At 61.0% G+C, this 55,827-nt stretch carries 59 protein-coding genes (1 of these 59 only partly in view); 29 read left to right on the plus strand and 30 right to left on the minus strand.

The annotated features are described in order from the left end of the window. Positions 1–286: 286 nt before the first annotated feature. Positions 287–427, plus strand: coding sequence for a hypothetical protein (locus So717_RS19560; RefSeq protein ID WP_159980471.1), 141 nt, complete (start codon positions 287–289; stop codon positions 425–427). Here So717_RS19560 and So717_RS19565 read toward each other — a convergent pair. Then, complete coding sequence (locus So717_RS19565; protein WP_159980473.1) at positions 420–785, minus strand: hypothetical protein; 366 nt, start codon at positions 783–785, stop codon at positions 420–422. The genes So717_RS19560 and So717_RS19565 overlap by 8 nt on opposite strands. Positions 786–863: 78 nt before the next feature. On the opposite strand from So717_RS19565, the gene So717_RS19570 reads away from it, so the two are divergent. The 3 genes from So717_RS19570 to So717_RS19580 all read left to right on the plus strand — a co-directional run bounded on the left by So717_RS19570 (position 864) and on the right by So717_RS19580 (position 5,676). Next, a complete protein-coding gene (locus So717_RS19570; protein ID WP_159980475.1) occupies positions 864–1,619 on the plus strand; it encodes an alpha/beta fold hydrolase in 756 nt (251 codons plus the stop codon). A 109-nt stretch (positions 1,620–1,728) separates the two neighbouring features. Next, complete coding sequence (gene carB, locus So717_RS19575; RefSeq protein ID WP_159980477.1) at positions 1,729–5,073, plus strand: carbamoyl-phosphate synthase large subunit; 3,345 nt, start codon at positions 1,729–1,731, stop codon at positions 5,071–5,073. A gap of 204 nt (positions 5,074–5,277) precedes the next feature. Then, positions 5,278–5,676, plus strand: a complete 399-nt coding sequence (locus So717_RS19580; protein WP_159980479.1) for a GFA family protein — start codon at positions 5,278–5,280, stop codon at positions 5,674–5,676. A gap of 37 nt (positions 5,677–5,713) precedes the next feature. On the opposite strand, the gene So717_RS19585 is transcribed toward So717_RS19580, so the two are convergent. Further along, positions 5,714–6,088 carry a hypothetical protein gene (locus So717_RS19585; RefSeq protein WP_159980481.1) on the minus strand — a complete coding sequence of 125 codons (375 nt, stop codon included), beginning with the start codon at positions 6,086–6,088 and terminating at the stop codon, positions 5,714–5,716. An 80-nt stretch (positions 6,089–6,168) separates the two neighbouring features. On the opposite strand from So717_RS19585, the gene So717_RS19590 reads away from it, so the two are divergent. From So717_RS19590 to So717_RS19600, 3 genes are all read left to right on the plus strand, one after another. Then, entirely contained in the window at positions 6,169–6,897 is a 729-nt protein-coding gene (locus So717_RS19590; protein ID WP_159980483.1) for a Crp/Fnr family transcriptional regulator, read from the plus strand. A 190-nt stretch (positions 6,898–7,087) separates the two neighbouring features. Further along, positions 7,088–7,375 carry a hypothetical protein gene (locus So717_RS19595; RefSeq protein WP_159980485.1) on the plus strand — a complete coding sequence of 96 codons (288 nt, stop codon included), beginning with the start codon at positions 7,088–7,090 and terminating at the stop codon, positions 7,373–7,375. A gap of 122 nt (positions 7,376–7,497) precedes the next feature. Continuing rightward, on the plus strand, positions 7,498–8,622 hold the full coding sequence (locus tag So717_RS19600; protein ID WP_159980487.1) for a beta-ketoacyl-ACP synthase III: 1,125 nt from the start codon (positions 7,498–7,500) through the stop codon (positions 8,620–8,622). Here So717_RS19600 and So717_RS19605 read toward each other — a convergent pair. Next, entirely contained in the window at positions 8,619–9,089 is a 471-nt protein-coding gene (locus tag So717_RS19605; protein ID WP_159980489.1) for a hypothetical protein, read from the minus strand. The two genes, So717_RS19600 and So717_RS19605, sit on opposite strands and share 4 nt — an antisense overlap. 283 nt (positions 9,090–9,372) lie before the next feature. Here So717_RS19605 and So717_RS19610 point away from each other — a divergent pair, with 283 nt between their 5' ends. Further along, a complete protein-coding gene (locus tag So717_RS19610; protein WP_159980729.1) occupies positions 9,373–9,963 on the plus strand; it encodes a thymidine kinase in 591 nt (196 codons plus the stop codon). Here the strand turns inward: So717_RS19610 and So717_RS19615 are convergent. The 5 genes from So717_RS19615 to So717_RS19635 form a co-directional block, all read right to left on the minus strand. Further along, the gene (locus tag So717_RS19615; RefSeq protein WP_159980491.1) at positions 9,950–10,888 is read right to left on the minus strand and encodes a 2-hydroxyacid dehydrogenase; all 939 of its coding nucleotides are present in this window, start codon (positions 10,886–10,888) and stop codon (positions 9,950–9,952) included. The two genes, So717_RS19610 and So717_RS19615, sit on opposite strands and share 14 nt — an antisense overlap. Positions 10,889–10,899: 11 nt before the next feature. Next, positions 10,900–11,238, minus strand: a complete 339-nt coding sequence (locus So717_RS19620; RefSeq protein WP_159980493.1) for a tRNA-binding protein — start codon at positions 11,236–11,238, stop codon at positions 10,900–10,902. Further along, positions 11,231–12,046 (minus strand): pyrroline-5-carboxylate reductase, encoded by an 816-nt coding sequence (gene proC, locus So717_RS19625; protein ID WP_159980495.1) that lies wholly within the window; start codon positions 12,044–12,046, stop codon positions 11,231–11,233. Before proC ends, So717_RS19620 begins: the two co-directional genes overlap by 8 nt. Positions 12,047–12,084: 38 nt before the next feature. Then, positions 12,085–12,585, minus strand: a complete 501-nt coding sequence (locus tag So717_RS19630; protein ID WP_159980497.1) for a type III secretion system chaperone family protein — start codon at positions 12,583–12,585, stop codon at positions 12,085–12,087. Positions 12,586–12,881: 296 nt separating this feature from the next. Then, positions 12,882–13,124, minus strand: coding sequence for an accessory factor UbiK family protein (locus So717_RS19635; RefSeq protein ID WP_159980499.1), 243 nt, complete (start codon positions 13,122–13,124; stop codon positions 12,882–12,884). Between the two features lie 93 nt (positions 13,125–13,217). Here So717_RS19635 and lgt point away from each other — a divergent pair, with 93 nt between their 5' ends. From lgt to pgeF, 3 genes are read left to right on the plus strand one after another with little or no spacing between them, the layout of a single operon-like run. Then, positions 13,218–14,099, plus strand: coding sequence for a prolipoprotein diacylglyceryl transferase (gene lgt / locus So717_RS19640; RefSeq protein WP_159980501.1), 882 nt, complete (start codon positions 13,218–13,220; stop codon positions 14,097–14,099). Next, the gene (locus tag So717_RS19645) at positions 14,096–15,154 is read left to right on the plus strand and encodes a class I SAM-dependent methyltransferase (RefSeq protein WP_159980503.1); all 1,059 of its coding nucleotides are present in this window, start codon (positions 14,096–14,098) and stop codon (positions 15,152–15,154) included. Before lgt ends, So717_RS19645 begins: the two co-directional genes overlap by 4 nt. Then, positions 15,151–15,906 carry a peptidoglycan editing factor PgeF gene (pgeF, locus tag So717_RS19650; protein WP_159980505.1) on the plus strand — a complete coding sequence of 252 codons (756 nt, stop codon included), beginning with the start codon at positions 15,151–15,153 and terminating at the stop codon, positions 15,904–15,906. The genes So717_RS19645 and pgeF overlap by 4 nt, the downstream gene beginning before the upstream one ends. Before the next feature lie 151 nt (positions 15,907–16,057). Here pgeF and So717_RS19655 read toward each other — a convergent pair whose 3' ends face one another. Further along, the gene (locus tag So717_RS19655) at positions 16,058–16,558 is read right to left on the minus strand and encodes an Lrp/AsnC family transcriptional regulator (protein ID WP_159980507.1); all 501 of its coding nucleotides are present in this window, start codon (positions 16,556–16,558) and stop codon (positions 16,058–16,060) included. A 198-nt stretch (positions 16,559–16,756) separates the two neighbouring features. On the opposite strand from So717_RS19655, the gene trxB reads away from it, so the two are divergent. From trxB to So717_RS19670, 3 genes are all read left to right on the plus strand, one after another. Beyond that, on the plus strand, positions 16,757–17,752 hold the full coding sequence (gene trxB / locus So717_RS19660) for a thioredoxin-disulfide reductase (protein ID WP_159980509.1): 996 nt from the start codon (positions 16,757–16,759) through the stop codon (positions 17,750–17,752). Between the two features lie 161 nt (positions 17,753–17,913). Beyond that, positions 17,914–19,233 carry a cytochrome P450 gene (locus So717_RS19665; protein ID WP_159980511.1) on the plus strand — a complete coding sequence of 440 codons (1,320 nt, stop codon included), beginning with the start codon at positions 17,914–17,916 and terminating at the stop codon, positions 19,231–19,233. A 155-nt stretch (positions 19,234–19,388) separates the two neighbouring features. Then, complete coding sequence (locus So717_RS19670; RefSeq protein WP_174239072.1) at positions 19,389–21,107, plus strand: bifunctional sulfate adenylyltransferase/adenylylsulfate kinase; 1,719 nt, start codon at positions 19,389–19,391, stop codon at positions 21,105–21,107. Between the two features lie 192 nt (positions 21,108–21,299). On the opposite strand, the gene So717_RS19675 is transcribed toward So717_RS19670, so the two are convergent. The 3 genes from So717_RS19675 to So717_RS19685 all read right to left on the minus strand — a co-directional run bounded on the left by So717_RS19675 (position 21,300) and on the right by So717_RS19685 (position 22,900). Then, on the minus strand, positions 21,300–22,181 hold the full coding sequence (locus So717_RS19675; RefSeq protein WP_159980513.1) for a PhzF family phenazine biosynthesis protein: 882 nt from the start codon (positions 22,179–22,181) through the stop codon (positions 21,300–21,302). Positions 22,182–22,256: 75 nt separating this feature from the next. Next, positions 22,257–22,481 (minus strand): DUF1150 family protein, encoded by a 225-nt coding sequence (locus tag So717_RS19680; RefSeq protein WP_159980515.1) that lies wholly within the window; start codon positions 22,479–22,481, stop codon positions 22,257–22,259. Between the two features lie 5 nt (positions 22,482–22,486). Next, positions 22,487–22,900 (minus strand): Hsp20 family protein, encoded by a 414-nt coding sequence (locus So717_RS19685; RefSeq protein ID WP_159980517.1) that lies wholly within the window; start codon positions 22,898–22,900, stop codon positions 22,487–22,489. 157 nt (positions 22,901–23,057) lie between these two features. Between So717_RS19685 and So717_RS19690 the strand changes: the two genes are divergently transcribed. From So717_RS19690 to So717_RS19700, 3 genes are all read left to right on the plus strand, one after another. Next, the gene (locus So717_RS19690) at positions 23,058–23,282 is read left to right on the plus strand and encodes a YdcH family protein (protein ID WP_159980519.1); all 225 of its coding nucleotides are present in this window, start codon (positions 23,058–23,060) and stop codon (positions 23,280–23,282) included. Positions 23,283–23,376: 94 nt separating this feature from the next. Beyond that, complete coding sequence (gene purE / locus So717_RS19695; RefSeq protein WP_159980521.1) at positions 23,377–23,865, plus strand: 5-(carboxyamino)imidazole ribonucleotide mutase; 489 nt, start codon at positions 23,377–23,379, stop codon at positions 23,863–23,865. Further along, a complete protein-coding gene (locus So717_RS19700) occupies positions 23,858–24,937 on the plus strand; it encodes a 5-(carboxyamino)imidazole ribonucleotide synthase (RefSeq protein ID WP_159980523.1) in 1,080 nt (359 codons plus the stop codon). The genes purE and So717_RS19700 overlap by 8 nt, the downstream gene beginning before the upstream one ends. Before the next feature lie 2 nt (positions 24,938–24,939). On the opposite strand, the gene So717_RS19705 is transcribed toward So717_RS19700, so the two are convergent. The 5 genes from So717_RS19705 to So717_RS19725 form a co-directional block, all read right to left on the minus strand. After that, positions 24,940–26,085: an alpha-D-ribose 1-methylphosphonate 5-triphosphate diphosphatase gene (locus So717_RS19705; RefSeq protein ID WP_159980525.1), complete on the minus strand. Its 1,146-nt coding sequence runs from the start codon at positions 26,083–26,085 to the stop codon at positions 24,940–24,942. After that, a complete protein-coding gene (locus So717_RS19710) occupies positions 26,072–26,863 on the minus strand; it encodes an alpha/beta fold hydrolase (protein ID WP_159980527.1) in 792 nt (263 codons plus the stop codon). The genes So717_RS19705 and So717_RS19710 overlap by 14 nt, the downstream gene beginning before the upstream one ends. A gap of 101 nt (positions 26,864–26,964) precedes the next feature. After that, positions 26,965–27,813 (minus strand): DMT family transporter, encoded by an 849-nt coding sequence (locus So717_RS19715; RefSeq protein WP_159980529.1) that lies wholly within the window; start codon positions 27,811–27,813, stop codon positions 26,965–26,967. Positions 27,814–28,165: 352 nt separating this feature from the next. Then, the gene (locus So717_RS19720; RefSeq protein ID WP_159980531.1) at positions 28,166–28,900 is read right to left on the minus strand and encodes a sensor histidine kinase; all 735 of its coding nucleotides are present in this window, start codon (positions 28,898–28,900) and stop codon (positions 28,166–28,168) included. Between the two features lie 77 nt (positions 28,901–28,977). Beyond that, positions 28,978–30,363 (minus strand): ABC transporter substrate-binding protein, encoded by a 1,386-nt coding sequence (locus So717_RS19725; RefSeq protein WP_159980533.1) that lies wholly within the window; start codon positions 30,361–30,363, stop codon positions 28,978–28,980. Between the two features lie 266 nt (positions 30,364–30,629). Between So717_RS19725 and So717_RS19730 the strand changes: the two genes are divergently transcribed. After that, positions 30,630–32,528: a sensor histidine kinase gene (locus So717_RS19730; protein ID WP_159980535.1), complete on the plus strand. Its 1,899-nt coding sequence runs from the start codon at positions 30,630–30,632 to the stop codon at positions 32,526–32,528. A 10-nt stretch (positions 32,529–32,538) separates the two neighbouring features. After that, the gene (locus So717_RS19735; RefSeq protein ID WP_159980537.1) at positions 32,539–32,991 is read left to right on the plus strand and encodes a response regulator; all 453 of its coding nucleotides are present in this window, start codon (positions 32,539–32,541) and stop codon (positions 32,989–32,991) included. 485 nt (positions 32,992–33,476) lie between these two features. Here So717_RS19735 and groL read toward each other — a convergent pair whose 3' ends face one another. The 3 genes from groL to So717_RS19750 all read right to left on the minus strand — a co-directional run bounded on the left by groL (position 33,477) and on the right by So717_RS19750 (position 36,349). Beyond that, positions 33,477–35,117, minus strand: coding sequence for a chaperonin GroEL (gene groL, locus So717_RS19740; RefSeq protein ID WP_159980539.1), 1,641 nt, complete (start codon positions 35,115–35,117; stop codon positions 33,477–33,479). A gap of 60 nt (positions 35,118–35,177) precedes the next feature. Continuing rightward, positions 35,178–35,465, minus strand: a complete 288-nt coding sequence (gene groES, locus So717_RS19745; RefSeq protein ID WP_159980541.1) for a co-chaperone GroES — start codon at positions 35,463–35,465, stop codon at positions 35,178–35,180. 203 nt (positions 35,466–35,668) lie between these two features. Next, a complete protein-coding gene (locus So717_RS19750) occupies positions 35,669–36,349 on the minus strand; it encodes a DUF2161 domain-containing phosphodiesterase (protein WP_159980543.1) in 681 nt (226 codons plus the stop codon). A gap of 136 nt (positions 36,350–36,485) precedes the next feature. On the opposite strand from So717_RS19750, the gene So717_RS19755 reads away from it, so the two are divergent. The 7 genes from So717_RS19755 to So717_RS19785 all read left to right on the plus strand — a co-directional run bounded on the left by So717_RS19755 (position 36,486) and on the right by So717_RS19785 (position 41,767). Then, on the plus strand, positions 36,486–37,406 hold the full coding sequence (locus tag So717_RS19755; RefSeq protein WP_159980545.1) for a manganese-dependent inorganic pyrophosphatase: 921 nt from the start codon (positions 36,486–36,488) through the stop codon (positions 37,404–37,406). A gap of 15 nt (positions 37,407–37,421) precedes the next feature. Next, complete coding sequence (locus tag So717_RS19760; RefSeq protein WP_238841111.1) at positions 37,422–37,808, plus strand: heavy metal-binding domain-containing protein; 387 nt, start codon at positions 37,422–37,424, stop codon at positions 37,806–37,808. A 43-nt stretch (positions 37,809–37,851) separates the two neighbouring features. After that, positions 37,852–38,724, plus strand: coding sequence for a TIGR01459 family HAD-type hydrolase (locus So717_RS19765; RefSeq protein WP_159980549.1), 873 nt, complete (start codon positions 37,852–37,854; stop codon positions 38,722–38,724). Positions 38,725–38,814: 90 nt separating this feature from the next. Beyond that, a complete protein-coding gene (locus So717_RS19770; RefSeq protein WP_159980551.1) occupies positions 38,815–39,258 on the plus strand; it encodes a MaoC family dehydratase in 444 nt (147 codons plus the stop codon). Positions 39,259–39,324: 66 nt separating this feature from the next. Then, positions 39,325–40,257, plus strand: coding sequence for a bifunctional riboflavin kinase/FAD synthetase (locus So717_RS19775; protein ID WP_159980553.1), 933 nt, complete (start codon positions 39,325–39,327; stop codon positions 40,255–40,257). Then, the gene (locus So717_RS19780; RefSeq protein WP_159980555.1) at positions 40,254–40,724 is read left to right on the plus strand and encodes a YcgN family cysteine cluster protein; all 471 of its coding nucleotides are present in this window, start codon (positions 40,254–40,256) and stop codon (positions 40,722–40,724) included. The genes So717_RS19775 and So717_RS19780 overlap by 4 nt, the downstream gene beginning before the upstream one ends. Continuing rightward, positions 40,724–41,767, plus strand: coding sequence for a threonine aldolase family protein (locus So717_RS19785; RefSeq protein WP_159980557.1), 1,044 nt, complete (start codon positions 40,724–40,726; stop codon positions 41,765–41,767). Before So717_RS19780 ends, So717_RS19785 begins: the two co-directional genes overlap by 1 nt. Here the strand turns inward: So717_RS19785 and So717_RS19790 are convergent. Together So717_RS19790 and So717_RS19795 are read right to left on the minus strand one after the other, a co-directional pair. Next, a complete protein-coding gene (locus So717_RS19790; protein ID WP_174239073.1) occupies positions 41,741–42,541 on the minus strand; it encodes an alpha/beta fold hydrolase in 801 nt (266 codons plus the stop codon). The genes So717_RS19785 and So717_RS19790 overlap by 27 nt on opposite strands. Next, complete coding sequence (locus tag So717_RS19795) at positions 42,538–43,137, minus strand: 2-hydroxychromene-2-carboxylate isomerase (protein WP_159980559.1); 600 nt, start codon at positions 43,135–43,137, stop codon at positions 42,538–42,540. The genes So717_RS19790 and So717_RS19795 overlap by 4 nt, the downstream gene beginning before the upstream one ends. Before the next feature lie 114 nt (positions 43,138–43,251). On the opposite strand from So717_RS19795, the gene So717_RS19800 reads away from it, so the two are divergent. Further along, positions 43,252–44,271 (plus strand): ribose-phosphate pyrophosphokinase, encoded by a 1,020-nt coding sequence (locus So717_RS19800; protein ID WP_159980561.1) that lies wholly within the window; start codon positions 43,252–43,254, stop codon positions 44,269–44,271. Between the two features lie 135 nt (positions 44,272–44,406). Here the strand turns inward: So717_RS19800 and So717_RS19805 are convergent, their stop codons facing one another. The 8 genes from So717_RS19805 to So717_RS19840 all read right to left on the minus strand — a co-directional run bounded on the left by So717_RS19805 (position 44,407) and on the right by So717_RS19840 (position 52,578). Further along, positions 44,407–44,982, minus strand: coding sequence for a peptidoglycan-binding domain-containing protein (locus So717_RS19805; protein WP_159980563.1), 576 nt, complete (start codon positions 44,980–44,982; stop codon positions 44,407–44,409). Between the two features lie 84 nt (positions 44,983–45,066). Next, the gene (locus So717_RS19810) at positions 45,067–46,515 is read right to left on the minus strand and encodes a hypothetical protein (protein WP_159980565.1); all 1,449 of its coding nucleotides are present in this window, start codon (positions 46,513–46,515) and stop codon (positions 45,067–45,069) included. Between the two features lie 154 nt (positions 46,516–46,669). Beyond that, positions 46,670–47,086 carry a F0F1 ATP synthase subunit epsilon gene (locus So717_RS19815; protein WP_159980567.1) on the minus strand — a complete coding sequence of 139 codons (417 nt, stop codon included), beginning with the start codon at positions 47,084–47,086 and terminating at the stop codon, positions 46,670–46,672. A gap of 11 nt (positions 47,087–47,097) precedes the next feature. Then, the gene (gene atpD / locus So717_RS19820) at positions 47,098–48,522 is read right to left on the minus strand and encodes a F0F1 ATP synthase subunit beta (RefSeq protein WP_159980569.1); all 1,425 of its coding nucleotides are present in this window, start codon (positions 48,520–48,522) and stop codon (positions 47,098–47,100) included. A gap of 19 nt (positions 48,523–48,541) precedes the next feature. After that, a complete protein-coding gene (locus So717_RS19825; protein ID WP_159980571.1) occupies positions 48,542–49,417 on the minus strand; it encodes a F0F1 ATP synthase subunit gamma in 876 nt (291 codons plus the stop codon). A gap of 12 nt (positions 49,418–49,429) precedes the next feature. Then, entirely contained in the window at positions 49,430–50,968 is a 1,539-nt protein-coding gene (gene atpA / locus So717_RS19830; protein WP_159980573.1) for a F0F1 ATP synthase subunit alpha, read from the minus strand. Continuing rightward, on the minus strand, positions 50,969–51,529 hold the full coding sequence (locus tag So717_RS19835; RefSeq protein WP_159980576.1) for a F0F1 ATP synthase subunit delta: 561 nt from the start codon (positions 51,527–51,529) through the stop codon (positions 50,969–50,971). A gap of 314 nt (positions 51,530–51,843) precedes the next feature. Then, on the minus strand, positions 51,844–52,578 hold the full coding sequence (locus So717_RS19840) for a methyltransferase domain-containing protein (RefSeq protein ID WP_159980578.1): 735 nt from the start codon (positions 52,576–52,578) through the stop codon (positions 51,844–51,846). Positions 52,579–52,641: 63 nt separating this feature from the next. Here So717_RS19840 and gloB point away from each other — a divergent pair, with 63 nt between their 5' ends. Then, positions 52,642–53,409 (plus strand): hydroxyacylglutathione hydrolase, encoded by a 768-nt coding sequence (gloB, locus tag So717_RS19845; RefSeq protein WP_159980580.1) that lies wholly within the window; start codon positions 52,642–52,644, stop codon positions 53,407–53,409. A 175-nt stretch (positions 53,410–53,584) separates the two neighbouring features. Next, a protein-coding gene (gene clpA, locus So717_RS19850) for an ATP-dependent Clp protease ATP-binding subunit ClpA (RefSeq protein ID WP_159980582.1) crosses the window boundary here: on the plus strand, positions 53,585–55,827 show its 5' portion. 79 nt of this gene lie beyond the right edge of the window; only the first 2,243 of its 2,322 coding nucleotides appear in the window; it begins with the start codon at positions 53,585–53,587; the stop codon falls past the right edge of the window.

A 55,827-nucleotide genomic window follows, 5' to 3' on the forward strand; every position in this document is an offset into this window, starting at 1 on the left:
CCAACGGCGAAGAGGGCAACGCGGCGGTTGAGGCGAAGGTGAAGGCGGACGTGGCCGCGCTCTGCGCCCGCTTCCCCATCTACCCCACCCTCTGAGGCCGGACCAAGGGGTGGCCCAAGGCCCACCCACCTGCCGCTCACAGACCTCAGACACCACCACACCCCAAAGCCAACAGCAGGTCCGGTGGGCTTCAGGCCACCGCTACAAGGCCCATGGAATAAATCTGCGACGGAACCGTTCTTCTCAGGCGTACAAACCCTGTGCGCCATTCACAGGAGAGGTTCCCATGCGCTTGCCATTTCAGGCTCCCCCCGCCGTTCTCATAATACTCGTCGTGATCGCCGCACTTGCCTCGGCCAAACTGGCCGAGGCAGATGGCAGCCCCCCGCCCGGCGGCACAGCTGCTCAACTTGAAGCGCTCAGATAACCCCTTGAAGACGCAGCACCACCACAATGGCCGCAAACAACAGGATCAGATTGAAAGCGATTGCAGCGGCGATCGAGAGGATCTGTGTCCGCACCGCTTCCCCCCGGTCGATGCCCGCAATATAGGCGTTCAAATCCTCAAGTGCTTGGGCAAGACGCGCATCGTCCAGCTGTTGCAGCAATCGCGGGTTGCCTGCCAGCGCTTCGGCCTTCGCCAGCAATCCCGCCTGCGCGCGCAATCGGCGCGGCAACACTCGCCCGGCCCGCCTGACCTGTTGGGCCAGCGACGTTCCCCTTACCCCCAAATGCCGCTCAAGCGCGTCTCTGAGGGCAGCCACCTGTGTCTCGATATCTGTCATCGGCCGGACCTTATCCGCACGCACAAACCAAGCGCAATAGCACTGGCGCCATCCCTGCAAATCCGCTAGCCCGAGCCCATGCTGAACTATTCTGAATACGGTGCTGAAGATGCGCCCACTGCTCTGATTGTTCATGGGCTGTACGGCTCGGGGCGCAATTGGGGTGTGATTGCCAAACGGCTGAGCAACGTCTTGCACGTCATCACGCCAGATCTGCGCAACCACGGTCAAAGCCCGTGGGACGACAGCCATGGCTATGAGGATCTGGCGCAGGATCTGGCCGGTCTCATTGCGCAGCTTGGCGGACCTGTGCATGTGGTCGGCCACTCCATGGGGGGCAAGGCGGCGATGGTGCTGGCCAGCCGGCATCCCGAGATGATCGACCGTCTGATCGTGGCTGACATCGCACCGGTGGCTTACAGCCACAGCCAGATGCAGTTCATCACCGCAATGCGCGCAGTGGACCTCGACGCAGTGGAGCGTCGCTCGGACGCCGAAGCGCAGCTTGCTGCACAGGGCGTTGAGTCCGCGTTGCAAAGCTTCTTTACCCAGTCGCTCGATGTGGCAGAGAAACGTTGGCGGTTGAATCTGGATGCGCTCGCCGCCGATATGGAGAAAATCCTCGGTTTTCCCGATCTGACAGCGCCCTTCGACGGGCCGACGCTCTTTCTCTCGGGTGCTGCCTCAGAGTATGTGAAGCCGGAGCACCGCCCGCAGATCAAGACGCTCTTCCCCAAGGCGCGGTTTGCGAAGCTGCCGGGCGCGGGCCATTGGCTGCACGCCGACAAACCGCGCGAATTCGAGGCTGCTGTGCGCGCCTTCCTGACGGCCTGACGGGAACCACGACCAATCTGGCAATCGGCCCTTGCGCCCGGGCCTTCGATGCCTATAACGCAGGACAATTTGGGCACATCCGCGTGCCCGTCTGCCCGGGGGTCGCACCATGCCAAAAAGAACCGATATCAAGTCCATCATGATCATCGGTGCTGGCCCTATCGTGATTGGTCAGGCCTGCGAGTTTGACTATTCCGGCGCGCAAGCCTGCAAGGCGCTGAAAGAGGAAGGCTACCGCGTCATCCTCGTGAACTCCAACCCTGCGACGATCATGACCGACCCTGGGCTGGCCGATGCGACCTATATTGAGCCCATCACACCCGAGATGGTCGCAAAGATCATCGAAAAGGAGCGGCCCGATGCGCTGCTGCCCACCATGGGCGGGCAGACCGGGCTGAACACTTCTCTGGCGCTGGAAGAGATGGGTGTGCTGGACAGGTTCAACGTCGAAATGATCGGCGCCAAACGCGACGCCATCGAGATGGCTGAAGACCGCAAGCTCTTCCGCGAGGCGATGGACCGTCTGGGCATTGAAAACCCCCGCGCCACCATTATCACCGCCCCCACAGATACAAATGGAAAGAAGGACTTGCAGGCCGGAGTTCAAGCAGCACTTGAAGCACTGGAAGAGGTCGGCCTGCCCGCGATCATCCGTCCTGCCTTCACCATGGGCGGCACCGGTGGCGGTGTGGCCTACAACCGCGATGACTATGAGGCGATCTGCCGGTCGGGCATGGATGCCTCGCCGGTGGGGCAGATTCTCGTGGACGAATCCCTGCTCGGCTGGAAAGAGTTCGAGATGGAGGTGGTGCGTGACACCGCCGACAACGCCATCATCGTCTGCTCCATCGAGAACGTGGACCCGATGGGCGTGCACACCGGCGATTCCATCACCGTGGCCCCGGCACTGACGTTGACCGACAAGGAATACCAGATCATGCGCAACCACTCCATCGCGGTGCTGCGCGAGATCGGAGTGGAGACGGGCGGCTCCAACGTGCAATGGGCGGTGAACCCGGATGATGGCCGCATGGTGGTGATCGAGATGAACCCGCGGGTCAGCCGCTCCTCGGCGCTCGCTTCCAAGGCCACGGGCTTCCCCATCGCCAAGATCGCGGCGAAGCTCGCCGTGGGCTTCACCCTCGATGAGCTCGACAATGACATCACCAAGGTCACGCCCGCGAGCTTTGAGCCGACCATCGACTATGTGGTCACCAAGATCCCGAAATTCGCCTTCGAGAAATTCCCCGGCTCCACGCCGGATCTGACCACCGCGATGAAGTCGGTGGGTGAGGCCATGTCTATTGGCCGCACCATCCACGAGAGCCTGCAAAAGGCGCTGGCCTCCATGGAGCAGGGGCTGACCGGCTTCAACGAGATCGACATCCCCGGCGCGCAGGATCCAACTTCCGGCAAGGCCGCGATCACTAAGGCCCTGGCAGCGCAGACGCCCGACCGGCTGCGGGTCATCGCGCAGGCCATGCGCGAAGGGCTGGAGGATGACGAGATCCACGCCATCACACGGTTCGATCCGTGGTTCCTTGCTCGGATCCGTGAGATCGTCGACACGGAACAGACTCTGGAAAGCGAAGGGCTGCCGCAGGAGGCCGCGCCGCTGCGCGCGCTCAAGATGATGGGCTTCACCGACGCGCGTCTGGCTGAGTTGACCGACCAGACAGAGGCCGAGGTGCGCAGCCTCCGCCAAGCCGCGGGCGTTACGGCGGTCTTCAAGCGCATCGACACCTGTGCCGCCGAGTTCGAAGCCCAGACACCCTACATGTACTCCACCTATGAGGCGCCCGTCTTTGGCGAAGTGGAATGCGAGGCGCGCCCTTCCGACCGCAAGAAGGTGGTGATCCTCGGCGGTGGCCCCAACCGCATCGGGCAAGGCATCGAGTTCGACTACTGCTGCTGCCACGCCTGCTATGCGCTGACGGATGCGGGCTATGAAACCATCATGGTCAACTGCAACCCCGAGACGGTCAGCACCGACTACGACACGTCAGACCGCCTCTATTTCGAACCGCTCACCTTCGAGCATGTGATGGAGATCCTCCGGGTCGAGCAGGACAATGGCAAGCTGCACGGGGTCATCGTGCAGTTTGGTGGCCAGACTCCGCTGAAGATTGCACAAGCACTGGCCAACGAAGGCATCCCGATCCTCGGCACCACACCCGACGCCATTGATCTGGCCGAGGACCGCGAACGCTTTCAGCAACTGGTGCAGTCCCTCGGCCTCAAGCAACCGAAGAACGGCATCGCCCACTCCGACGCCGAAGCTCTTGAGATCGCAGCAGAGATCGGCTTCCCGCTGGTGATCCGGCCGTCTTACGTCCTCGGTGGCCGCGCGATGGAGATCGTGCGCGATCAAGCCAGCCTTGAACGCTATATCTCTGAGGCCGTGGTGGTCTCGGGTGACAGCCCGGTGCTGCTCGACAGCTATCTTGCAGGTGCCGTCGAGCTTGACGTCGACGCGCTCTGCGACGGGACAGAGGTGCATGTCGCGGGTATCATGCAGCATATCGAGGAGGCGGGCGTGCACTCAGGTGACAGCGCCTGTTCCCTGCCGCCCTACTCCCTGCCCCGAGACATCATCGCCGAGATTGAGAAACAGACCCACGCGCTCGCCAAGGCGCTGAATGTGGTGGGCCTGATGAACGTGCAATTCGCAATTAAGGACGGCGAGATCTACCTCATCGAGGTGAACCCCCGCGCCTCCCGGACCGTGCCCTTTGTGGCAAAAGCGACGGATAGCGCCATCGCCTCCATCGCCGCGCGTCTGATGGCGGGTGAGCCGCTGTCGACCTTCCCGCATCGCCCGCCCTATGACGCGGATGCCGCCTATGAAGCCACCTTACCTCTGGGCGACCCAATGACGCTGGCGGACCCCAACATGCCATGGTTTTCGGTCAAGGAGGCCGTTCTGCCCTTCGCCCGCTTCCCCGGCGTTGACACGCTGCTGGGTCCGGAAATGCGCTCCACCGGCGAGGTCATGGGCTGGGACCGCGACTTCCCCCGCGCCTTCCTCAAGGCGCAGATGGGCGCAGGCATGGTGCTGCCGCCCAAAGGCTGCGCCTTTATCTCGATCAAGGATGCGGACAAGACCGACGATATGCTCGACACCGCGCGCATCCTGCTGGATCAAGGGTTTACGCTGGTCGCCACCCGCGGCACCGCCGCGTGGCTGAACGAGCACGGCATGACCTGCGGCACGGTCAACAAGGTCTATGAGGGCCGCCCCGATGTGACCGACATGATGAAGGACGAGGCCATCCATCTGGTGATGAACACCACCGAAGGCGCACAAGCGGTGGAGGACAGCAAGTCGATCCGCGCCATCGCGCTCTACGACAAGATCCCCTATTTCACCACTGCCGCCGGCAGTTACGCCGCAGCGCTGGCAATTCGCGCGCAGGCTGACGGCGACGTGGGTGTGAAGGCGCTGCAGGGGTAAAGCGCAAGGACCTGCCCCGGCCCGCCCGGCAGACAACAAGGCAGCGACCTGTCAGACACCAGACGACGGTGGCGTGCGGCGGTTGTTGGACGCATGCACCCGGCCACGAAGACTCCCACACGGTCACGGCCGCCCCTTGTCCCGCAACACATGTTCACTTAATGTTCTCTTCATACACCCATGAATCACGAGGAGAACCGCATAATGATCCCTGGAAGTTGTTGCTGTGGGGCGGTCAAATTCGAATTGCTGACCCCACCTTACATGATGGGAACATGCCACTGCTCGCGATGTCGCAAGGCCGGAGCCAGCGTGATTGCCTTCATCAAGAAAGACGATTTGAGATGGATCCAGGGCCGCGAGTCCATCAAGGTGTTCGCCCCCAAGGCACCCTACAAATACAGCCGCTGCTTTTGTAAGATATGCGGGTCTTCGCTGGGCGAGATACTTTCAGACGCCGACAGCTTTCCAATCGCTGCCAATGCTCTCGACGCGGACATAAGCGTGAGAAATCAATTCCACGAATTCGTTTCCGAAAAACCCGCCTGGTACGAGATCTGTGATGACGCGGAGCAGTTCGAAGGGCATCCGACCAGCGCCTAGTTTGACGGAACGGCGGTCAATGAAACCGCCCGGCGCCCTACTCCGCCTCGACACGCTCTTGCTCATCGTCTGCGATCAAACGATGCGCGGCCTCGATCACATGCGCTTGTGTGAAGGGCCGCGCAAGATGCTGCCAATGCGGGAACAGCCGCCGGTCCCGCAGGTCCAGAGTGATCACCCCGCGCTGTTGCAGCCAGTCAACGTCGGGTGGATCGAGCACCAGATGCCCGTCTTGTGCCGCGACAAACACCAACATCGGGTCAAAGTCACCCTCGGGCGCCGCCCGGGCCTCGGCCACCGTTTCAAACACCCGGCTGACAGTGCTCGGATTCCAGAACGCAAAGATCCCCGCAATGTCCTGAGAGACCAGCGGATCACGGATGACAATCGCAACGCATAGGGTGTTGTCCAAACTGTTTCCTCACATCAAACGCTGACTATGGAACCCTTTGCGAGCCTTTGCATTAAACTATGACATAGCAGGAGTAGAAAATGACCACCGACTGCAAAGCTTGCCCGCTCCGCAGCCAACCCATTTTTGACGACATGACCCAGGATGAACTGGAGAAGACCCGGCGGTTCAAATCCGGCGAGCTCGCGGTTGACCCGGGCACACCAATTCTCATGGAAGGATCGAACGCGCCCCAGCTCTATACGGCCCTGCGCGGCATGGGCCTGCGCTACAAGACACTGCCGGATGGCAATCGCCAGGTGATCAATTTCATCTTCCCCGGTGACTTCATCGGGCTGCAGGCCAGTATGCTGGGTGAGATGGGGCATTCGGTGGAAGCGACCACGCATATGACCCTCTGCGTCTTCGACCGCGGCGATTTCTTCGACTTCTTCCGCAGCTCCACTGCGCGCGCCTTTGACATCACCTGGCTTGCCGCAACCGAGGAACATTTTCTCGGCGACACGCTGGCCACCGTGGGTCAGCGCGATGCCATCTCGGCAATTGCCTGGGCTTTTGTGCGCATTTTCCAGCGGGCCGAAACCCTGGGCTTGGTCCGCAACGGCGTCATGCCGTTTCCGTTCAAGCAGCAGGATGTGGCGGACGCGCTGGGTCTCTCTCTTGTGCATACAAACAAGACCCTGGCCCGCCTGCGCGAACGCCAGCTTTTGGCCTGGAGCGACAACACATTGAAGATCCACGATCTGGCCGAGCTTGCCACCGTCGCAGACATGGAGCTTGAGGCCGTCAAGCCGCGCCCGCTGATCTGAACTTGGGCTGGCAGAGGCTGCAAAGTGCCTCGGGGTCCCGGTGCCATAGCATCCACCTAGGAGGCCCGTCCCCATGCAAGACACCCGGTCGGCATGGCTGTCTCAAACTGGGTCTCGACGTCTGACGCCCCCAATGTCCTAGGCTGTGTGTCATAGGATCAAGCATTTTTAACGTCGAAGGAGGTCCCAAATGCGTCGTCTTGCCTGTCTTCCCGCCCTTGCTCTCATAGCCTGTGCCCCCGCGCCGGAGCCCGTGACGGGCACACTGCCGATCTTTGGCGATGGCTATCGCTTCAAGGGCGATATCTGCCGCCGCGTGGGCGAAGATGATTTCACCAACCCGTTCCTCGATGATGCCGCTGATCTGGTCGCCTGCCCCGAAGATGCCGAAAACCTCGGCGTCTTTGTGATCGACACCGGCGCAGAAGAAGTGGCCCGGCGTGACGGCTATGTGCTCTTTTCGGTTCCGCTGCGCTGAGCATCTGACCTCTCCACAATGCGCTCTGCGACCTCACCACCCTCGGTGAGACGTTGCGTCCCGTCGCTTGACCTGCGGACGGGAATTCCCACATGGTGGCGCACCTTTTTGGAGACAGTTTCATGAACACGCCCGTTATCACCGGCGCCGGTGTGCACACGCCATCAGACGTCATCACCAATGCCGAGCTGGTGGCCGCGTTCAACGCCTATGTCGACCTCTACAACACCAAGCATGCGGATGAGATTACCTCCGGTGAGCTGCCGGCAAAAGAATATTCCTCTGAGGAGTTCATCGTCAAAGCCTCGGGGATCGAACAACGCCATGTCGTCGACAAAACCGGCATACTGGATCCAACGGTCATGCACCCGCTGCTGCGTCAACGGCAGGATGACGAACCTTCTTTGATGGCAGAGATCGGTCTGAAAGCCGCGCAAAGCGCGCTTGATCAGGCGGGAAAAACTGCGGATGACATCGATCTGGTGATCTGTGCTGCCTCGAATATGGAACGGGCATACCCGGCCGTGGCCATTGAAATCCAGCACCTTCTGGGCGTGAGCGGCTTTGCCTTCGACATGAATGTCGCCTGTTCGTCGGCCACCTTCGGCATCCAGGCCGCCGCCGACATGATCCGATCCGGCAGCATCCGCGGCGCATTGGTGATCAACCCAGAGATTTGCTCGGCCCATCTGGAGTGGCGGGATCGCGATTGCCATTTCATCTTTGGCGATGTGGCTACCGCCACCCTGCTTGAACGGCAAGCAGCCGCCACGGGCCCATTCTTCAGGGTGCTCTCAACCCGCTGCGCAACGGAGTTCTCCAACAATATCCGTAACAACAACGGATATCTGCGGCGCTCACGTCCCGCTGGTATGGCGGATCGCCGGGACATGCAGTTCATGCAAAACGGGCGGAAGGTGTTCAAGGAAGTGCTGCCCATGGTCTCGGACCACATCGCGCGCCATATGGCGGAGGGCAGCGTCGCGGCGGCGGATCTACGGCGGCTCTGGCTGCATCAGGCCAACAAGACGATGAATGACTTCATCGGCAAAAAGGTCCTGGGGCGGACGCCGCGCCCTGACGAGCAGCCCAATATCCTGCAGGATTATGCGAATACGTCCTCTGCCGGGTCGATCATCGCCTTTGCCAAGTACTCAGGCGATCTGGAGGCCGGAGACAAGGGGCTGATTTGTTCCTTTGGCGCGGGCTACTCGGTGGGGTCAGTTCTGGTGGAACGCGCAGGCTAGGTTGGTGCCGCACCGTGGTCGTTTTCCAGATGCAACTTCATGTCAATCAGCACCTGCTGCAATAAGACCGTCTCTTTCAGCAGGCGCTTGGCCTCGTTCACGGTGATTTTCCCATCTTCCATGGACTGCTGATATTCGGCCATCAGCATGGCAAACCGTTGACTGAGCGCAATCACATCCGAATTCACACCGCCGGGGCGTTCTGCGTTGGGGCGACGTTCATCGTATTGCAGCGAGCTGCCAGACAACTCCGCCAGAGCTGCGGTCACATGTGGATACTCCGACGCCTGCTCCAGCAGCGCCACCGCTTCGATGGGCATAAACCGATCCGCATGTTCATCATGGTCGGAATAATAGCGCCCCAAAGTCGCCTTTGACTTCCCGGTCAGCTTGCAGGCCTGCTCGATGCCGACATCTTTCACCAAGGTTTCGGTGTGTTTTTTCAGATACCTGCTGACGGCTGTCATATGGCTCCTTTCGCTTCAATCTGGTGGGGGACCCGACCAAACCCCGCGCATAAGCCCTTCCATTAATCGGATGTCAGGGAAATGTCATTTATAAAAGCACTCCCGGTGTTCGGGAGTCTAGTGAGTGGCCGGCGGCCCCAGCGCCGGTTTCGGGTAAGGGCCTGTTGCGCTCTGCCGTTTTGGGATCGGTAGGTTGGCGTTCGCGTCAGCACCTGCGCACGGGCTTTGTTTTCAAAATCGCGCCCGCTTGCGGCCAACCGGACAGCCCCCTATGAACAGCGCCATGGCCAAGCTCTACTTTCACTACTCCACCATGAACGCGGGCAAATCCACGGTTCTGCTGCAAGCCGCGCACAACTATCGCGAGCGGGGCATGACACCCTATCTGCTGACCGCGCGGCTGGATGATCGCGCGGGCGCAGGGCAGATCGCCTCTCGGATCGGAATAAAGGAACCCGCCGATACATTCAGGACGCAGGATGATCTCTTTGCCGCCATCGCTGCGCGTTTGCGAGAGGGTCCTATTGCCTGCGCCTTTGTGGATGAGGCGCAATTCCTGACCGAAAGCCAGGTCTGGCAACTGGCGCGGGTTGTGGATGATCTGCGCGTGCCGGTGATGTGTTTTGGGCTGCGCGTCGATTTTCGCGGCCAGCTCTTTCCCGGCTCAGCCACCTTGCTGGCGCTGGCGGACGAGATGCGCGAGGTGCGCACCATTTGCCATTGCGGTAAGAAGGCCACGATGGTCGTGCGGCAAGATGCGGAGGGCAACACCCTGATCGACGGCGCGCAGGTTCAGGTTGGTGGGAACGAGACCTATGTCTCGCTCTGCCGCAAACACTGGCGCGCCGCCGTGGGCGACATCACACCAGATTAGGCGGCGTCTCCCCGGCAAAAAAGGCTTGCAGATTGCGCACTGACATCAGCCCCATGTCTTCCCGCACTTCGAGCGCAGCCGTGCCCAGATGCGGCAGCAGCACGACGTTCTCCATGGCGCAAAGCGCGTCCGGCACCGCAGGCTCAAACTCATAGACATCGAGACCGGCGCCGCCAATCGCACCCTGCTCCAGAACACGAATCAGCGCGGCCTCTTCCACCACATTGCCGCGCGCAATGTTGATCAGATGCGCATGCGGCTGCATCGCCTCTAGAACCTCGGCGTTGATCAGGTGATGCGTCTCGTCGCCCCCCGGCACGGCGAGCACCAGCACATCGACGGCAGCCGCAAGCGCCAGCAGGCTGTCCATCCGAGTCGCCGGGAAGTCCAAGACTTTGGGCGAGCGGCTGTGATAGGCAACCGTCATGCCAAAGCCCGCGTGGCAGCGCCGCGCGATAGCCTGACCAATCCGCCCCATGCCGACGATGCCGACGGTTTTGCCACCCAGGTGCATGCCCAGCAGCTGCGTCGGGTGCCACCCCTCCCAGCGGCCCGCGCGCAGCAGACGTTCGCCCTCGCCCGCACGGCGCGCGCTCATCAGCATCAGAGTCAGCGCCACATCCGCCGTCGCATCCGTCACGGCACCCGGCGTGTTGCTCACCGTGATACCCGCCGCCTTGGCCGCCGCCACGTCGATATGGTTGTACCCCACCCCGAAGTTGGCGAGGATCTGGCAGCGCCAATCCTCTTGCGCCTTGAAGATATCGGATGAGAACAGATCGCCCAGCGTCGGGATCACCCCGTCGTACTCGCTCAGCGCTGTGCGCATCTCTTCCACCGTAAGCGGCGACGTCATTGGGCGCACGGTCAGGTCAAAGTCGGCGCGCGCAGCCGCCTGCACCGTCTCCGGCAGCGGTCGTGTCATGAAAATCTTGGTCAATGCATCCGTCCTCCCTGTGGCACGTCCTGATCAGGACCGATCAGCACGATGTTCCCCGCCTCATCCGGCAACCCAAGCACCAGAACCTCCGACATAAACGGGCCGATCTGGCGCGGCGGAAAGTTCACCACGGCCATCACCTGTTTGCCGACCAGATTCTCGGGGGCGTAATGCGCGGTGATCTGGGCCGAGGTCTTACGCTCACCGATCTCCTCGCCAAAGTCGATCCACATCTTGATCGCCGGTTTGCGTGCTTCGGGAAAGGGCTCAGCCCGCAGGATGGTGCCGCAGCGCACGTCGACCTTCAGGAAATCGTCGAAACTGATGTTATCCACGTGCCAACTCCCGCGACCGATCCGTCGCTGCTTTCACGGCACGCGGCAGCAGCGTTGGAAAACCTGCGTCCTTGTCCATCAGAACCTCCAGCGCCGCCTGTGTCGTACCATTAGGGGACGTCACGTTGACGCGCAGCTGCGACGGGTCTTCCTCAGCCTGCTGCGCCAGCGCGCCCGCCCCGGCCACCGTGGCCTTGGCCAACTGCATCGCCAGATCCTCCGGCAGGCCCTGTGCGACCCCCGCCGCCGCCAGTGTTTCGATCAGGTGAAACACATAGGCCGGGCCGGAGCCGCTGACACCCGTGACCGCGTCGATCTGAGCCTCATCGGTCAGGCGTACGACTTCACCCACCGCGCTGAGCAAGCCTTCGGCTTCCTCCAACGCCGCAGCACCAACGTGGGTGTTTCCGACAGTTGCGGTGATGCCCCGCGAGATGGCTGCAGGCGTGTTCGGCATAGCCCGGATGATCGGTGTCTGATCGCCCAGAATACCCTCCAGCCGGTCAAGCGTGATGCCTGCGGCCACGCTCACAAAGACGGTCTGGGCATTGCCCATAGCCGCCAGCGTCGGCAACGCCTCCGCCATCATCTGCGGTTTCACGGCAATCAGAACAACAGCGGGGGTCTTGGGCAGAGGGGCGTTGATCTGCACACCAGTCGAGGTCAGCCAGTGGGAGGGATGCGGGTCCACCACCCAGACCGACCCTGCAGGCAGACCCCGGCCCAGCCAGCCCGCAAGCATGGCCGACCCCATCTTGCCACAGCCCAGCAGGACAAGCCCCTGCTGCGCGATCCGGCTCTCCTGCATAATCCTTCCCCCCGAAATCCCTGTTTCAGGGGGAAGGTTTACGCCCGACCGTATGCCTCTGCAATGGCGACCTGCAGCGCCTCGGCCGGGGTCTGGTTGCCCCAGGCCAGCAGTTGCATGGCAGGATAGTAGCGTTCCGCACTCATCACGGCGGCTCCGATCATCGTGTCGATCTGATCAGCACTGGCCACATGGCCGCCCGCCAGCACCAGGCCGTAGCGGTACACCATGAGCTTCTGTTCGTCCCAATAGGTGAAGGCCCCGGCCCAGCACTGATCGTTCACGTGATTGAGGAGTTCGTAGAGGTCTGCGTGCTTGTCTTCGGGTGGTTCCATGTCGAAGGTGCAGATCAGACGCAGGGTCTGATCAAACGCCGACCAAGCCAGTGTCAATGAATACGTGCGCCATTGGCCTTCCACAGCCATGGCAATCTGCTCATCCGAAATGCGGTCGAAGTCCCACTCGTGATGCTCGGCAAGGTGCTCGACAATGTCGATGGGATGAATGTCGTCTTCAATGAACTGCTCGGACAGGGCCATGGTACCACCTCTTGTTATCGCACTAGCGGTTTGGGCCTAGGTGGCCCCCAACACTAGGTGCCTGCTCTACAGGCCGGGGCGATCCCCCGCGCCTATACAAGATATGGTGCGGCGCGAATGCCCTCTCTGGCAACCCCTATTCTTGGGGGTAACCGCAATAAGTTGTGGATGAGCGGAGATATGACCCAAAATCTCACCAATCGTTACCGTTGGCGGGCGGGCATTAACCAGATTTTAACGGAAGAACGGCGATCCGCGCCGCATCCCAGCGCGGATCAGAAGGTCCAAGGGCCGGATCAGGCCTTGGATTCGAGCGCGTCGAGGCGTGCTTTCAACGCTTCGTTTTCTTCGCGCGCTTTCTGCGCCATGGCGCGCACGGCGTCGAATTCTTCGCGGGTCACGAAATCACGGTCCGCGAGCCAGCGGTCCATCATACCCTTCATGGCCGTCTCGGCCTCGTCCCGGGCCCCTTGAGCGACCCCCATCGCGTTGGTCATCAGTTGCGAAATATCGTCAAAGATCTTGTTGCGCGTCTGCATGGATCACCTCCTGCTGGTCTCCCCCTCTATATGGGCCGCGACACCGCGCGCTGCAAGGTTGACTTCCCCGGCCCGGCACAGGAAAGGAGGGGCATGCCAGCGCTCCTCCCCTTCCCCGACATCTCGCCGGAGATTTTCTCCGTCACGCTCTTTGGCATGGAGTTTGCGCTGCGCTGGTATGCATTGGCCTACATTGTTGGCATCCTGCTGGGCTGGCAATTGGTCGTGCGCGCAGTGCAGACGCCGCGCCTCTGGGCCAATCAGCAGCCAGTGATGACAAAAGCGCAGATCGAGGATCTGCTGACATGGGTAATCATCGGCGTGATTCTCGGCGGGCGCCTGGGCTATGTGCTGTTTTATCAGCCCGCCTATTATCTGCAGCATCCCGGCGAGATCCTCGCGGTTTGGCAGGGAGGCATGGCGTTTCACGGCGGGCTTTTGGGCGTCATCTTTGCAGGGCTGATCTACACTTGGCGCCATAATATCCCTCGGCTGAGCGCGGCGGACGTCATGGCCTTGGGCGTGCCGCCCGGTCTGCTTTTGGGGCGCATCGCCAATTTCATCAATGCCGAACTTTGGGGCCGCCCGACCAGCCTGCCATGGGGTGTGGCCTTTCCAACGGAGGCTGCACAGGCCTGCCCCGGCATCGTGGGCCTTTGCGCACGGCACCCCTCGCAACTCTATGAGGCCGCGTTGGAAGGCCTGCTTTTGGGAGCCGTGCTGATCTGGATGGTCTGGCGGTCTGGCGCGTTGAAGACGCCCGGACGTGTGGCAGGTACGTTCTTTGCCGGATACGGCGCCGCCCGCTTCGTGGTTGAATTCGTGCGCCAGCCGGATGCGCAATTCGCCACCGATGGGAACCCGCTGGGCCTCGCCTGGCACATTGGCGGCTGGGGCCTGACCATGGGGCAGTTGCTGTCACTGCCGATGATCCTGCTTGGGCTCTGGCTGATCCGGCGCACGCGGGGCGCATGAGCCTGCGCAACATATTGCGCGCCCGCATTCGGCAGACCGGCCCGATGTCGCTGGCGGACTATATGGGCGAATGCCTGCTGCATCCCGAGCATGGGTACTACACAACCGGCAGCCCATTTGGCGCAGACGGTGATTTCACAACCGCCCCCGAGATCAGTCAGATGTTCGGCGAGCTTCTGGGCCTGAGCCTCGCGCAGAGCTGGCTGGATCAGGGCACCCCGGCCCCTTTCACGCTGGCCGAGCTTGGCCCGGGCCGCGGGACGCTCATGGCCGATGTCCTGCGCGCGACGCAGCGCGTGCCGGGCTTTCACGCGGCGGCAGAGATTGTTCTGATCGAGCGGTCGCACGCCCTGCGCAACCAGCAGCGGCAGGCTTTGTCCGATGCGCGTATCCGACATTGCGACAGCGTCGATGACCTGCCCAGACAGCCGCTGTTCCTGATCGCAAACGAGTTCTTCGATGCGCTGCCGATCCGGCAGTTCACGCGCACAGACAGGCACTGGCGCGAAACCCAGATCGGCCTGTCCGACGGGGAGCTGATTCGCGGCCTGGCTCCGGCACTGCCGCAGCCCATGCTGGACAATCGGCTGGCAGACACAAAACCAGGCGATGTGGTGGAATACGCGCCGAGCGCTGCCCCGATCGTTCACGAGATCAGCCAGCGCATTGCAGACCACGGGGGCAGCGCCCTGATCATCGATTATGGCGACTGGCGCAGCCTGGGCGATACCTTTCAGGCCGTGCAGGACCATCAAACCGTGGATCCGCTGGCCAGCCCCGGGCGGGCAGATCTGACCGCGCATGTGGATTTCGAGGCACTCGCCACGGCGGCCAACTGCGCCGTCAGCCGGCTCACGCCGCAGGGTGTCTTTCTGGAACGCCTGGGGATTACGCAGCGCGCGCAGACACTGGCGGCCAGCCTTCGCGGAGAGACGCTTGAGGCGCATGTCGCGGCGCATCGCCGCTTGACGCACCCCGACGAAATGGGAAACCTGTTCAAAGTGATCGGCCTGTTCCCGGAAGGTGGCAGCCCGCCGCCTGGATTGGATCAATGACACTAGAAATTCTGACAGCCGAACAGCTGGCCCCGCTGCGCCATGGCTTTTTCACACGCAAGGGCGGTGCCTCCTCTGGTGTGTTCTCCGGGCTGAATTGCGGGTACGGCAGTTCGGATCAGTCGGAGATTGTGGCCATCAATCGCGCGCGTGCGGCGGACGCCATGCAGGTGGCGCCTGAGCATCTGATCGGGGTGCATCAGGTGCATTCCGCCACCGCTGTCACCATCACCGAACCCTTGACCGACAAGCCGAAAGCGGACGCGATGGTCACCAATCAACCCGGCCTGGCGTTGTCAATTCTGACGGCAGACTGCCAGCCGGTGCTCTTTGCCGACCCAAACGCCCAAGTGATCGGTGCCGCGCATGCAGGCTGGCGCGGCGCGCTCGATGGCATACTTGAGACTACAGTGGAAGCGATGTGCGCGTTGGGCGCAAGGCGCCGCGACATCATCGCCGTGGTCGGCCCCTCCATCTCGCAACGCGCCTATGAGGTCGGGCCCGAGTTTTTCGACACCTTCATGGCTGACACACCGGAAAACGCCCGGTTTTTTGCCTCCGGCGAGGGGGACAGGATGCTGTTCGACCTGCCGGGTTTTGGCCTGCACCGCCTCCGGCACGCGGGCATCGCCACCGCCGAGTGGACACGGCATTGCACCTATAGCGATGCGGAGCGGTTCTACTCCTACCGGCGCACGACCCATGCGAAAGAGGCGGATTACGGCCGCCTTCTGTCTGCCATCACGCTTTAACACCCAATCGTAAACCTCAGACACGCCGTTTCGATCAGAGCACCCGCGCAAAAGGTACGGTTGCGCCGCGCCGTTCCGCCCTCAAGGGGCGGCGCTCTGAAACGGCTGTCGGATGTCGCAGGTTTGCGATTCGGCGGTGTACAAAGCCGCCTCAAGCGGTGGAGGCCAGCCGCTCTTCCAGCACATCGAAGGGCACGCCTGGCTCATCCTTGGCCCCCCGGATCACAAGCGAGGTCTTCACACTCGCCACGTTTGGCGTCGTCAAAAGCTCGCCCGTCAGGAAACGCTGAAAACTGGACAGATCGGGAGCCGCGCACTTCAGGATGAAATCCACCTCCCCGTTCAGCATGTGGCACTCGCGCACCAGCGGCCAGGCGCGGCAACGATCCTCGAAGGCTGTGAGGTCCGCCTCAGCCTGACTGGCCAACCCGACGGAGGCAAAGACCTGCACTTCAAAGCCAAGCTCGCGGGCGTCCACCTCGGCGTGATAGCCTTTGATGTAGCCCGCCTCTTCCAGCGTGCGCACCCGCCGCAGGCAGGGCGGCGCCGAAATGCCCACGCGCTTGGCCAATTCGACATTGGTCATGCGCCCGTCAGCCTGAAGTTCCGCCAGAATCTTTCGATCAATCGGATCTAGTCGCGTTGATGCCATTTCGCCCCCGAATTTTGCGGTTGTTATAGCACCCGCCAAGCCATACGCAATAATATTTCGCTCAAGCGCAAGATTCTTTCTATGATATCGATATGGAGCAACTCTGGATTGCATCTTGTGCCGTAACGACGGGGGTTTCGGTGCGCGCGCGGAGGCTATATATCTCCGGGGCTGCTTCGAAAAGGACCGGGGGTTACGATGAGTGAAACAAGACAAACGCGCGTGCTGATCATCGGCTCAGGTCCGGCGGGCTATACCGCAGGTGTCTACGCCAGCCGGGCGATGCTGAACCCGATTCTGGTGCAGGGGATCGAGCCCGGCGGACAGTTGACCACCACAACAGAGGTCGAGAACTGGCCGGGCGACACCGAGGTGCAGGGGCCTGATCTGATGGTGCGCATGGAAGCCCACGCCAAAACGATGGGCACCGAGATCATCGGCGACATCATCACCGATCTGGACCTGTCGCAGCGCCCTTTCACGGCCAAGGGCGACAGCGGCACCACCTATATAGCGGATGCGGTGATTCTGGCCACCGGCGCGCGGGCCAAATGGCTGGGCCTGCCGTCGGAAGAAAAATTCAAAGGCTTCGGCGTCTCAGCCTGCGCCACCTGTGACGGGTTCTTCTATCGCGGACAGGAGATCGTGGTCATCGGCGGCGGCAACACCGCCGTTGAAGAAGCGCTGTTCCTGACCAACTTTGCCTCAAAGGTCACACTGATCCACCGCCGCGACGAGCTGCGCGCCGAAAAGATCCTGATCGACCGGCTGATGAAGAACCCCAAGATCGAACCGCTCTGGTTCCATGAGTTGGATGAGGTCGTCGGCACGGAGAACCCGCTGGGCGTCGAAGCCGTACGCGTGCGCCACACCAAGACCGGCGAGATCACCGAGATCCCTGCAAAGGGGGTGTTCGTGGCCATCGGCCACGCGCCCGCCAATGAGCTGGTCAAGGATGTGCTGAAAACGCATATGGGCGGCTATGTGGTCACCAAACCGGACAGCACCGAAACCTCGATTCCCGGTGTGTTTGCGGCAGGCGATCTGACCGACCACAAATACCGGCAGGCTGTCACCTCCGCAGGCATGGGCTGCATGGCGGCGCTGGAAGCGGAGCGGTTTCTGGCGGAGCAGGATGGCGCTGAGACGACGACCGCAGAGACCCACGCAGCTGTCACCAGCGCTGCGGAGTAGCCCCGCGCGCTGAAAACACAGCCTTTTGCACGACCCTGCCCCGCCCCCCGACGGGGGTGTTGCGTGCGTGCGGTGGTTTAATAGCCTTCAAACCCGGGACCGGGATAAGTCGCTGCGTGCCTTATCGGGCACGTTGCTTCTCCTGTTCGCGAGGTCTCCCCATGCCCACCAAAGCTGCGCTTGCGCATATTCCCGGCCCGCCCGCCTCTCCGCTGGTCGGCCATACGATCACCATTGCGCGCGACAGCTATGGCACCCAGCAGGAGTACATCCGGCGCTACGGATCGGTCTACAAGACCAATATGCTCGGCGTCTGGCGGGTCAATCTCTGCGGCGCTGACGCGATGGAGCGGGTGCTGCTCGACCGCGAAAACCTGTTTTCCTCCGAAGGCGGATGGGACGCGTTGAAACGCATCTATCCCGGCGGGGTGCTGATGCAGGATGGCGATCACCACCGCGCCAATCGCCGCATCCTGCAGGCGGCCTTTCGCGCCTCAGCCATCCGCGACTATCGGCTGCGCATGACCGACGCCATGGCAGAGCTGCTGGCCAGCTGGCCGGTGAATGAGCCGTTCGACTTTTATGCCGCGATCAAGGATCTGACGCTGCGTTTGGGCGGCGCGGTCTTCATGGGGCTGCCGCTGGATGGCCCCTTGGCCAAGCGCGTGAACCAGGCGATTCAGGATGAGATCCGCGCCTCGGTCACTCTGATCCGCTGGCCGGTTCCGTTCACACCCATGTGGCGCGGGGTGCGTGGGCGCGACTTTCTGCGCGAGACCTTCCGCGCGCTGATCCCTGAACGGCGGGCCAACGGTGGTGATGATTTCTTTTCGCAGATGTGTCTGGCGCGCGACGAAGACGGGCGCGGCTGGACTGAAGACGAGATCCTCGATCAGTTCAACCTGCTGATCATGGCAGCACACGATACAACCGCCACGGCCCTGACGGTGATGATCGAAGCCCTGGCGGCACACCCCGACTGGCAGGAGCGGCTGATCGACGAAGTGGCCGCTCTGGGCGACGCAGCGCTGGATGAAGACGCGCTGGGGCAGATGACCCAGACCAACAACGTCTTTCGCGAAGCGCTGCGCCTTGTGCCGCCGGTGCCCTTTATCCCGCGCCAGACCACGCGGGACTTTCATTGGAAGGGCTACGACATTCCGACGGGGACATCGATTTCTCTGAACCCCGGCGTGACCATGCTGTCGCCGGAACACTTCAGCAACCCAACGGAGTTCGACCCCGACCGTTTCACGCCTGAACGCGCCGAAGACAAGAGCCACAAGTTCGCCTGGACTCCGTTCGGCGGCGGCGCACACAAGTGCATCGGCATGCACTTCTCGACCCTGCAGGTGAAACTCTTTGTCGCCACGCTGCTGCGCAAGTACCGGGTGGAACTGGCGGGTGAAGCTCCTGACTGGCAGCGCATGCCAATCCCCAAACCCAAGGGCGGCCTTCAGGTGGTCCTGAAACGTCCCTGAGGTTCGGGCGATCGGCCTTTTGTCGCCATACAGCTTAGAATTGCGCTGCATTAACCAGACTCTCTGCTTGAAACAGCCGCGCTTTACGCGTTAAGGGCCAGCGGAAGGCGTTTTTGGGGGGAAATGCCGCGCAATTTTTGTATGTGAGTGAATTGATGAGCACCGCCAACCTCTCTCCGATCCCGGAACTCTATGTCTCTTACGAGTCGGCCCAGAAGCTGAAAGCCGAAGCCGGCAATCTGATCAGCTGGGATCTGACGCCGCGCCAGATCTGCGACCTTGAACTGCTGATGAACGGCGGGTTCAACCCGCTGAAAGGGTTCCTCACTGAGGCCGACTACGACAGCGTTGTCGACAAGATGCGCCTGGCCGACGGCACGCTCTGGCCGATGCCGATCACGCTCGACGTGGGTGAAGACTTCGCAGAGAAGCTGGAGATCGGACAGGACATCGCCCTGCGCGATCAGGAAGGCGTGATCCTCGCCACAATGACCGTGACCGACCGCTGGGCACCGAACAAGGCGCTGGAGGCCGAGAAGGTCTTCGGTGCGGATGACGATGCGCACCCGGCGGTGAACTACCTGCACAATCAGGCGGGTGGCATCTACCTGGGCGGCCCGGTGACTGGCATCCAGCAGCCCGTACACTATGATTTCCGTGCCCGCCGCGATACGCCGAACGAGCTGCGCGCCTTCTTCCGCAAGGTCGGCTGGAAGCGCGTTGTCGCCTTCCAGACCCGCAACCCGCTGCACCGCGCGCATCAGGAACTCACTTTCCGCGCCGCGCGTGAAGCGCAAGCCAACCTGCTGATCCACCCGGTGGTCGGTATGACCAAGCCGGGCGACGTGGATCACTTCACGCGTGTGCGCTGCTATGAAGCTGTGCTCGACAAATACCCGGCGGCCACAACCTCCATGTCGCTCTTGAATCTGGCGATGCGTATGGCGGGCCCGCGTGAGGCCGTCTGGCACGGGCTGATCCGCAAGAACCACGGCTGCACCCACTTCATCGTGGGCCGAGATCATGCGGGCCCCGGCAAGAACTCCGCCGGTGAGGATTTCTATGGCCCCTACGATGCGCAAGACCTCTTCCGCGAGCATCAGGAGGAGATGGGCATCGAAATGGTGGACTTCAAACATATGGTTTGGGTCCAGGAGCGCGCGCAATACGAGCCCAACGACGAGATCAAGGACAAAGACAACGTCACCATCCTGAATATCTCCGGGACGGAACTGCGCCGCCGTCTGGCGGAAGGGCTGGAGATCCCCGAGTGGTTCTCCTTCCCCGAGGTGGTGGCGGAACTGCGCCGCACGCGCCCGCCGCGCAGCCAGCAGGGCTTTACCGTGTTCTTCACCGGTTTCTCCGGCTCCGGCAAATCGACCATCGCCAACGCGCTGATGGTCAAGCTGATGGAAATGGGCGGCCGCCCGGTCACGCTGCTGGATGGGGATATCGTGCGCAAGAACCTCAGCTCCGAGCTGGGATTCTCGAAAGAGCACCGCGACCTGAACATCCGCCGCATCGGCTATGTGGCCAGCGAGATCACCAAGAACGGCGGTATCGCAATCTGCGCGCCCATCGCGCCCTATGCGACCACCCGCCGCGCCGTGCGCGAGGACATCGAAGCCTTTGGTGCCTTTGTCGAAGTGCATGTGGCGACCTCCATCGAGGAGTGTGAGCGGCGCGACCGCAAGGGTCTCTACAAGCTGGCGCGCGAAGGCAAGATCAAGGAGTTCACCGGGATTTCAGACCCCTATGACGTGCCGAAGAACCCTGAGCTGAGCGTCGAGACCGAGAATGTCGATGTCGACAGCTGCGCGCATCAGGTGCTGCTCAAGCTGGAAAGCATGGGGCTGATCGCTGGACGCGTCTGAGCATTGGTATATTGAGACATTGGCCGTCGCCCCCGGGGCGGCGGCTTTTTCATACCAAACCGTCCGATCTTCCACCTGAGACATAGAACAGCTTTGTTCAAGCGCCGTTCCGATGGGGGGCGGAACGGCGCGGCGCAACAGTGCCTGTCGCGCTGAGCTGAGCCGTGTGTCTGAAATGGAAGATCGGATGCTTTAGGGAACCTGCGGCAGATGCGCAGTGCCGGACATGACGATTGCACCGTGGCCCGACACCTCGACCCCCGTGATGGCCTCACGCGGTCCCAAAACGCGGACCCGCGCCTGCCCGGGGCGCCCCATGCCGTGGCCCTGCTCGGCCACGAAGTCAGGGCGCCCAATCAGCCCATGCCTCCAGAGATAAGCCGCCATGGCACCGGTCGCCGAGCCGGTGAAGGCATCTTCGGGCGGGCTAGGCGGTGCCAGTAGCAAGCGGCTGAAGGTATCGCCCGCCTCCGTGGCGCCAGAAAGCGTCACCCAGAATGGCTCCAGCATGTTGATATCGGGCTGCGCCAGATGGCCCCCAAGAGCAGCCAGCGCATCAACGTCCAACCGCAACCGCTCCAACGCGGCGCGGTCCTTCAGAGCCGTGATGCAGAACGGCAAACCGGTCGAGACGACCTGCGGTGGGGCAATGATATCCTCGGCCTCAATCCCACCAACCCGCGCCACCAGATCCCGCGGCACGTCCGCCCCGAACGCGGGCGCGATCTGCGTCATTGTGACGTCGGTTCCAGAAACCCGCACCGGGATGATCCCGGCTGCGGTCTCGAGGCTCACCTCCCCATCTCCGATCAGGCCCCGGGCGCGCATGGCGACAACCGTCGCCACCGTCGGGTGGCCCGCAAAGGGGATCTCACGGCTGGCGAGGAAATAGCGCACGCGAATGTCCGCGCGATCCGATGGGCCGGTGAAGGTGCATTCCACCAGCGATGTCTCGCGCACATAGGCCATGCAGACGTCGTCAGAGAGCCCTGCCCCGCCATGCACAACGGCGCAGCCATTGCCGCCAAAGACTGTTTCGGAAAAGGCGTCGACCCAGTCGAAGTCATACGGCATTGACATGCTCCCAAAACGCAAAAGGGCCGCAGCATCTGCGGCCCAACGTCAGGATTTCACGTCACCTCGGTGCGGTCAATGCACCGCCACAGGCGCGTAGTCGTTCTGCCGCGCGAGGCGAAACGCCAGCTTCCGATCCGCGACCAGAGCCAGTTGCTGGCCATCGCTGTCATGAACGGCGTAAAGCTGATCCAGATCACCCGCCTGATCGCGCACCTCGCTGGGCAGTTCGGTCACGTCCACAGCCTTGACGTAGACAATCCGGTTTTCAGTTGGTGCTGTTTCGATCTGTTCATGCATAACAATTACCCCTTCTTGATATTAATCGTCTGAACAACGGTCTGAGGCTTGGCGCGGCTCAGATCCACATGCAGCAGGCCGTTTTCCATCACCGCCTCCCCCACATCGACCCCATCCGCCAGAACAAAGCTGCGTTGAAACTGACGCGCCGCAATACCGCGATGCAGGAAGACACGGTCTTCGGTGTCCTCAGACTGCCGCCCCCGAATCACCAATTGGCGATCTTCCACGGTGATCGACAAATCTTCTTCCCCGAAGCCAGCGACCGCAAGCGTGATCCGGTAAGAGAAATCCGACGTCTGTTCGATGTTGAACGGCGGATAGCCTTCGTTGCCGGATTTCGCGGTCCGCTCCAACAGGCGTTCAAGCTGCTCGAACCCCAACATATGGGGGTAGGAAGCCAGGGTCATTTTCGTCATACGACACGTCCTCATCAGTCAAGCGACAGTCTGGTGCAGGTCCCGTTTCGGCAACCCGCTTTTAAGAATATGGGAACCGAATATGTGTAAAGCAAGGGCTTTGCCGGGGGTTGGTGAATACCTATTATAGATTTGAGGCGACGTAGGAATCACTCACATGAATGCGCCCACGGACCTGTCGATGAAAACGGATGATGTGCTTCGCGTGGAGCTTGCCGTTTTCAAACGCGAGCATCGTGACCTAGACGAGGCCATTCAGGCCTTGGCCGAGAAGGGCATGGGCGACCAGCTGACCCTGCAAAGGCTGAAAAAGCGGAAACTGCGGCTGAAAGACATCATCGCGCAGATCGAAGACCGGCTGACCCCCGATATTATCGCCTGATCCCCTTGATTTAGCCGCATCTGGCGCATTGCTCAGGCAGCGCGACCCGCTATAGTGCCGCTTCTACATTTTTGTGCCAGGGGACCTCACACGCATGACCAAACCCGTCGTCGGGATCATCATGGGCAGCCAATCGGATTGGCCTACGATGTCGGAGGCCGCCAAAGTGCTGGAAGATCTGAATGTGGCTTACGAAAAGCGCATCGTGTCGGCGCATCGCACGCCAGACCGTCTATGGGACTATGGCCGCAAAGCGGTCAATCGCGGATTGCAGGTGATCATCGCAGGCGCGGGCGGAGCGGCGCATCTGCCGGGGATGATGGCTTCGAAAACACGCGTGCCCGTTGTGGGCGTGCCGATCCAGACCAAAGCGCTTGGGGGAGTCGATTCGCTCTATTCCATCGTTCAGATGCCGCGCGGGTTCCCAGTGGCCACCATGGCCATCGGCGCGGCAGGCGCAGTCAACGCGGGGCTGATGGCGGCAGGCATTCTCGCCTTGCAGGATGCGGCTCTGGCCGAGCGGTTGGAGGCCTGGCGCAACGCCCTCTCCGCCTCGATCCCGGAGGCGCCGGAGGATGTCTGATCCTCTGCCAACCAGTGCCACCATCGGTATATTGGGCGGCGGTCAGCTGGGCCGCATGCTCTCGGTCGCGGCGGCACGGCTGGGGCTGCGCACCCATGTGTTCGAACCCGGTGCAGCACCACCCGCAGGTGACGTCACCCACAAGTTGACCACCGCACCTTACGAAGATGTGGACGCGCTGGCCGCCTTTGCCCGCTCCGTCGATGTGGTCACCTACGAATTCGAAAACATCCCCACCGCAGCGTTGGACGTGATCGAGGCGCTGGCGCCGATCCGGCCCGGGCGCGAAGCCCTGCGCATCAGTCAGGACCGGCTGACCGAAAAGACCTGGCTAGAGGCGTTGGGGCTATCGGTCGCCCCCTTTGCAAATGTGACCGACCACGCCTCGCTGGAAGACGCGGTGCAGCGGATCGGCACGCCCTCCATCCTGAAGACCCGCCGATTTGGTTATGACGGCAAGGGGCAATGGCGGCTGACCACGCCTGCCGATGCCGCAGCGGCCTGCGCCGATATGGCGGGCGCACCCGCTGTGCTGGAAGGGTTTGTCGACTTCAGCCACGAGGTCTCGGTCATCGCGGCCCGTAGTCCGGCCGGAGAGGTCGCCTGCTTCGACCCCGGCGAGAACCTGCATGAAGATGGCATCCTGCGTCGCACGACCGTGCCCGCCCGGCTGACACCCAGCCAGCGCACCGATGCGGTGCTGATGGCAGCCAAAATTCTGAATGCACTGGACTATGTCGGTGTCCTTGGGGCGGAGCTATTTGTGACCTCCTCCGGCCTGGTGGTGAACGAGATCGCACCGCGCGTGCACAACTCCGGCCATTGGACACAGAACGGCTGTGCGGTGGATCAGTTCGAACAGCATATCCGGGCGGTCGCTGGCTGGCCTCTGGGGGACGGCGCGCGGCATTCTGACGTGGTGATGGAGAACCTGATCGGCGATGACATGGACCATGTGCTGGAGTTGGCGCGCGAGACAAACACCGCGCTGCATCTCTATGGAAAAACCGTGACAAAGCCGGGCCGCAAGATGGGGCATGTGAACCGCATCACCCCCGCGCGTTCGAACTGAGATCAGGCGGGGAAGAACCTCTCCGCAATGTCACCAGCGAGATAGCTGAACCGCCCGGCCACAAGAGTTGCTGCGACCCGGTGAGACATCGCATCGAGGATGACAAGATCGGCGCGCTTGCCCGGCGCCAGCGTCCCGCGATCCTGCAGGCCAAGTACTGCTGCAGGGCCTTCGGACACCAGCCGCCAGCTTTGCGTCAGGTCGAGCACACCGCTCTGGCTCAACATCAGCGCCGCACGGCGCGGGCTGGGATAGTGGTAGTCCGAGGCCAGCGCATCACAAAGCCCCATCGCAATCAGATCGACGGCCGAGACATTGCCATTGTGCGACCCACCCCGCACCACATTTGGCGCGCCGAGCACAACCGCATCCCCTGCGGATTGCGCCGCTTCTGCCGCCTCCTGCGTCTCGGGGAACTCCGCCACATGCACACCGCGCCGATGCCACCGCGCCCGTTGGTCGGCACTGCTGTCATCGTGGCTGCCCATGCGCACGCGACGCTCTTCAAGCTTTCGGCACAGCGCGTCCAGCGCTTCCGGCACAGCGTCTCGCCCAGCATGCAGCTGCTGCATCAGGGCGAAATGGTCTTCCGGGTTACGCCCGGCCTTCAGTGCCTGCCCCACCATACGCGGAGGCTTGCGGCCCTCGGCCAGCCGCTTGTGCGGCAGGTGATCGTTGAAGACCACATAATCCACCGCCCAATCTGCCGCGCGTTGCGGCAGGTTTTCATAAAGATCCAGCAGATGCGTCTCGAACCGCAGTTGCGCGCGCAGGTCGGTCACCAATGTCGGCGCCGTATCGCGGATCGCGTCGAACACCTGCGATCCAAACTCCAGCCCGCGCAGCCCGCCTTCCCAGCTGACAAATTGCGCCAGAACGGCGGTGGTGATGCCGTTTGCGGCCAGTTCCGCCTCAACCGCCACAAGGCCTTCGGACATCTGCTTCATCGCGCCCCGGCGTGGCGCCAGATGCCGCTCAAACCCGTCGCCATGCACATCAACGATCCCCGGCAGGACAAGATAGCCGTTCAACGGAACCGCGCGCCCGGTCGGAGCATCCGCAATCAGCCCCCCCGCCAGCGACAGATCCCCTTGGCGGAGGCCGTCTGGCAGAAGCACCTGTGCGCCCTGAAGATTAAGGTCGGCCAATCATCTCACCCACAGTGGGAACGCAATTGCCGTCTGGACACCCGAGTTGCGACAAGACCGCATCAAACCAGGTGAGCGACCGGTCAAAGCGGCCCGTGCTCAGAAAGGCGACGGTCTGTGCAATCACGCGCGGGTTGTTCATCATGAAAGTATGCGTGACCGGCAGAACAAGGTGGTCGTTCATGCCCATGACCCGCGTGGACGCGACGGAGACCTTGCCATCGTCTCGCCCAGGGATCAGCGAGGAGAAATAGGGGTTGAGCGACTGATCGCCCGCGATCACCCCCAGCTCGAAGGTCACGGCCGGAAGCTGGCGCGGCAGATCATTCACACCGGTGCCCAACTGCGCGCCAGCCGGGCCACTGATCCAGTCGAAAGCCTCGATGTCGTCCAGCGCATCCACCACTTCGCTACCCTGGTTTGGCGGCGCCAACATGACCACGCGCCCGATCCGCTCCGCATTGGTTTCGGCAACCCATTGGCGCAGCAGGATGCCGCCCATTGAGTGGGTCACAAAATCGATCTTGCCGCGCGGACCGCAGCGCGCCATGGCCTGCGGCAAGGTTTGCTTGGCAAGCTCAGCCACAGGCGCCTCTGTCGACGGATACCCCGGGCGCACGACCATGTAACCTTCGGCATTGAGCGCGGCCTCCATGAGCGCAAAGGACAACTCAGTCCGTGCCAGCCCGTGCAACAGAACAGCGCACTTCGCATGTGCCGTTGTTCCGGCGAGGGCCAACAGGACAGCGGCCAGCAGAACTCTCACAGCTTTGGTCATAAAAGAGGAGGTAGTGTCATTCAGGGCATGAGAAAAGGATAACGTGACGGGCATTTGACAAAATGTAAGGTGCCGCCAGCGGCATGCCGCTTCGGACGGCATCAGCCCTCCTGCCCGCTCTTGGGCTCGGCTGTGATGGCAAGGGCTATTCCGCAGACCACCAGCGCGGCCGCAAGGGCCACAAGCAGGCTGATGCCCTCTCCCAGCAGCAAGGCGCCCCCCAAAAGGGCAATGATGGGAACGCTCAACTGCACAACGGGGGCGAAGTTCTGCGCCAGCCGGGGCAGTACCGAATACCACAGCGCGTAACCGAGGCCGGAAGTCACACCGCCGCACAAGATCGCAAGGCCCCAGCCAATCAGGCTGCCATGTTCAGCAAACCAGAACAGCGCGCCCGCAGTCAAAGGCAAACACAGGATGAAGTTCGCAGTGGTCGCGGCGAGCGGGTCCGTTTCGCCTCGACCAGAGACTGTATAGATCGCCCATCCAATCCCGGCCACAATCATGAAGCCCGCGCCCATCACATCTGACTGCCCCCCCGCTCCGGGCCAAAGCGCGAGCATAAGCCCCAGAAACGCGATTGCGGCACCAAAGAGTTGCCTCGGCGAGGGGTGTGTCCCGGTCAGAGCGGATTGCGCGAACATATAGATCTGCACCACTCCAAAAAGGATCAGGGCACCGAGGCCCGCATCCAGCGTGAGATAGGCCAGCGAGAACCCGGCCATATAGACTGCGAGGCTGATGCACCCGACGGCGCGCGACCGGCCAACCCATCGGATGCGTCCGCCCTTGAGCACGAGGACAGCGCCCAAGGTCGCCGCCCCTGCAAGCACACGGATGATTGCAAAACTGCTTGGGTCTATGTGGCCTCCGTCGACCGCAAGCCGTGTCAGCACGGAGTTGGACGCAAAGGCAACCATGGTCAGGGCGGTCAAGACAACAAGCTGCATGCCGCTGCCTTAGCGTTTTCCCCATGTCAGGCCAAGGGGTTGCCTCCCGCCAGCGGCGCCGTGCGATGATCTGTTGCCGATTTCGCAAGGGTGTGGCGGCAGAGACATCCTCCCCAGGTTGCAAACGTCTTAAACCGGGGATCAACCGGTGTTTTGGTAAAACGATGGAAAAACAGAAATACCAACGACGCAACCTGCGCGAGGCCCCCTTCGCCAGGGACCTGCACATGCTTGGCTCAAACAGGCTTGGCTGTCTGGGGTCTTAGCACCCTTCGTGGATCATTCTTGACCAGCTGAAGGGCCCCGTTCTGCCGCAGTTGCTTGTGTCGCCTGCAACGCTATCGGACTGAATTCACGCGGGCCAACGTGCTTCGAAAACAGTCCCACTGTCGGCTTCCGACGCGGCAACCTGAATATCACCCCCATGCAGGCGAACAATTTTCCGCGCAATCGCCAGACCCATTCCGCTGCCTTCCACCTCGTCTCGCGGACGCAAAGTTGTCATTGCGCCAAAGATACGGTCCTCGAACTCAGGCGCGATGCCGGGACCGTCGTCAGCAACAGTGAGGACGACATCAGAGCCTTCTTTCCGACTGCTGACCACGATTTCTCCGGATATCTTGTTGTGATGCTTGATCCCATTCGACACAAGAACCGTCAGCAAGGTGAGCAGGTCACGCTCGCCAAATCTGAACCGGGCATGCTCCAGCGTCCGCTTTATCTTGAACCCTGCTGGAATTGGTAGCTCATCAAGCACGTCATCCAGAGCGGCAGCAAGATCGACCTCCACCACCGATTGCATCCGCCCAACCCGTGAAAAGGCAAGCAGATCAACCAGCATGCGATCCAGCCGTCCCGTATGGCGGTTCATCAACTCGATGCTTTCCCCAATCGACCCGTCCATCCGGACCCCCGCCTCCGCCAGATCCTCCTCGATCCATTGGGGCAATTCGATCAGGGCGCGGACAGAGCTACGCACATCGTGACTGATCAGATAGATGAAGTCCTCGAAATCCGATGAAGCCGCCACCTGTCTGGACGGGTCTTCCGCCATTGCGGTCCCGGTCGAAAGAGCGTTTGTGGTCATCAGATCGGACTCCAAAAAGGCCTAAGTCGGCGTAGGCTACCTCAGAGCGTTGAAGACACCGTTAAGGCCCGTTGCGTTCAGGTGCTTTTTGCATCACGCAGGACCCTGGCGATATTTGCCGGGTAGCGGGCGCGCAGCTGTCGCCACCGCGTGATCTGCCGGGCGCGGCCATAGCGGCTGGTGATCATTTCCCACAGCTGCGCCGTTCGGTCCAAGGCACCGCGCGGATCCGTCTCTCCGCTCAATACAGCAAAAAGCGCGTCATTCAGCACCCGAAAATACTCCGAATGACCGTGAAGGTAGAGGTCCGGAATAGCCTGTTCCAAACTGGCCTTATGTACCGTCAAGAATTCGGGTGAATAAACCTCGCGGATCTTTGAATCAGCGTAGTGTTCGGGCCGGTTCGGGTCGAAAAAGCCCCCGGCTTCGCGGACGGACCGGGTCGACATTTCCGGCGTCGAGGCGAAGAGCGAGAAGAGGTATCCGATCCGGGGGCGGGAGGATGCGCGATTGACGACAAAGCTCCACCCCCAATTGAAATAGGGGATAGAGACCGGCGCGCCACCCGGCCCAAGCGGCCCTCCCGGAGGGGCGCCGTAGGTCAGCCGCCCGCGCAAGGCCGCGCCCTTTTCATTGAAGGACTTTTGCGCGCCCCCCCAGCCAATGTTGCAATAGGTCTGCCCGCGCAAGAACGCCTCCCAATTCTCGACAAATGTGAAGCTGCCAGTACCCGGATGTAGATGTTCGGCTGAGCGGCGCATGTCTGCCAGTGCGACATGTCCCTCGGGCGTGTTTATCTGACACTCCATATCTTCGGAAAAAGGCCACATGCCATACCCATGCAACCGCATCCAGAATTCCCAGGCCACATAGTCGGGCGTGCGCAGCAAAAGCCCTCCGAAAAGGCCCTCATCCGGCCGATGAAACCAAGCCATCTGCCTGTCCAGCTCTTCCCAGGTCTGCGGGACGTCAAGGGCAGTGCCATATGTATCCGCGTACCTTGCCTGTTCGACCGGATCCTGCAAAACTTCCTTCAAGTAGAACATGATGTAGGCGTCGCCATCCGCCTGAAAACCATAGGTTTTTTGATCTACAGTATCGCCTAACCGGTAGATCGACCCCTCGCGAAAGCCGGCAGGCTCATAGGCGTCCACAAAATCATCCAAAGGCAGAATAACGTCAGATGACACAAGATCCGGCAAGCCGTAGGTCGCTGGCAGCGCCACATCAAAACTGCCCTCACCCGCGATCACTTCCAAGGCGATACGCGCCGTCAGGCTGTGTGAGGCAATACTGCGAAGGTCAATCTCAACCCCGGTCATGGCGGTAAAGGCCTGCGTGATCGGAAATAGGTTGCGCTGCGATCCCTCGGGGCACAGAACCGACAGTTTTCCCGGCGCAGGCCCTGTGGCATCGCGAACCCATTGGGCAACCTGCTCATGCAAAGTGAGATCTGCAGCCATCGCAAGATGAGCGGGAAGAGCCCCAGACACCGCGCAGGCAGCTCCGGATCGTAAAAAGGCCCGGCGGCCAAATGTCATGCTCTTGGATGGGTTCCGATCTGTCAAATCTGACGCCTCCTGACCTCAACTCAGGTTGTAGTCCTTCGTATTTAAGATGGGTTTAATCCTTCCAACGTATTTCAGAGGATGTGAACACAAACAGAACATCCAGCGCGACACACCGCGGCCGTTTTTCTGGCATTGTCACGCGCCTTCGGCTGCTTTTCGTGCTGCTGGGTGTCGTGACCATAGCCGCTTGCGTGGCTGGTCTGATGCAGTTACGCCAGATATCTGCCGCACAAAAGGCACTCAATGACCGGGCCCTTCCCGCCCTGATCCAGACCCAAACGGTTGAACGCAGCTTGAATGATATGTTCTTGGCGCTCGAACGGGCCACCTACGCCGAAAATGAGGTCGATCTTCGCACCACTCAGATGGAACTGGCAGATCGAATCACCTTGTTTCGAACCGCCATCCATGAGGCCGCACGCATTCAGGGACGCGCCAACCCCTCCGCCGCGCTGATGGCCGAATTCACCGAGTTGGAGATAACCATCACGCAATTGGTCGCCGGGCAGAGACAATTGTTCGAGACCGAGACACGGCTGGCGCGTTTGCGGGACGAGCTGGAAGACATCGGCGCCCGGGCCAGCGAGGCTCTCACCAAACTGCGGTATGATACGACGGTGCAGATCGAGAGCATATTGACCAGCGCGCGGTCCGGCGTGATATCCCAGACGGATACGATTGATCAGCTCTTTTCAGATCTCTTCCTCGCCTCGCTCAATCTGGCAAGTCTCAAAACGGATCTTGATGCGGTCATTGACCTGTCTCTCAGCGCAACAGACTCAGACTCCGCCGAGCTGGATCGTGGTCTGAACGCACATCTTGAGATGAGTTTGAACCGTATGGCCGCTGTGCTGTCACAGCTCAGCGCCAGCCCGCAGCGTCGCAGCCTGGCAAGTCTGACACTCCGTCTGAATGATTTGATCCTGGCAGATGAGGGCCTGCTCGCCATTGCGGAGGCGAAATCGACCTATCGGGACGAACTTCTTGATCTGCGCGTGGCGCGCGCCGACATCACGCGCGAAGTTAAGCAGTTCATCGACATCATGGCTGCAGACGCCAATCTATTGGTGGCAGACCGGTCCAAGCGCCTAAGCGACGCGACACGGCTGCTGTCCATTGTCTTGATGGTCTGCGTCTTTCTCGCGGCGATGGCAACGCTGCTGGGCAATTCCATTGTCATCGAAAAGCAGATCAACCGACGCATGGAAAAGCTTCGAGAAGCCGTATGCGCCATTGCAGACGGTGATCTCGACCATCCTATCGATATCGCTGGCAATGACGAATTGGCCGACATCGCGCAGGCGCTTCATATTTTCAAGCAAAACGCCGAAGAATTGCGGCGCTCAAATGTGGATCTGGAGCGATTTGCTTATGTTGCCGCACATGACCTGCGCAGCCCGCTGAGGGCCGTGCAGGATCTGGTGGACTGGACCTTGGATGACGAGCAGACCGCCCTATCCGAAGAGAGCAGGTCTTACATGGACATGGCGCAAAGTCGTGCGCGACGGCTCGACCGGCTTCTGACCGACCTGCTTGACTATGCACGGACAGGACAAGAACGGCATGTCATGACAGAAGTGGATGTGGAGGATTTGGTCACGCAGGTGTCCGCCATGATCTCTCCACCCAAGTCTTTCCAGATTTCTTTCGAAGGAGACTTACCTGTCCTGCGAACTTTCAAGACACCGCTGACGCAAATTCTGATAAATCTGATTTCGAATGCCATCAAGCATCATGATCGGGCGGACGGAAAGGTTGTTGTCTCCGCCAGGCAAGATCTGAACCGGCTGGTCCTTGAAGTTTCAGATGATGGCCCTGGCATTCCGGTAAAGTACCAAAACCGGATCTTCGAGCTGTTCCAGACCCTGCGCCCGCGCGACGAGGTTGAGGGCAGTGGGATTGGGCTTGCGATTATCGAGAAGATTCTGGAGCGATACGGCTCGCACCTCGCGGTGGTGTCAGACCCCGAAACGAAACGCGGCGCCGCTTTCCGGTTCGATTTCCCGATTGACCACATCGTGGAAACATCTGTTCGGCCATCGGCAACAGCCGCCTGAGGAGCTCTCAATGGAACTTGCACTGAAAGCGAACACGACGACCGAAGCGACTTTTCTGCTCATCGACGATGACCTGATCAGCATCATGTCGATGAAAAGGGCGTTGAAAAAACTAAAGATCGTGAACAAGACACTTGTCGCCAAGGACGGTCAGGAGGCGCTCGACATCTTGCGACAGGCCGTGGTCGCCGGGGCCGGGAAATTGCCCCCTTTCATTGTGACGCTGGACATTAATATGCCGCGGATGAATGGGATCGAGTTTCTTGAGGCAATCCGCGCCGATCCATGTTTACAGCGGTTGGTGGTTTTCGTTTTCACGACCTCGGACATGCCAGATGACGTGCAGTCGGCCTACAGCAAGAACATTGCAGGGTATCTTGTGAAGGACGATCTGGGAGATAAACTCGCCGATGCTCTCGACATGCTCGGCAGCTACGCCCGCATCGTGGAACTGCCCGTTTGATCAATCGATACGACCACACCACTCTCCACAACCTGATTTTTCTACGTCTGGAGTGACGCATTCGGCGGACCGCCCACATCAGACCTACGTAATCATACATATGAGATGTGAGGACACGCCATGACGAATGTCCGACCGGATGTATAAGTCAGGCCCGCATGTCCATCCACACTGCGGATGACGCAAACAAGTCGAAGATGACACCTGGCCAACGGAGGTCAAAGGGCCGCTCGATTCGAAGCTTTTTTAGGGCAAGCCCATGAGACACGTACGAAAAGAGAGACCCATGCTCGTACCTGGCTCAAAAGAGGATGAGCGCTGGCCTTCAAGTGCGACAGCCAACCCTCCTGATGCGGGTAATCTATCGCTTACACTCATTTGGCCCAGCCAGCCACATGAGTTGGGTTCAAACGCACCGGACAGGGCGCAGAACGAAAAAGGGCCCACCTCCCGGCGGGCCCTCAAAACTTGGTGATAAGCGGCGCTTACATCATGCCGCCCATGCCGCCCATGTCGGGCATACCGCCACCGGGGGCTGCGCCTTCCTTGGCAGGCTTGTCAGCAACCATAGCTTCGGTTGTGATCAGCAGACCCGCAATGGAGGCTGCGTCCTGCAGGGCAGTCCGCACCACTTTCGCGGGGTCAATCACGCCGTAAGAGAACATGTCACCATATTCTTCGGTCTGCGCGTTGAACCCAAAGGCCGCATCATCGCTTTCACGGATCTTGCCAGCCACAACGGAGCCATCCACGCCCGCGTTCTCAGCGATCTGACGCAGCGGCGCTTCCAGAGCCTTGCGCACGATGCCAATGCCGACGCCCTGGTCGTTGTTCTCGCCTGTCAGACCTTCGAGGGTCTTGCCAGCCTGAACCAGAGCAACGCCGCCGCCGACAACGATGCCTTCTTGCACGGCCGCACGTGTCGCGTTCAGCGCATCGTCCACACGGTCCTTGCGCTCTTTCACTTCCACTTCGGTCATGCCACCGACGCGGATCACCGCAACACCGCCAGCCAGTTTGGCGACGCGTTCTTGCAGCTTCTCACGGTCGTAGTCGGATGTGGTCTCTTCGATCTGCGTGCGGATCTGAGCGACGCGCGCTTCGATCTCGGCCTTCTCGCCTGCACCGTCGACGATGGTGGTCTCGTCCTTGGTGATCTGCACTTTCTTGGCCGAGCCCAGCATGTCCATGGTCACGGACTCAAGCTTCATGCCCAGGTCTTCAGAGATGACCTGACCACCGGTCAGGATCGCGAGGTCCTGCAGCATCGCTTTGCGACGATCACCGAAGCCCGGTGCTTTAACAGCAGCGATTTTCAGACCACCACGCAGCTTGTTGACCACGAGGGTCGCCAGCGCTTCGCCTTCGACGTCTTCGGCCACGATCAGCAGCGGCTTTTGCGACTGGATCACCTGCTCAAGCAGCGGCACCATCGGCTGCAGCGAAGACAGTTTCTTCTCGTGCAACAGCACGATCGCGTCTTCCAGCTCAGTGGTCATCTTGTCAGAGTTGGTTACGAAGTAGGGGCTCAAGTAGCCGCGGTCGAACTGCATGCCTTCGACAACGTCGGTCTCTGTCTCGAGGCCCTTGTTCTCTTCGACGGTGATCACACCCTCGTTGCCAACTTTTTGCATCGCGTCTGCGATTTGCTGACCGATTTCGGCTTCGCCGTTGGCGGAGATGGTGCCAACCTGCGCCACTTCGGCGCTGTCGTTGACTTCGCGCGAGGCCGCTTTGATCGCTTCAACCACTTTGGTGGTTGCCAGATCGATGCCGCGCTTGAGGTCCATCGGGTTCATGCCCGCTGCAACCGACTTCATGCCTTCTTTCACGATGGCTTGAGCCAGAACGGTCGCTGTGGTTGTGCCGTCACCGGCTTCGTCATTGGTGCGGCTGGCCACTTCCTTGACCATCTGCGCGCCCATGTTCTCGAATTTGTCTTCCAGCTCGATCTCTTTGGCCACAGAGACACCGTCTTTGGTGATGCGCGGCGCGCCAAAGGATTTGTCAAGAACCACGTTGCGGCCTTTGGGGCCCAGGGTCACCTTGACCGCGTCTGCCAGGATGTTCACACCCTTCAGCATGCGGTTGCGGGCATCGGTGTCGAATTTGACGTCTTTTGCCATGTTGTTTTCTCCTCTTGAGAATAAATCAGTCGCGATGTGAGGTCAGAGCAGCCGCTTGGCTTACTCGATGATCCCCATGATGTCGCTTTCCTTCATCATCAGCAGCTCTTCGCCATCGAGGGTCACCTCGGTGCCGGACCACTTGCCGAACAGGATCTTGTCGCCAGCTTTCACAGCCATTTCGATCAGCTCGCCGCTGTCCTTGCGCGCACCTGCGCCCACTGCAACGACTTCACCTTCGGAAGGCTTTTCTTTCGCGCTGTCGGGGATGATCAGCCCGCCAGCAGTTTTCTCTTCGCTTTCTGTGCGGCGCACCAGCACCCGGTCATGAAGCGGTTTCAATGCCATCTTTGCAGCTCCTTAAGGCTCAAAGTTTCTCCCAGTTGATCCGAGCGACATTGACCTGCACCCGGACCATTAGCACTCAATAGATCCGAGTGCTAACGGCGCATAGCTAGGCAAGCCCCTGCTCCCTGTCAACCAATCGTTTTGTGAAAATTCGGGTGTTTCGGCGCTTTTTCGTCGCTGCTCTGCAGCATCATTTGCGCAGGTCAGCGCGCGCCCAAAACCTCTGCACTGGCCTTGACGGCCGCAGCCCCTGTCGGGGTCAGCCCGTAAATGCCGGTGGCTACGCGTTCAAACCAACCATAGTGATCATCCGCCATCATCCGCGTGGCGCGCGGCACCCCGGTTTCCCGTGCCACATCCGCGCCCTTGCTGGCCCCGGCCTCAAAGAGATAGAGCGCCAGCTTCAACGCGTCCTGCCGATACGCGGTAACGAGGCCCACACGGGTTTGCCCGCCATCGTTCGGGTCCCCCTGCCGCCGGGCAAACTCCCGCAACAGCGCGCCCTGCCGAGTCGTGGATTTGCGCGGCTGAAACGGCCCGGGATCACAATGCACCTGCACCAACCCATCCGAAAGCCGCACCGTAATCAGCCCCAATCCAAGGCGCCGCGCCAATTTCACATTGTCCTTCACCGCTTTGGCAAACCGTTTGCCCGGCTGGCGCGGCACGGCCAAATAGACATCTTCGGTCAGCGCCTGCCGCGCGATGCATTGGTGAATGAGCGACAGAGAGAAGCCGAGTTTCAGCTCAACCACCACCGGCGGCTCACCGCCCCGAACGGCCACAACATCTGCCGCCCCCACTTCGGATTTCACCACATAGCCCTGATCTTCCAGGAAGCTTTTGACCGGGGGGTAAAGGTCGGTTTCGCGCGGCTTCGACATGAGAGACATCTAACACCACCCGCACACAAGCGCCAAGCAGCCCGCCGTGTTAATCGCGTTCTGCGCAGGGCGTGACAACCCAGACGCGCGCTCCTATAAGGCGCGCAAAATGACCCTTCAAATTTTAGGATTCTCCATGACCACGCTCGTTTTTGGCCACAAGTCCCCCGACACCGACAGCACCGGCTCTCCGATCATCTGGTCGTGGTACCTCAACCAGATCAAAGGCGTTGCCGCCAAACCCGTGCTGCTCGGTGAGCCCAACACCGAGGCGCTGTTTGTGCTGGACCGCTGGTCGCTGGAGAAGCCCGAGATCATCACGGACGTGGCCGCCGATACGCCGGTGGTGATCGTCGACACCAACAACCCCGCCGAGCTGCCCGCAGGCATCAATGACGCCGATATCCAGGGCATTATCGACCACCACAAGCTGGTGGGCGGGCTGGAAACAAAAGGCCCCATCGATATTCGCATCGAACCGCTGGCCTGCACGGCCACCATCATGTGGAAGATGATCGGCAAGGATATGGCGCAGGCGCCCACAGCGGTGAAAGGCGCGATGCTCTCCTGCATCCTCAGCGACACGCTGGAATTCCGCAGCCCCACCACCACGCAGGAAGACAAGGCCATCGCGCATGATCTGGCGAAAGATCTGGGCGTGGATATCTCCGAATACGCGGCTGAAATGTTCGCCGCCAAATCCGACGTCTCGGCCTTCTCCGAAGCGGAACTGCTGCGCATGGACAGCAAGGAATATGCGGTGGGCGGCAAGCAATTCCGCGTCTCCGTGCTGGAAACCACGTCACCTGCGCAGGTGCTCGACCGCAAGGACGCGCTGATGGCCGCCATGCCCGGCGTGGCGGACGAGGATGGCGCAGATCAGGTGCTGCTTTTTGTTGTGGATATCCTGCAAGAAGAAGCAACGCTGCTGGTCCCCAACGATCTGGTGAAATCGGTCGCTGAAAAGAGTTTTGACGCCTCGGTCTCCGGCGACATCGTCGTGCTGCCCGGCATCATGAGCCGCAAAAAACAGATCATCCCGAACCTCAAAGTCTGAGACCTTCCCATGAACATGCAAAGAAGAGCGCTGACCTTGGTCGGCAGCATCGCAGCCTGCGTCACGCTGGCAGCCTGCGACGTGCAAGACGGTCAATACGCGCTCCCCAAATCGACCAGTACGCAGGCTCCGGCTGCAACGCCGGTTGCGGCCAGTCAGGTACAGATCTTCGAAGGCGAACCCAACCGGGCCTATACTGTGATCGGGCCTCTTGATATCGAAGTGAGCAAACTGACCGCCCTGCATCCGACACCAACGCGGGAAGCGGCCATCACAAGGTTGCAGGAAGCAGCGGGCCGCCTTGGTGCGGATGCCGTGATCAATGTCGTCATCGGTGAAAACCGAGTGATTTTGACCAGCTGGGGGTCGCGCCGGGCAACCGGCACAGCCGTGAAGTTCTAGCACGCCTCTTTGTGCAAACCGCTATCCGGGAAAGGCTGCTTCGATGACCAAAATCGTGAACGCGCTATCCGAAATCTCAGCGCAGTACGACGCGCTTTTTGTCGATCTCTGGGGCTGCGTGCACAATGGGGTGACCGCCCTGCCCGAGGCCGTTGCCGCGCTGAAAGCTTACCGCCAGAGCGGCGGCAAGGTAGTGCTGGTCACCAACTCACCCCGCCCGCGCGCCGGGGTGGAAAAGCAGCTTCAGGCCTTCAACGTGCCCGAAAACAGCTGGGACACAATTGCGACCTCGGGGGACAGTGCGCGTTCGGCCATGTTTCGCGGGGTCGTAGGCGAAAAACTCTGGCACATCGGCTATCCGGGCGACGAGCGGTTTTTCGAACCCATCGGCGTGGTGGAGAACCCGGTGAACGTGCGCGCCGTGCCGCTAGAGGAGGCCGAGGGCATCGTCTGCACCGGCCCGCGCGACCCGCTGGCCGACCCGTCGGTGATGCGACCCGAGTTCCTATTGGCCAAGCAGCGCGGGCTGAAACTGCTCTGCGCCAACCCCGATATCATCGTCGACCGGGGCGAGCAGCGCGAGTGGTGCGCAGGCGCGCTGGCGCAGCTCTATACTGAGATGGGTGGCGAGAGCCTCTACTTCGGCAAGCCGCATCCGCCGATCTATGATCTGGCACGACGCAGGCTCGCCGCATTGGGTACGGACGTGCCCGACACCCGCATTCTGGCCATCGGCGACGGGGTTCTGACGGACATTGCAGGCGCCATGGGCGAAGATATCGATTCGCTTTTCATTTCCGGGGGCCTGGCGGCGGCGGAAACAAAAACCGACACCCAACCCGACCCGGATGCGCTAACCGCTTATCTGGAAAAGGAAATGTCCAGTCCTACCTACACAATAGGGTACCTGCGCTGACCTATTTTTCTCTTGATTTTCTGCGCCTGCGAAGTAATTAAGTTTCAAAGATTACGGCGTAACGGTTAGAAAGTTACTGGAAGGGTCATCATGTTGGACAATCTGCCGCGCGGAACAATCTGCATCGAAGACATCGAGATGGGGATGTCGCGCTACCTGCAAAAGGTGGTGACTGATGAGGACATCGAGATGTTCGCGCAAATCTCGACGGACCGGAACCCCGTGCATCTGGATGATGACTATGCCCAGGACACGATCTTTCAGGGGCGCATCGCACACGGGATGTTGACCGCCGGGCTGATCTCGGCGGTGATTGGCGAACAGCTGCCCGGCCATGGCACCGTCTATATGGGCCAGTCGCTCAAATTCCTGGCACCGGTCCGCCCCGGCGATCTGGTGCGCGCCGAGGTCAAGGTGGTCGACATCGAAGTGGCCAAGCGACGGGTCAAGCTCGACTGCCACTGCGAAGTGGACGGCAAGAAAGTCCTGATCGGGGAGGCTATGGTGCTGGCGCCCTCCCGCAAGTTCGACTGATCACGGGCCACTCAACTGCTGCGCGGCTGCTTGCGTGTTCGCGCCTCGGGCGCTACGCAAGGCGGCATGATTACCATCCGTGACTACCAGTTTGTCGCCCCCGAACATCGCGGTGCCAGCGCCGCCATCGGCAATTTCGATGGCGTGCATTTAGGGCATCGCTCCGTGATCGAACTGGCGCGACAAACACAGCCTGACGCGCCGCTTGGCATCGTCACCTTCGAGCCGCATCCGCGCAGTTTTTTCGCACCTGAAGCCCCGGCCTTTCGCCTGATGAGCCGCGAAGCGCGCGCGCATCGGCTTGAGAAACTCGGTGTTGAGCGCCTGTATGAGCTGAACTTCAACGCGGCCCTCGCCGCCCTGACCCCTGAGGATTTTGCGCAAAAGGTCATCGCGACCGGGTTTGGCCTGAGCCATGTGGTCGTGGGGGCTGATTTCTGCTTTGGCAAGGGGCGCGTGGGTACGGCGGAGCACCTGCAAGAGTTCGGGCAGCAGATGGGCTTTGGCGTGACCATCGCCCCGCTGATGGCGCATACGGACAAGACCGTCTCCTCCACCGCGATCCGGCAGGCGCTGAGCGATGGGAACCCCCGTCTGGCGGCGGACATGCTGGGGCATTGGCACCGGATCGAAGGCCCGGTGATCAGCGGGGAGCAGCGCGGGCGTGAGCTGGGCTATCCTACCGCGAATATGTACATCGAAGGGCTGCATCCCCCTGCCTTTGGTGTCTACGCGGTGCTTGTGGATGTGCTCGACGGGCCGCATCAGGGCAGCTATCACGGCGTCGCCTCGCTGGGCGTGCGCCCGATGTTTGGTGAGAACCGGCCCAATCTTGAAACCTTCCTCTTCGATTTCAAAGGCGATCTTTACGGCACCCCGCTGTCCGTAGGCCTGGTCGAACATCTGCGCCCGGAAGAAAACTTCGATGGGTTGGAGGCGCTAATCACACAGATGGATGCCGACAGCGCGCAGGCCCGGCAGATCCTGGAGGCGCTGTGAGCGATCCGATTGACCGGGACGGGCTGGACGCGCGCTTCTGGGAGCGCAAGCCGCTCACCAAGATGACCCAGCGCGAGTGGGAAGCGCTGTGTGACGGCTGCGGCAAGTGCTGTCTGAACAAGCTCGAAGATGAGGAGAGCGGACGCGTGGCGCTAACCCGCATCGCCTGCCGGTTGCTGGACGATTCCACCTGCCGCTGCGCGCACTACGACAACCGGCATCAATTCGTGCCCGATTGCATTGTGCTAAAGCCCGACAACCTCGACACCCACGCCTATTGGATGCCGGAGACCTGCGCCTACCGCCTGCTCTGGGAGGGCAAGCCGCTCTACGACTGGCACCCGCTGATCAGCGGCAACGCGCAATCGGTGCATGAGGCGGGCGTCTCGGTGCAGGGCTGGACGCTCAGTGAGTTCGACATCCCCGAAGACGAGTGGGAAGAACATATCATAGAGGAGCCGGTCTGATGTTCTTTGCCTCCGACAACGCAGGTCCTGCCCTGCCCGGCGTCATGCAGCGCGTGACTGAGGCCAACGCGGGCTATGCCATGCCCTATGGCGCCGATGAGATCATGGAGGAGGTCCGCACGGCCCTGCGCGCGGTTTTTGAGGCGCCCGAGGCGGCGGTCTATCTGGTGGCCACGGGCACCGCGGCCAATGCGCTGGCGCTCGCATGTTATGCGCAGCCGTGGCAGACGGTCTTCTGCTCGGAGGTTGCGCATGTTCAGGAGGACGAGTGCAACGCGCCCGAGTTCTACAGCGGTGGCGCGAAGCTGAGCCTTGTGCCGGGCGGCGACAAGATGACACCCGAGACGTTGCGCGCGCGCATCGCGGTGGAAGAGACGCGCCGGGTGCATGGGCCACAGCGCGGCCCCGTTTCGATCACACAGGTCACGGAGCGCGGGCGGATCTACACGCTGGAGGAGTTGCATGGGCTGACCGGGGTCGCTCGGGAGTTCGGCCTGCCGGTGCATCTGGACGGCGCGCGCTTTGCCAATGCCCTTGTCGCGTTAGACTGCACGCCTGCCGAGATGACGTGGAAAGCGGGCGTCGATGTGGTCAGCTTTGGCGGAACCAAGAACGGTTGTCTGGGCGTTGAGGCGGTGATCTTCTTCGATCCGGCGAAGGCCTGGGAGTTCGAGCTGCGCCGCAAGCGCGGGGCGCATCTTTTCTCCAAACATCGCTATCTCTCGGCGCAGATGGCGGGCTATCTGGAAAACGGGGCCTGGCTCGACGCGGCGCGAACGGCAAACGCAAATTGCGCCCGGTTGGCGCAGGGGCTCGGCAAAAAAGGCGCCGAATTCCTGCACCCACCTCAGGCCAATATGATTTTTACACGCTTCCCACGGGGTATTCACCAACGGCTGCACGACGCAGGCGCGCGCTACTACATTTGGGAGGGCACGCTGGAAGGTGCAGACCCGGATGAGATGCTGACCGCGCGGCTGGTCTGTGACTGGTCGATCAGCACGCAGCAGATCGACCTATTCCTCAGCCATTTTGACAAGTGATCTGATCGCGCGCGCCACCTCGTCGGGGTGTGTGAGCGGCGACATATGCCCGGCCCCCGCGATCCAGGCGCGGCGCGCATTTGGCAGACGCCGCGCGAGGCTCTCATGGGTTGCATCGATGATATCAGCCGTTTGATCCCCCTGAATCAGCAGGCTTGGCATACTGGCACGGCCCAACGCACCGGGCGCCATCAGGCCCGCGTGATCCTCGACAATGGCCGAGGTCTGCGCTGCCACGAGGTGCACCCGGTCGGACAGATAAGTCTGGTTGCGCGCACTCATATCATCCCACCGCGTTCCGTCCCCCCAGAACTGGTTGAACAGGCGCGCGGCGCGGCGGTGATCTCCCTCCGCAAGGGCGTCAAAATAGGGTTGGGCCTCACGCTCATGAGCGTGCATGCGCGCCGGTGCATCCGCCATGGCTGCGGCAAAGAACACCGGTTCAATCAATGTCAGGCTGCGCACGCGGTGCGGCTGTGTGACGGCGAGGCGCAGCGCTATCGTCGCCCCAAATGAGTGCCCGATGACATGCATCGGAGCGGTGAGCTGCGCTGTAGCAGCCTGGGTGCATTGGTCATGAAAGTCACGCCTTGCGTCCCAATCCGCGCTTTGGCCATGCCCGGGCAGGTCGATCGCATGCAAGGTCAAACAATTTGAGAGCGCTGCACCCAAGCTGCGCCATGCACCCGAGTGGGCCAAAGTGCAATGAAGGGCTAGGGCCAGGGACGGCCCAGCCCCAAAGGTCTGAATGTGAGTGTGGGGCGAAGCGCTCACAAAGCTCCCGACAAGTGCAGATCCAGGTCTTCAATGCGGTCCTGACCCCAGAACCGCTGACCATCGTCGGTGATGTAGAAGGGCGCGCCGAAGACGCCGCGTTCCACCGCTTCTTCGAGGTTGGCGGCATAGGTCTCGGCCCCCAGCAGCAGGCCGCTGTCGGCCAGCGACGGATCGAACCCTGCCTCTTCAAGACAGCCCCGGACAACCGCATCTTCGGCGATGTCCTTGTCTTCCGCCCAGACCGACCGGCAGATCGCGTGCATCAGCTTGCCAAGATCGCCCGCATCGGCGTTCTGCGCGGCGATGAAGGCATAAGAGGATGGCGCGCCATTGGTCGGCCAATGGGCGGGCTTGAGGTTGAAAGGCATCTGCAACTTCTTGGCCTGTCGCACCAGCTCTTGCGCGCGGTACTCAACGCGGGAGATGTGACGATCCTTGGGCGGAGTGCCGCCGGTGCGCGAGAACAGGGCCATGATGTCGAAGGGCTTATAGGTCAGCGTGGCGCCATGCTTTGCCGCGACCTCTTCGGCACGATTCCCGGCCAGGTAGGCATAGGGGGACAGGGTCGAGAAAAAGAGATCAATATGCGCCATTTTGCGGCTCCTGACAGCTGTGAGGTTCTTTGCCGATTGGTACGCCCGTGTTAGGTGGAGTTACAATCACGAATCTGTCACATTCCCTGTCTGCTGCTCCCCAGGAACGCCCCCATGCCTCAACTGCAAGAACCCAAACTGATCGCGGGCAATGCGAACATGCCCCTGGCCAATGCCATCGCGCGGCGCATGTCGATGCACCGCGGCAAGCAGGTCGGGCTGGTGGATGCCCGGGTTGAGCGCTTCAACGATGGTGAGATCTTTGTGGAGGTCTTCGAGAACGTGCGAGGCGAGGATATGTTCATCCTGCAGTCGACGTCGAACCCGGCCAATGACAACCTGATGGAGCTGCTAATCATGGCCGACGCGCTGCGGCGGTCGTCTGCGGCACGGGTCACGGCGGTGCTGCCTTATTTTGGCTATGCGCGGCAGGACCGGCGCACCAAGGCGCGCACGCCGATCACCGCGAAACTGGTCGCCAATATGCTTGTGGGCACGGGTATTGAGCGGGTGCTGACGATGGACCTGCACGCCGCCCAGATCCAGGGATTTTTCGATATTCCGGTGGACAACCTTTATGCTTCACCGATTTTTGCTCTGGATATCCAGACCACCTTCAAGAAACGCATGGATGAATTGGCCATCGTCTCACCCGATGTAGGTGGTGTGGCCCGCGCGCGGGAGCTCGCAAAGCGGATCAACTCGCCCCTCGCCATCGTGGACAAACGCCGCGAAAAGCCCGGCGAGATTGCCGAGATGACGGTGATCGGGAATGTGAAGGACAAGACCTGCCTGATCGTGGATGACATCTGCGACACCGCAGGCACGCTCTGCAAGGCGGCGGAGGTGTTGATCGAGAACGGCGCAAAAGAAGTGCACTCCTACATCACGCACGGGGTGCTTTCGGGCCCGGCGGTGGAGCGGGTCACCAATTCGGTGATGAAATCGCTGGTGGTGACAGACAGCATCGCGCCGACCGACGCCGTCAAGAAAGCCAAGAACATTCGCATCGTACCCACAGCACCAGTCTTTGCTCAGGCGATCCTGAACATCTGGAGCGGAACGTCCGTATCCTCTCTGTTTGAAGCTGACACGCTCAGCCCGATCTACGACGGAACATACGCCGCGGAGTAGAACGGCGGGCCAAGCGCCCTTCCCCCCATCGAAGGGGGACGGGGCGCTGCCTGGCGAGTCTCGCCAGGCTGACCAACGCCATCGTTTGGGCAAGCAAAGCTCTGACCGATGCGCCAGCAGCCATGCACTGGTTGCTCAGGGATAGAGCGCATTCAGCGTCTGCCCATCCGGCAGGCCGCTGACCACAAGACCCTGATCTTCCTGATAGGCGCGCAGCGCCCGGATCAAGCCGTCGGCAAACGGCGCGTCTGGCGCCCCGGCGTCATAGCCCGCAGCGTTCAGATCGCCACGCAGCCGCGCCAACATGGAACGATAGAGGAAGACCGATTTCCCACTGTGACGCACCGCAATCAGAGGGCTGTCACGTATGACGCGATCGGGGATCAGACTGCGGATCAGGGCGGAGAGCCCGTTGATGTAGACCACATCGGGATTGGCCCGGCAGAAGACAGCCATTTTGGCCAAAACCAGTTCCTGCGGCTGCCAGGGCGTAATGTCGAACGTATCATCGGTGAAGACATTGTAAGCGGTCAGGAACCCCTGGGACCAGTTTGCGAAGGCTGTGCGTCCCTCCGGCTTGTCGAGAACAGAAGTGAATTCCGCGCAGCTTCGGGCACCCACACCATCAACTGCGAATTTGCCATCCGGGTCAGCGGCGCGCAGGGGCAACGCCAGCAGCAGACCACAGAGAAGGATGAAACTTCGTTGCATCTGGCGTCATCATCCCCTGGCGGTCAAGCAATCAAGCCAACGCCTGGCGAGCTGGCCGGATTTGCAGTCAGATGGCTGGGTGCGTCAGGCCGGGCGGCACCTCATCCGCGCCACGCCTGCCAAACCCACAAGACCGAGACCCAACAACAGCGCGGAGGCCGGTAGCGGGACCGGGGTCGTCTGGTCCGGGTCGAAATCCACAAGGATCGGTGTTTGATTGATTGTTATGATGTCGGATGTCACATCGGTAAAGGTGATTCCGGTGACAAAGGCATTTGGATCATTGGGATCCAGAAGCAGGCCCAGGTCGATATCCCCAATCGTGAAAGTGCCGACTGGCCCACCGTTTGCGAGGAAGTCGAAGGTTTCTCCGGCCAACAGGGTGACCGTATTTGCCCCGAACGTCAGCGTATAGGTTCCATCCGAGTCTGGAACCGCCGCCAGTGTTGGTGCCGTGACGCTGGCGAAGGATGCCCCCGTGATGTCATAGGTATAAGCACCTGCCACAATCGGGTCGATAAAGATGCGATCTGAGACAAAGTCTTCAGGCAGATTTTCGAAATCGACGATGGGTATATCGAACTGAAAGCTGACTTGCGTTATGCCGTCATCATTGACGAACGTATTGGTCTGCGTCGGCAGAAGCGCCAGAGCTTCGGACGATCCGGGCGCTGGCGGCTGCGAATTTCCAAAGAGGGTCTGCGTCGTATAGGTCACGCTGCTGCCTGCGGGGACCGTGAAGTCGTTCGACAGTTTCAGGGTTATGTCGTCCGGGAAATCGACAAATCCATCATCATTGAAGTCATTGGCGACGCCGTTGCCCAAAATCGGCGTTTGAAAGTCGCAGCAAAAATCGACGTCAAACCGCCCCTCAGACGGTGTGCCGCCTTCGGCGGTGACGCCGACGAAGGTCTGCGCATCGGTCTCGTTGCCTGTTGCATCGGTCTGGAACAGCACAGTCTGACCGTTTTCGGTCAGAACACCACCGCCATCCTCCAGCGTTCCGTCAAAGTCGAGATCACCATCGAAATAACGCAGCAGGCTGAACGTATTGGGCACATCGGCGGTGTTCTGGATGGTGAAGGTCTGCGTGAGAACCGCCCCTGAAAAAATTCCGTCGCTGTTAACAGCGTCTGTCACCGTCTGGGTCAGGTTGAAGTCCAGAGCATTGATCGAGAATGTGGATTGAACGGACCTATCCGTGCTGCCATCCAGAAACTCACCAACGCCAAAGCCCTGATTCTGAGCTGTGAGGGAGTCGTCAGAGCCTCCTCCGTCGAAGAACAAGACATCTTCTCCACCAAGCGTGAAGAGACCGTTGCCTTGTGTGATCGCCACATAGCTGTCAAAGGTTGTGTCCGCACGCCCAATCTCGCCCACCGGGTCGAAGGACGCGTCCCGGAAACGCCCAAACTCATCCACCTCGACGCTAACGTTTCCTTCGTTCGGCCCGGTCGTGAGCGTTACCGCCATCACCGGTGCACTGCAGAGCAGCGCCAGGCTGGCAACAGAACCAAAAAATATCGTTTTCATCAATATCCCCGTTCCACACTTGTTATCTACGCGTTCAAAATCTGCTGATGAACGGTAAATCCCCCAACCTTGCCGGTCAAGAACAGGGGGCTTCACAGACCAAAAAAGCCCCGATATTGGGGCTTTTTTTCAACTCGTAAGGCGCGTTTTCGCGTCAGACGCGAATCTGGTCACCAACGGCAACCATATCAGCCAAGAGCTTGGCAGCGTCATCGACGGGGCCGGGCTCGTTGACAAATGTCTCTTTGGCCTGGGCCAAAGCGCCTTCCGCCTCTTTGATCAGCGCCGCCATATCGTCGGCGGTGACCTCGGATTTCGGCATAGCGCGTTCGGCCAGCACCGTGACGCCTACCGCGGTGATCTCGGCGAAGCCGCCGGTGACCACATAGTCGGTGGTCCCATCGGGGCCTTCGGCGCTCAGCACGCCGGGACGCAGGGTGGTGATGGTGGGGGCATGGCCCGCCATCGCCGTCATATCGCCATCAGCGCCCGGGATCTGCACCGCAGTAACGGCGACGGATGCCAGCCGCCGCTCGGGCGAGACCAGATCAAATTGGGTTGTGTCTACCATCAGGGGCCTCCTTAGGCGGCGTCGGCCGCCATTTTCTCGGCTTTGGCTTTCACTTCCTCGATGCCGCCCACCATGTAGAAGGCGCCTTCGGGCAGGTGGTCGTATTCACCGGCCACAACCGCCTTGAAGCTCTCGATGGTCTCGGTCAGCGGCACCTGCACACCGTCCGAGCCGGTGAAGACTTTCGCCACGTCGAAGGGCTGCGACAGGAAGCGCTGGATTTTCCGGGCACGAGCCACGGTGAGCTTGTCCTCTTCGGAAAGCTCGTCCATCCCGAGGATCGCGATGATGTCCTGCAGCGATTTGTAGCGCTGGAGGATACCCTGGACAGAGCGTGCCACCTGGTAGTGCTCTTCTCCCACAACAGCCGGATCCATCAGGCGCGATGTGGAATCGAGCGGGTCTACGGCAGGGTAGATGCCCAACTCGGAGATCGCACGGCTGAGAACCGTTGTCGCATCAAGGTGCGCAAAGGAGGTCGCGGGCGCAGGGTCGGTGAGGTCATCCGCAGGCACGTAAACCGCTTGCACCGAAGTGATCGAGCCCGCTTTGGTCGAGGTGATGCGTTCCTGCATCGCGCCCATGTCGGTCGCCAGTGTCGGCTGGTAGCCCACAGCGGACGGAATACGGCCCAGAAGGGCGGACACTTCGGAACCGGCCTGCGTAAAGCGGAAGATGTTGTCCACAAAGAACAGAACGTCAGTACCAGACTGGTCGCGGAACTGTTCGGCCAGTGTGAGGCCGGTCAGGGCCACACGCATCCGCGCTCCGGGAGGCTCGTTCATCTGACCGTAAACCAGGGCCACCTGTGAGTTCTCCAGATTCTCAGGGTCGATCACGTTGGATTCGATCATCTCGTGATAGAGGTCGTTCCCTTCACGGGTCCGCTCACCCACACCGGCGAACACGGAGTAGCCCGAGTGCACCTTGGCGATGTTGTTGATCAGCTCCATGATGAGAACGGTCTTGCCGACGCCCGCACCGCCGAAGAGGCCGATCTTGCCGCCCTTCGCGTAAGGGGCCAGAAGGTCGATCACCTTGATGCCGGTTTCCAGCACTTCCGATGTGGTCGACTGCGCCGCGAACTCGGGTGCGTCCTGGTGGATCGAGCGGGTCTCTGCCGCGCTCACCGGGCCTTGTTCGTCCACGGGCTCGCCCACGACGTTCATGATCCGGCCCAATGTGGCGTTGCCCACGGGGATCGAGATCGGGCCGTCCGTGTCTTTGACCTCTTGACCGCGCACGAGACCTTCGGTGGCGTCCATCGCGATGGCACGCACGGTGTTCTCACCGAGGTGCTGGGCCACTTCGAGCACGAGGCGGTTGCCGTTGTTGTCCGTTTCCAGCGCGTTGAGGATCTCCGGCAGGTGATCCTCAAACTGAACGTCAACGACCGCGCCGATGACTTGCGTTACTTTGCCGACTGCATTTGCCATGTCGTTTCTCCGGTTGTCTTTAAAGCGCTTCCGCGCCGGAAATAATCTCGATCAGCTCGTTGGTGATCACAGCCTGACGCGAGCGGTTGAACTCGATGGTCAGCTTGTCGATCATCTCGCCTGCGTTGCGGGTCGCGTTGTCCATCGCGGACATGCGCGCACCTTGCTCGGAGGCACCGTTTTCGAGCAGACCTGAGAAGATCTGGGTGGCCACACCGCGCGGCAGCAGATCGGCGAGGATCGCCTCTTCCGACGGTTCGTAGTCGAAGAGGGTCGAGCCTTCATCGCCCTCGCTCTCCTCGAAAGAGGCGGGGATGATCTGTTGCGCGGTGGGGATCTGGCTGACCACATTCACGAACTTTGAATAGAAGAGCGTGGCGACGTCGAACTCACCCGCATCGAAGCGCGCGAGCACGTCCTTCGCAATGCCCTGCGCATCCGCATAGCCCACGCGTTTGACCTCGGTGAGGTCCACGTGGTCGATGAACATGTCGCCAAAGTCGCGCTTGAGCTGATCGCGGCCTTTCTTGCCAACGGTGATGATTTTCACCTGCTTGCCTTCGGCTTGCAGCTTGGTAGCATGCGTCTTGGCGAGCTTCGCGATGTTGGAGTTGAAGCCGCCGCAAAGGCCGCGCTCAGAGGTCATCACGACCAGCAGCTGCACCTTGTCGGAGCCTGTGCCCGACAGCAGTTTGGGCGCAGAATCCGAGCCGCCAACCGACGCCGCCAGCCCCGCCATCACCGCGTTGAAACGTTCGGTGTAGGGGCGCGACTGTTCCGCCGCTTCCTGCGCACGGCGCAGTTTCGCAGCGGCGACCATCTGCATCGCCTTGGTGATCTTGCGGGTCGATTTGACCGACTCGATCCTGTTTTTGAGATCCTTAAGACTGGGCATCGGGCGGACCTCTTAAGCGAAATCAGCGGCGAATTCGTCGAGTGCAGCCTTGATCGCGTCGGCCAGATCGTCTTTCACCTTGCGGTCGTTGTTGGTGATGTCATCGAGCAGCGCCTGATGCTTGGAGCGCAGGTGCGCCAGCATACCGGCCTCGAAGCGACCCACTTCGCTTACGTCGACCTTGTCGAGGTAGCCATTGGTGCCGGCGAAGATGACGCAGACGATTTCGGCGTTGGTCAGCGGCGAATACTGCGGCTGTTTCATCAGCTCGGTCAGACGTGCACCGCGTGCCAGCAGCTGCTGGGTGGAGGCATCGAGGTCGGAGCCGAACTGCGCAAAGGCCGCCATTTCGCGGTACTGCGCGAGGGACAGTTTCACCGGGCCCGCAACAGACGACATCGCCTTGGTTTGAGCCGAAGAGCCCACGCGGGACACCGACAGACCGGTGTTCACGGCGGGGCGGATACCCTGATAGAAAAGCTCGGTTTCGAGGAAGATCTGACCATCAGTGATCGAAATCACGTTGGTCGGAATAAAGGCCGAAACGTCGCCGCCTTGGGTTTCGATGATCGGCAGGGCCGTCAGCGAGCCGTTGCCCGCATCATCACCCAGCTTCGCGGAACGCTCCAGGAGGCGGGAGTGGAGGTAGAACACGTCACCCGGGTAGGCTTCACGTCCGGGCGGACGGCGCAGCAGCAACGACATCTGACGATAGGACACAGCTTGTTTGGACAGGTCATCGTAGATGATCAGCGCGTGGCGGCCGTTGTCACGGAAGTGCTCGGCCATAGCCGTTGCAGCGTAAGGAGCCAGGAACTGCATCGGTGCAGGCTCAGACGCGGTGGCTGCAACCACGATGGAGTAGTCAATCGCGCCGGTTTCTTCGAGCTTTTTCACCAGCTGCGCCACGGTGGAGCGCTTCTGACCCACGGCCACATAGACGCAGTAGAGCTTCTTGCTCTCATCATCGCCCGCGGCTTCGTTGTAGGACTTCTGGTTCAGGATTGCGTCAAGCGCCACGGCGGTTTTACCGGTCTGACGGTCACCAATTATCAGCTCGCGCTGGCCACGGCCAATCGGGATCATGGAGTCCACAGCCTTGAGGCCGGTCGCCATAGGCTCGTGCACGGACTTACGCGGGATGATGCCTGGCGCTTTCACGTCAGCCACAAGGGACTTCGACGCGTTGATCGGGCCTTTGCCGTCGATCGGATTGCCGAGGCCGTCCACAACGCGGCCCAGCAGCTCGTCACCGGCGGGCACAGACACGATGGAGTTCGTGCGCTTGACGGTGTCGCCTTCTTTGATATCGCGGTCGGAGCCGAAGATCACGACGCCCACGTTGTCGGATTCGAGGTTCAGCGCCATGCCCTGAATGCCGCCGGGGAATTCGACCATCTCACCGGCCTGCACGTTGTCCAAACCATAGACGCGCGCGATACCGTCACCCACGGAGAGCACCCGGCCCACTTCGGCGACTTCGGCTTCCTGACCAAAGTTCTTGATCTGGTCTTTCAGGATCGCAGAAATCTCTGCTGCTTGGATACCCATTTATCCGACCTCTTTCATTGCATTCTGGAGGGAATTCAGCTTCGCGCGGATCGACGTATCGACCATGCGCGAACCAACTTTGACGATCAGACCGCCGATGAGGCTTTCATCGACGGTTGCATCGAGTGTCACGGTTTTGCCGGTGGAGGCTGTCAGCGTCTTGGCCAGCTTCTCGGCCTGAGTATTGGTGAGCGCCTTGGCGGAGGTGACCTCGGCGGTCACTTCGCCTTTCTCGGCAGCGATGATATCGCGCAGGGTGGTCACCAGCTGCGGCAGCACAAAGAGGCGGCGGTTCTGCGCCATCAGGGCCAGCGTGTTGCCCATTGTATCAGACAGACCCATCTTGGCGGCGATGGCGCTGATGGCAGCGCCCTGCTCGTCGCGGGAATAGATGGGGGAGTGGATCAGGGCCCGGAAATCTTCGCTCTCGCTCAGCGCGGTTTTCAAGGCTCCAAGGTCGGTTTCGAGAGAGTCAACAGCGTTGCCGTCCTTGGCGATCTCATAGACCGCTGTGGCGTAGCGTGCGGCAATGCTCGTGGAAATCGAAGCTGGTTCTGACACGTCCACCCTTCCGATGTTCTTGCCCCGGATATGCGAAAAGATCGCGTCACCGGGGGTGTTGGCGCGACTTGAAATTACTCAAGACGTCAAAATCAGCGGTGATGTAGCAGAGAGCCTTGGACCCCGCAACATGAGATAGTGCCAGTGCCGTATCTCTCTTTTTCCGCGTTTTCAGACACTTGCCCAAGGTGCGACCGTTTTGCCCCTCAGAAAACTTTTATTTTGCCTGGATAATGAGGCCAATTTTCGATTCCCGCGCCCTATAAATGATCGATCCTGCGGGCTCAGGCGCTGTCTGTCAGGCGATATTCCCGTCAAACGGGTTTCGCCGTGGGTTCCAGAACGGCGGCAGGGCGCAGTTTGCGGGCAGGTTCGACATTGCGCTTGGGCGGGTAGACCAGTTTGGTGGCCTCAACCATAAACACCCCGCCCGCCATCATCGTTGGCACGCGTCGGCCAAACTTTTCAAATGCAGGACCGGATTTCATCCAGATCCGTTTGGAAGACGGCACCTGGTAGAGCGCGCCCAAGTGCCGCTCCGGCAGGAACTGATGCTTGCGCAGCTGGGTCTCCAACTGGCCCGGCGAATAGGGGCGTCCGAATCCAAAGGGCGTGCGGTCGCGCCGCGCCCAGAGACCCGCACGGTTCGGCACGATGAAGAGCGCCCTGCCCCCCGGCCCAAGCACGCGCCAGCATTCCTCCAGCAGGTCTGACGCGCGTTCCGAGGTCTCCAACCCGTGCAGCATCACCAGTTTGTCCACATGGCCGGTTTCCAGCGGCCAGCAGATCTCGTCCGTGAGGACGGAGACATTCGGCATATTCGCAGGCCAGGGCATCACCCCTTGCGGGCCGGGCATCAGCGCGATGACCCGACGCGCGTCTTTCAAATAAGGGCGCATGAGGGGGGCTGCGAACCCGTAGCCCACCACCGTCTGCCCCTTGGCTTCCGGCCAGAACTCCAGAACACGGTCGCGCAGACTGGACTGTGCGGCCCGGCCCAGTTGCGAACGATAATAGAAGTTGCGCAGATCTTGCACATCCAGATGCATTGCAGCCGGTCCCGTGTTGGGTCACTCTGTCATATAGTGTCGCAAACCTCTCGGAGAATGACCATGGCTCTTGAACTTGTCACCGTGCCCTGTCTGTCTGACAATTACGCTTTTCTGCTGCAAGATGACGCAAGCGGCGCCACGGCAGTGGTCGACGTCCCCGAGGCCGCGCCCATCCTTGAGACCGCCTCAGCCCGGGGCTGGACCATCACCGAAGTGTGGATCACACATCATCATGCGGATCACACCCAGGGGTTGGCGGATGTTTTGGCCGAACATAAGGCTGTTGTACGCGGTGGGGCTGCGGATGCGCACAAGCTCCCGCCGCTTGATCACACATATTCCGGCGAAGACCTGTTCGACTTCGCCGGGCACGAGGTGCGCGTGATCGACGTGCCCGGGCACACCACGGGGCATATCGCATTCTACGTGGCTGACGCGGCAGCTGTCTTTACAGCCGACAGTCTGATGGCTCTGGGGTGTGGGCGGCTTTTCGAAGGCACCGCGGAGCAGATGTGGGGGTCGCTCACTCGGCTGATGGCCCTGCCTGCCGAGACAACCGTCTGCTCGGGCCATGAATACACCGCCTCCAACGCTAAGTTCGCGTTAACCATTGACCCTGACAATCCCAAACTTATATCGCGAAGCGTGGCCATAAATGCTGCCCGAGCCGCGGGCGAGGCCACCGTTCCTTCAACCCTGGCGCTTGAAATGGACACAAATCCGTTTTTACGCGCCTCAAACCCTGACATCCGGGCGCATCTGGGCATGACAGATGCAGCGGACGTTCAGGTTTTCGCCGAAATCCGTGCCCGCAAGGACGCCTTTTAACGCCGAAATCGCAGCCTTTCATGCCAGCTTCACGCATTTTGTGACTGCACTTGTGCAGAAAAAACTTGAAGCGCGCCTGTGATCAACCAAACTCTAACACTATGAGGCCATGGTCGGTATGAGGATCAGCATCACCTAGATCCCAACCGGCCCCGATCAGAAGGAGCACCACGCCGTGCCTTCATTTTCGACCACCTTGGAACAGGCAATTCACTCTGCGCTGGCGCTGGCCAACGCGCGACGTCATGAGTTTGCAACGCTGGAGCATCTGCTGCTGGCGCTGATTGACGAACCCGACGCCACGCGCGTCATGAAGGCTTGCAGCGTCGACATCGACGATCTGCGCACCACTCTTGTCGAGTTCGTAGACGAAGACCTGAGCAACCTCGTCACCGACGTGGACGGGTCAGAAGCTGTACCGACAGCCGCCTTCCAACGGGTGATCCAGCGCGCTGCCATTCACGTGCAATCCTCGGGCCGCACGGAGGTCACAGGCGCCAACGTTCTGGTCGCCATCTTCGCCGAGCGTGAGAGCAATGCGGCCTACTTCCTGCAGGAGCAGGATATGACCCGCTATGACGCGGTGAACTTCATCGCCCACGGCGTGGCGAAAGACCCGGCCTACGGCGAGTCCCGTCCTGTGTCCGGCGCACCGGAGCAGGAGGAAGAGGCGCAACCCGTCACCGATGGCGAAAAGAAGGAAAGCGCGCTCGAAAAATACTGTGTCGATCTGAACGCCAAATCCCGCGAGGGGGATATTGACCCGCTGATCGGGCGCGATTCTGAAGTGGAGCGGTGCATTCAGGTGCTCTGCCGCCGCCGCAAGAACAACCCATTGCTGGTGGGTGACCCCGGCGTGGGTAAGACCGCCATCGCCGAAGGCTTGGCGCGCAAGATCGTCGCAGGTGAGACCCCTGAGGTGCTGGAAAACACCACGATCTACTCGCTCGACATGGGTGCTCTGCTCGCCGGAACCCGATACCGCGGTGACTTTGAAGAACGTCTAAAAGCGGTGGTCGCGGAACTGGAGCAGCACGAAGACGCGGTTCTCTTCATTGACGAAATCCACACAGTGATTGGCGCAGGTGCTACATCCGGCGGCGCGATGGATGCGTCGAACCTGCTGAAACCCGCACTGGCGGGCGGCAAACTGCGCACCATGGGTTCCACCACCTACAAAGAGTTCCGTCAGCACTTTGAAAAAGACCGAGCATTGTCGCGCAGGTTCCAGAAGATCGACGTGAATGAGCCGTCGGTCGAAGATGCGGTAAAAATCCTGCGTGGCCTGAAGCCGTACTTCGAGGATCACCACTCGGTGAAATATACTGCTGATGCGATCAAGACGTCCGTTGAATTGGCGTCGCGCTATATCAACGACCGGAAGCTGCCTGACAGTGCCATTGATGTGATCGACGAGGCAGGTGCTGCACAGCACCTGGTGGTTGCTGCGAAACGGCGCAAGACCATCGGCACCAAGGAGATCGAGAATGTGGTCGCCAAGATCGCCCGCATTCCACCCAAGAACGTCTCCAAGGACGATGCCGAAGTGCTGAAAGACCTCGAAGCCTCGCTGAAACGGGTGGTCTTCGGGCAAGACAATGCCATTGAGGCGCTGTCCTCCGCGATCAAGCTGGCCCGTGCTGGCCTACGGGAGCCTGAAAAGCCCATCGGCAACTACCTCTTTGCCGGACCAACCGGTGTCGGCAAGACCGAAGTGGCCAAGCAACTGGCGGATACATTGGGCGTGGAGCTGCTCCGCTTCGATATGTCCGAATACATGGAGAAACACGCGGTCAGCCGACTGATTGGCGCGCCTCCGGGATATGTCGGCTTCGATCAAGGAGGCATGCTGACCGATGGCGTGGACCAGCACCCGCATTGCGTGTTGCTGCTGGATGAGATGGAGAAGGCGCATCCCGACGTCTACAATATCCTGCTTCAGGTCATGGATCACGGCAAGCTGACAGATCACAACGGTCGCACTGTTGACTTCCGCAATGTGGTCCTCATCATGACTTCGAACGCAGGTGCCGCCGAGCAGGCGAAAGAAGCGATTGGCTTTGGCCGCGACCGCCGCGAAGGGGAAGACACCGCCGCGATCGAGCGGACCTTCACGCCGGAATTCCGCAACCGTCTGGACGCCGTGATCAGCTTCGCACCGCTGCCGAAAGAAGTCATCCTGCGCGTGGTCGAGAAGTTCGTACTGCAGCTGGAAGCGCAATTGATGGACCGCAACGTGACCATCGAGCTGACCAAACCTGCTGCCGAATGGCTGGCCGACAAGGGCTACGACAGCAAGATGGGCGCGCGACCGCTGGGCCGCGTGATCCAGGAACATATCAAGAAGCCACTGGCCGAAGATCTGCTGTTTGGCAAATTGGCCAAGGGTGGCCTTGTCAAGGTCGGCGTCAAGGGCGG

Origin of the sequence: Roseobacter cerasinus (assembly GCF_009811755.1) — a bacterium.
Classification (GTDB): domain Bacteria; phylum Pseudomonadota; class Alphaproteobacteria; order Rhodobacterales; family Rhodobacteraceae; genus Roseobacter; species Roseobacter cerasinus.

Excerpts from the sequence above, each read along its gene's own strand:
- So717_RS19755 (WP_159980545.1), top strand. The coding sequence starts at position 36,486 with ATGACCACGCTCGTTTTTGGCCACAAGTCCCCCGACACCGACAGCACC.
- So717_RS19655 (WP_159980507.1), bottom strand. The coding sequence starts at position 16,558 with ATGGCATCAACGCGACTAGATCCGATTGATCGAAAGATTCTGGCGGAA.
- So717_RS19765 (WP_159980549.1), top strand. The coding sequence starts at position 37,852 with ATGACCAAAATCGTGAACGCGCTATCCGAAATCTCAGCGCAGTACGAC.
- So717_RS19715 (WP_159980529.1), bottom strand. The coding sequence starts at position 27,813 with ATGCAGCTTGTTGTCTTGACCGCCCTGACCATGGTTGCCTTTGCGTCC.
- So717_RS19690 (WP_159980519.1), top strand. The coding sequence starts at position 23,058 with ATGAATGCGCCCACGGACCTGTCGATGAAAACGGATGATGTGCTTCGC.
- So717_RS19630 (WP_159980497.1), bottom strand. The coding sequence starts at position 12,585 with ATGGCCCTGTCCGAGCAGTTCATTGAAGACGACATTCATCCCATCGAC.
- groES (WP_159980541.1), bottom strand. The coding sequence starts at position 35,465 with ATGGCATTGAAACCGCTTCATGACCGGGTGCTGGTGCGCCGCACAGAA.
- So717_RS19665 (WP_159980511.1), top strand. The coding sequence starts at position 17,914 with ATGCCCACCAAAGCTGCGCTTGCGCATATTCCCGGCCCGCCCGCCTCT.
- So717_RS19595 (WP_159980485.1), top strand. The coding sequence starts at position 7,088 with ATGCGTCGTCTTGCCTGTCTTCCCGCCCTTGCTCTCATAGCCTGTGCC.
- So717_RS19615 (WP_159980491.1), bottom strand. The coding sequence starts at position 10,888 with ATGACACGACCGCTGCCGGAGACGGTGCAGGCGGCTGCGCGCGCCGAC.
- So717_RS19750 (WP_159980543.1), bottom strand. The coding sequence starts at position 36,349 with ATGTCGAAGCCGCGCGAAACCGACCTTTACCCCCCGGTCAAAAGCTTC.
- So717_RS19580 (WP_159980479.1), top strand. The coding sequence starts at position 5,278 with ATGATCCCTGGAAGTTGTTGCTGTGGGGCGGTCAAATTCGAATTGCTG.
- So717_RS19760 (WP_238841111.1), top strand. The coding sequence starts at position 37,422 with ATGCAAAGAAGAGCGCTGACCTTGGTCGGCAGCATCGCAGCCTGCGTC.
- proC (WP_159980495.1), bottom strand. The coding sequence starts at position 12,046 with ATGCAGGAGAGCCGGATCGCGCAGCAGGGGCTTGTCCTGCTGGGCTGT.
- So717_RS19805 (WP_159980563.1), bottom strand. The coding sequence starts at position 44,982 with ATGCAACGAAGTTTCATCCTTCTCTGTGGTCTGCTGCTGGCGTTGCCC.
- So717_RS19635 (WP_159980499.1), bottom strand. The coding sequence starts at position 13,124 with ATGCAGACGCGCAACAAGATCTTTGACGATATTTCGCAACTGATGACC.
- So717_RS19815 (WP_159980567.1), bottom strand. The coding sequence starts at position 47,086 with ATGGTAGACACAACCCAATTTGATCTGGTCTCGCCCGAGCGGCGGCTG.
- So717_RS19680 (WP_159980515.1), bottom strand. The coding sequence starts at position 22,481 with ATGCATGAACAGATCGAAACAGCACCAACTGAAAACCGGATTGTCTAC.
- So717_RS19675 (WP_159980513.1), bottom strand. The coding sequence starts at position 22,181 with ATGCCGTATGACTTCGACTGGGTCGACGCCTTTTCCGAAACAGTCTTT.
- lgt (WP_159980501.1), top strand. The coding sequence starts at position 13,218 with ATGCCAGCGCTCCTCCCCTTCCCCGACATCTCGCCGGAGATTTTCTCC.
- So717_RS19700 (WP_159980523.1), top strand. The coding sequence starts at position 23,858 with ATGTCTGATCCTCTGCCAACCAGTGCCACCATCGGTATATTGGGCGGC.
- So717_RS19610 (WP_159980729.1), top strand. The coding sequence starts at position 9,373 with ATGGCCAAGCTCTACTTTCACTACTCCACCATGAACGCGGGCAAATCC.
- So717_RS19670 (WP_174239072.1), top strand. The coding sequence starts at position 19,389 with ATGAGCACCGCCAACCTCTCTCCGATCCCGGAACTCTATGTCTCTTAC.
- So717_RS19720 (WP_159980531.1), bottom strand. The coding sequence starts at position 28,900 with ATGACCACAAACGCTCTTTCGACCGGGACCGCAATGGCGGAAGACCCG.
- purE (WP_159980521.1), top strand. The coding sequence starts at position 23,377 with ATGACCAAACCCGTCGTCGGGATCATCATGGGCAGCCAATCGGATTGG.
- carB (WP_159980477.1), top strand. The coding sequence starts at position 1,729 with ATGCCAAAAAGAACCGATATCAAGTCCATCATGATCATCGGTGCTGGC.
- So717_RS19605 (WP_159980489.1), bottom strand. The coding sequence starts at position 9,089 with ATGACAGCCGTCAGCAGGTATCTGAAAAAACACACCGAAACCTTGGTG.
- So717_RS19590 (WP_159980483.1), top strand. The coding sequence starts at position 6,169 with ATGACCACCGACTGCAAAGCTTGCCCGCTCCGCAGCCAACCCATTTTT.
- So717_RS19565 (WP_159980473.1), bottom strand. The coding sequence starts at position 785 with ATGACAGATATCGAGACACAGGTGGCTGCCCTCAGAGACGCGCTTGAG.
- So717_RS19775 (WP_159980553.1), top strand. The coding sequence starts at position 39,325 with ATGATTACCATCCGTGACTACCAGTTTGTCGCCCCCGAACATCGCGGT.
- So717_RS19795 (WP_159980559.1), bottom strand. The coding sequence starts at position 43,137 with ATGGCGCATATTGATCTCTTTTTCTCGACCCTGTCCCCCTATGCCTAC.
- So717_RS19710 (WP_159980527.1), bottom strand. The coding sequence starts at position 26,863 with ATGACCAAAGCTGTGAGAGTTCTGCTGGCCGCTGTCCTGTTGGCCCTC.
- So717_RS19800 (WP_159980561.1), top strand. The coding sequence starts at position 43,252 with ATGCCTCAACTGCAAGAACCCAAACTGATCGCGGGCAATGCGAACATG.
- So717_RS19600 (WP_159980487.1), top strand. The coding sequence starts at position 7,498 with ATGAACACGCCCGTTATCACCGGCGCCGGTGTGCACACGCCATCAGAC.
- So717_RS19810 (WP_159980565.1), bottom strand. The coding sequence starts at position 46,515 with ATGAAAACGATATTTTTTGGTTCTGTTGCCAGCCTGGCGCTGCTCTGC.
- pgeF (WP_159980505.1), top strand. The coding sequence starts at position 15,151 with ATGACACTAGAAATTCTGACAGCCGAACAGCTGGCCCCGCTGCGCCAT.
- So717_RS19570 (WP_159980475.1), top strand. The coding sequence starts at position 864 with ATGCTGAACTATTCTGAATACGGTGCTGAAGATGCGCCCACTGCTCTG.
- So717_RS19825 (WP_159980571.1), bottom strand. The coding sequence starts at position 49,417 with ATGCCCAGTCTTAAGGATCTCAAAAACAGGATCGAGTCGGTCAAATCG.
- trxB (WP_159980509.1), top strand. The coding sequence starts at position 16,757 with ATGAGTGAAACAAGACAAACGCGCGTGCTGATCATCGGCTCAGGTCCG.
- groL (WP_159980539.1), bottom strand. The coding sequence starts at position 35,117 with ATGGCAAAAGACGTCAAATTCGACACCGATGCCCGCAACCGCATGCTG.
- gloB (WP_159980580.1), top strand. The coding sequence starts at position 52,642 with ATGGCTCTTGAACTTGTCACCGTGCCCTGTCTGTCTGACAATTACGCT.
- atpD (WP_159980569.1), bottom strand. The coding sequence starts at position 48,522 with ATGGCAAATGCAGTCGGCAAAGTAACGCAAGTCATCGGCGCGGTCGTT.
- So717_RS19770 (WP_159980551.1), top strand. The coding sequence starts at position 38,815 with ATGTTGGACAATCTGCCGCGCGGAACAATCTGCATCGAAGACATCGAG.
- So717_RS19560 (WP_159980471.1), top strand. The coding sequence starts at position 287 with ATGCGCTTGCCATTTCAGGCTCCCCCCGCCGTTCTCATAATACTCGTC.
- So717_RS19840 (WP_159980578.1), bottom strand. The coding sequence starts at position 52,578 with ATGCATCTGGATGTGCAAGATCTGCGCAACTTCTATTATCGTTCGCAA.
- So717_RS19725 (WP_159980533.1), bottom strand. The coding sequence starts at position 30,363 with ATGGCTGCAGATCTCACTTTGCATGAGCAGGTTGCCCAATGGGTTCGC.
- atpA (WP_159980573.1), bottom strand. The coding sequence starts at position 50,968 with ATGGGTATCCAAGCAGCAGAGATTTCTGCGATCCTGAAAGACCAGATC.
- So717_RS19645 (WP_159980503.1), top strand. The coding sequence starts at position 14,096 with ATGAGCCTGCGCAACATATTGCGCGCCCGCATTCGGCAGACCGGCCCG.
- So717_RS19785 (WP_159980557.1), top strand. The coding sequence starts at position 40,724 with ATGTTCTTTGCCTCCGACAACGCAGGTCCTGCCCTGCCCGGCGTCATG.
- So717_RS19685 (WP_159980517.1), bottom strand. The coding sequence starts at position 22,900 with ATGACGAAAATGACCCTGGCTTCCTACCCCCATATGTTGGGGTTCGAG.
- So717_RS19735 (WP_159980537.1), top strand. The coding sequence starts at position 32,539 with ATGGAACTTGCACTGAAAGCGAACACGACGACCGAAGCGACTTTTCTG.